General features: G+C 71.1%; 43 protein-coding genes, 2 tRNA genes and 1 pseudogene (1 of these 46 only partly in view). 15 read left to right on the top strand and 31 right to left on the bottom strand.

Going from position 1 to position 57,671, the window contains the following annotated elements; all coding sequences use genetic code 11:
• A protein-coding gene (locus ACIGXW_RS20505) for a valine--tRNA ligase (RefSeq protein WP_399574310.1) crosses the window boundary here: on the bottom strand, positions 1–1,318 show its 5' portion. 1,316 nt of this gene lie to the left of the window's left edge; 1,318 of the gene's 2,634 nt are visible here — the first part of the coding sequence; it begins with the start codon at positions 1,316–1,318; its stop codon lies beyond the left edge, outside the window.
• A gap of 123 nt (positions 1,319–1,441) precedes the next feature.
• Between ACIGXW_RS20505 and ACIGXW_RS20500 the strand changes: the two genes are divergently transcribed.
• The 5 genes from ACIGXW_RS20500 (at position 1,442) to ACIGXW_RS20480 (ending at position 5,760) form a co-directional block, all read left to right on the top strand.
• Positions 1,442–2,341 (top strand): hypothetical protein, encoded by a 900-nt coding sequence (locus ACIGXW_RS20500; RefSeq protein ID WP_399574309.1) that lies wholly within the window; start codon positions 1,442–1,444, stop codon positions 2,339–2,341.
• Positions 2,342–2,538: 197 nt separating this feature from the next.
• Positions 2,539–3,483, top strand: a complete 945-nt coding sequence (locus tag ACIGXW_RS20495) for a hypothetical protein (RefSeq protein WP_399574308.1) — start codon at positions 2,539–2,541, stop codon at positions 3,481–3,483.
• A gap of 2 nt (positions 3,484–3,485) precedes the next feature.
• The gene (locus ACIGXW_RS20490; protein WP_399574307.1) at positions 3,486–4,367 is read left to right on the top strand and encodes a hypothetical protein; all 882 of its coding nucleotides are present in this window, start codon (positions 3,486–3,488) and stop codon (positions 4,365–4,367) included.
• 83 nt (positions 4,368–4,450) lie between these two features.
• Positions 4,451–5,362 carry a hypothetical protein gene (locus ACIGXW_RS20485; RefSeq protein ID WP_399574306.1) on the top strand — a complete coding sequence of 304 codons (912 nt, stop codon included), beginning with the start codon at positions 4,451–4,453 and terminating at the stop codon, positions 5,360–5,362.
• Between the two features lie 149 nt (positions 5,363–5,511).
• Positions 5,512–5,760 (top strand): hypothetical protein, encoded by a 249-nt coding sequence (locus tag ACIGXW_RS20480; RefSeq protein ID WP_399574304.1) that lies wholly within the window; start codon positions 5,512–5,514, stop codon positions 5,758–5,760.
• An 80-nt stretch (positions 5,761–5,840) separates the two neighbouring features.
• Here the strand turns inward: ACIGXW_RS20480 and clpX are convergent, their stop codons facing one another.
• From clpX to ACIGXW_RS20455, 5 genes are all read right to left on the bottom strand, one after another.
• Positions 5,841–7,127 (bottom strand): ATP-dependent Clp protease ATP-binding subunit ClpX, encoded by a 1,287-nt coding sequence (gene clpX, locus ACIGXW_RS20475; RefSeq protein WP_086566545.1) that lies wholly within the window; start codon positions 7,125–7,127, stop codon positions 5,841–5,843.
• 219 nt (positions 7,128–7,346) lie between these two features.
• Positions 7,347–8,015 (bottom strand): ATP-dependent Clp protease proteolytic subunit, encoded by a 669-nt coding sequence (locus ACIGXW_RS20470; protein ID WP_177337882.1) that lies wholly within the window; start codon positions 8,013–8,015, stop codon positions 7,347–7,349.
• A gap of 54 nt (positions 8,016–8,069) precedes the next feature.
• Positions 8,070–8,675: an ATP-dependent Clp protease proteolytic subunit gene (locus ACIGXW_RS20465; protein WP_071963360.1), complete on the bottom strand. Its 606-nt coding sequence runs from the start codon at positions 8,673–8,675 to the stop codon at positions 8,070–8,072.
• 372 nt (positions 8,676–9,047) lie between these two features.
• On the bottom strand, positions 9,048–10,418 hold the full coding sequence (gene tig, locus ACIGXW_RS20460) for a trigger factor (RefSeq protein WP_360909859.1): 1,371 nt from the start codon (positions 10,416–10,418) through the stop codon (positions 9,048–9,050).
• Positions 10,419–10,563: 145 nt separating this feature from the next.
• Positions 10,564–10,640 (bottom strand) — tRNA-Pro (locus ACIGXW_RS20455).
• A gap of 177 nt (positions 10,641–10,817) precedes the next feature.
• Between ACIGXW_RS20455 and ACIGXW_RS20450 the strand changes: the two genes are divergently transcribed.
• Positions 10,818–10,891, top strand: a tRNA-Gly gene (locus ACIGXW_RS20450).
• A 51-nt stretch (positions 10,892–10,942) separates the two neighbouring features.
• On the opposite strand, the gene ACIGXW_RS20445 is transcribed toward ACIGXW_RS20450, so the two are convergent.
• Positions 10,943–11,137 carry a hypothetical protein gene (locus ACIGXW_RS20445; RefSeq protein ID WP_071963363.1) on the bottom strand — a complete coding sequence of 65 codons (195 nt, stop codon included), beginning with the start codon at positions 11,135–11,137 and terminating at the stop codon, positions 10,943–10,945.
• Positions 11,138–11,391: 254 nt separating this feature from the next.
• Here ACIGXW_RS20445 and ACIGXW_RS20440 point away from each other — a divergent pair, with 254 nt between their 5' ends.
• Positions 11,392–12,471, top strand: a complete 1,080-nt coding sequence (locus tag ACIGXW_RS20440) for an acyltransferase family protein (RefSeq protein ID WP_399574303.1) — start codon at positions 11,392–11,394, stop codon at positions 12,469–12,471.
• A 49-nt stretch (positions 12,472–12,520) separates the two neighbouring features.
• Here ACIGXW_RS20440 and ACIGXW_RS20435 read toward each other — a convergent pair whose 3' ends face one another.
• From ACIGXW_RS20435 to ACIGXW_RS20370, 14 genes are all read right to left on the bottom strand, one after another.
• Positions 12,521–13,960 carry a DUF6177 family protein gene (locus ACIGXW_RS20435; protein ID WP_399574302.1) on the bottom strand — a complete coding sequence of 480 codons (1,440 nt, stop codon included), beginning with the start codon at positions 13,958–13,960 and terminating at the stop codon, positions 12,521–12,523.
• Positions 13,960–17,949, bottom strand: a complete 3,990-nt coding sequence (gene eccCa, locus ACIGXW_RS20430) for a type VII secretion protein EccCa (protein WP_399574301.1) — start codon at positions 17,947–17,949, stop codon at positions 13,960–13,962. Before eccCa ends, ACIGXW_RS20435 begins: the two co-directional genes overlap by 1 nt.
• Entirely contained in the window at positions 17,946–19,085 is a 1,140-nt protein-coding gene (locus ACIGXW_RS20425) for a MinD/ParA family protein (RefSeq protein ID WP_399574300.1), read from the bottom strand. Before ACIGXW_RS20425 ends, eccCa begins: the two co-directional genes overlap by 4 nt.
• A 23-nt stretch (positions 19,086–19,108) precedes the next feature.
• Positions 19,109–20,497: a type VII secretion integral membrane protein EccD gene (eccD, locus tag ACIGXW_RS20420; protein WP_399574299.1), complete on the bottom strand. Its 1,389-nt coding sequence runs from the start codon at positions 20,495–20,497 to the stop codon at positions 19,109–19,111.
• 13 nt (positions 20,498–20,510) lie between these two features.
• Positions 20,511–20,843 (bottom strand): hypothetical protein, encoded by a 333-nt coding sequence (locus ACIGXW_RS20415; RefSeq protein WP_399574650.1) that lies wholly within the window; start codon positions 20,841–20,843, stop codon positions 20,511–20,513.
• 66 nt (positions 20,844–20,909) lie between these two features.
• Positions 20,910–21,452, bottom strand: a complete 543-nt coding sequence (locus ACIGXW_RS20410) for a hypothetical protein (protein WP_399574298.1) — start codon at positions 21,450–21,452, stop codon at positions 20,910–20,912.
• Between the two features lie 203 nt (positions 21,453–21,655).
• Positions 21,656–22,426 (bottom strand): hypothetical protein, encoded by a 771-nt coding sequence (locus ACIGXW_RS20405; RefSeq protein WP_399574297.1) that lies wholly within the window; start codon positions 22,424–22,426, stop codon positions 21,656–21,658.
• Between the two features lie 37 nt (positions 22,427–22,463).
• Positions 22,464–24,863, bottom strand: coding sequence for a hypothetical protein (locus ACIGXW_RS20400; protein ID WP_399574296.1), 2,400 nt, complete (start codon positions 24,861–24,863; stop codon positions 22,464–22,466).
• A complete protein-coding gene (locus tag ACIGXW_RS20395) occupies positions 24,860–25,243 on the bottom strand; it encodes a DUF6507 family protein (RefSeq protein WP_071964795.1) in 384 nt (127 codons plus the stop codon). The genes ACIGXW_RS20400 and ACIGXW_RS20395 overlap by 4 nt, the downstream gene beginning before the upstream one ends.
• A 48-nt stretch (positions 25,244–25,291) precedes the next feature.
• The gene (locus ACIGXW_RS20390) at positions 25,292–25,606 is read right to left on the bottom strand and encodes a pore-forming ESAT-6 family protein (protein ID WP_071964796.1); all 315 of its coding nucleotides are present in this window, start codon (positions 25,604–25,606) and stop codon (positions 25,292–25,294) included.
• Between the two features lie 19 nt (positions 25,607–25,625).
• Complete coding sequence (locus ACIGXW_RS20385) at positions 25,626–25,958, bottom strand: hypothetical protein (protein WP_071964797.1); 333 nt, start codon at positions 25,956–25,958, stop codon at positions 25,626–25,628.
• A gap of 169 nt (positions 25,959–26,127) precedes the next feature.
• Positions 26,128–27,267, bottom strand: a complete 1,140-nt coding sequence (locus tag ACIGXW_RS20380) for a PP2C family protein-serine/threonine phosphatase (protein WP_399574295.1) — start codon at positions 27,265–27,267, stop codon at positions 26,128–26,130.
• 411 nt (positions 27,268–27,678) lie between these two features.
• Positions 27,679–28,491 carry an Fpg/Nei family DNA glycosylase gene (locus ACIGXW_RS20375; RefSeq protein ID WP_399574294.1) on the bottom strand — a complete coding sequence of 271 codons (813 nt, stop codon included), beginning with the start codon at positions 28,489–28,491 and terminating at the stop codon, positions 27,679–27,681.
• Positions 28,492–28,607: 116 nt separating this feature from the next.
• Positions 28,608–29,096, bottom strand: a complete 489-nt coding sequence (locus ACIGXW_RS20370) for a ribose-5-phosphate isomerase (RefSeq protein WP_071964799.1) — start codon at positions 29,094–29,096, stop codon at positions 28,608–28,610.
• A gap of 189 nt (positions 29,097–29,285) precedes the next feature.
• Between ACIGXW_RS20370 and ACIGXW_RS20365 the strand changes: the two genes are divergently transcribed.
• Positions 29,286–30,713, top strand: coding sequence for an amino acid permease (locus tag ACIGXW_RS20365; protein ID WP_399574648.1), 1,428 nt, complete (start codon positions 29,286–29,288; stop codon positions 30,711–30,713).
• 79 nt (positions 30,714–30,792) lie between these two features.
• On the opposite strand, the gene ACIGXW_RS20360 is transcribed toward ACIGXW_RS20365, so the two are convergent.
• Positions 30,793–31,395 carry a biotin transporter BioY gene (locus tag ACIGXW_RS20360; RefSeq protein ID WP_071964801.1) on the bottom strand — a complete coding sequence of 201 codons (603 nt, stop codon included), beginning with the start codon at positions 31,393–31,395 and terminating at the stop codon, positions 30,793–30,795.
• A 280-nt stretch (positions 31,396–31,675) separates the two neighbouring features.
• Here ACIGXW_RS20360 and ACIGXW_RS20355 point away from each other — a divergent pair, with 280 nt between their 5' ends.
• Together ACIGXW_RS20355 and ACIGXW_RS20350 are read left to right on the top strand one after the other, a co-directional pair.
• Positions 31,676–33,073, top strand: coding sequence for an amino acid permease (locus ACIGXW_RS20355; RefSeq protein WP_399574293.1), 1,398 nt, complete (start codon positions 31,676–31,678; stop codon positions 33,071–33,073).
• 188 nt (positions 33,074–33,261) lie between these two features.
• Positions 33,262–34,713 (top strand): amino acid permease, encoded by a 1,452-nt coding sequence (locus ACIGXW_RS20350; protein WP_399574292.1) that lies wholly within the window; start codon positions 33,262–33,264, stop codon positions 34,711–34,713.
• Between the two features lie 97 nt (positions 34,714–34,810).
• On the opposite strand, the gene ACIGXW_RS20345 is transcribed toward ACIGXW_RS20350, so the two are convergent.
• Together ACIGXW_RS20345 and ACIGXW_RS20340 are read right to left on the bottom strand one after the other, a co-directional pair.
• Positions 34,811–35,839, bottom strand: a complete 1,029-nt coding sequence (locus tag ACIGXW_RS20345; protein WP_399574290.1) for an aspartate-semialdehyde dehydrogenase — start codon at positions 35,837–35,839, stop codon at positions 34,811–34,813.
• Between the two features lie 169 nt (positions 35,840–36,008).
• Positions 36,009–38,678, bottom strand: a pseudogene (locus ACIGXW_RS20340) (S8 family serine peptidase); the annotation flags it as partial.
• Between the two features lie 499 nt (positions 38,679–39,177).
• On the opposite strand from ACIGXW_RS20340, the gene ACIGXW_RS20335 reads away from it, so the two are divergent.
• Positions 39,178–40,911, top strand: coding sequence for a TIGR03767 family metallophosphoesterase (locus ACIGXW_RS20335; protein ID WP_399574289.1), 1,734 nt, complete (start codon positions 39,178–39,180; stop codon positions 40,909–40,911).
• Between the two features lie 28 nt (positions 40,912–40,939).
• Here the strand turns inward: ACIGXW_RS20335 and ACIGXW_RS20330 are convergent, their stop codons facing one another.
• The gene (locus ACIGXW_RS20330) at positions 40,940–41,986 is read right to left on the bottom strand and encodes a hypothetical protein (RefSeq protein WP_360909820.1); all 1,047 of its coding nucleotides are present in this window, start codon (positions 41,984–41,986) and stop codon (positions 40,940–40,942) included.
• 156 nt (positions 41,987–42,142) lie between these two features.
• Positions 42,143–44,746 carry an aminopeptidase N gene (gene pepN, locus ACIGXW_RS20325; protein WP_399574288.1) on the bottom strand — a complete coding sequence of 868 codons (2,604 nt, stop codon included), beginning with the start codon at positions 44,744–44,746 and terminating at the stop codon, positions 42,143–42,145.
• Between the two features lie 102 nt (positions 44,747–44,848).
• Between pepN (ACIGXW_RS20325) and ACIGXW_RS20320 the strand changes: the two genes are divergently transcribed.
• Positions 44,849–45,484: a disulfide bond formation protein DsbA gene (locus tag ACIGXW_RS20320; protein WP_399574287.1), complete on the top strand. Its 636-nt coding sequence runs from the start codon at positions 44,849–44,851 to the stop codon at positions 45,482–45,484.
• Positions 45,485–45,548: 64 nt separating this feature from the next.
• Complete coding sequence (locus ACIGXW_RS20315) at positions 45,549–46,175, top strand: hypothetical protein (RefSeq protein ID WP_399574286.1); 627 nt, start codon at positions 45,549–45,551, stop codon at positions 46,173–46,175.
• 114 nt (positions 46,176–46,289) lie between these two features.
• On the opposite strand, the gene ACIGXW_RS20310 is transcribed toward ACIGXW_RS20315, so the two are convergent.
• Positions 46,290–46,931 carry a superoxide dismutase gene (locus ACIGXW_RS20310; protein ID WP_399574285.1) on the bottom strand — a complete coding sequence of 214 codons (642 nt, stop codon included), beginning with the start codon at positions 46,929–46,931 and terminating at the stop codon, positions 46,290–46,292.
• A 226-nt stretch (positions 46,932–47,157) separates the two neighbouring features.
• On the opposite strand from ACIGXW_RS20310, the gene pepN (ACIGXW_RS20305) reads away from it, so the two are divergent.
• On the top strand, positions 47,158–49,728 hold the full coding sequence (gene pepN / locus ACIGXW_RS20305) for an aminopeptidase N (RefSeq protein WP_399574284.1): 2,571 nt from the start codon (positions 47,158–47,160) through the stop codon (positions 49,726–49,728).
• A gap of 69 nt (positions 49,729–49,797) precedes the next feature.
• Here the strand turns inward: pepN (ACIGXW_RS20305) and ACIGXW_RS20300 are convergent, their stop codons facing one another.
• The 3 genes from ACIGXW_RS20300 to malQ form a co-directional block, all read right to left on the bottom strand.
• A complete protein-coding gene (locus tag ACIGXW_RS20300) occupies positions 49,798–50,769 on the bottom strand; it encodes an acyl-ACP desaturase (protein WP_399574283.1) in 972 nt (323 codons plus the stop codon).
• 166 nt (positions 50,770–50,935) lie between these two features.
• Positions 50,936–51,208: a hypothetical protein gene (locus tag ACIGXW_RS20295; protein WP_399574282.1), complete on the bottom strand. Its 273-nt coding sequence runs from the start codon at positions 51,206–51,208 to the stop codon at positions 50,936–50,938.
• A gap of 56 nt (positions 51,209–51,264) precedes the next feature.
• Positions 51,265–53,349, bottom strand: coding sequence for a 4-alpha-glucanotransferase (malQ, locus tag ACIGXW_RS20290; protein WP_399574281.1), 2,085 nt, complete (start codon positions 53,347–53,349; stop codon positions 51,265–51,267).
• Between the two features lie 265 nt (positions 53,350–53,614).
• Here malQ and ACIGXW_RS20285 point away from each other — a divergent pair, with 265 nt between their 5' ends.
• Positions 53,615–56,782: a beta-N-acetylglucosaminidase domain-containing protein gene (locus tag ACIGXW_RS20285; RefSeq protein ID WP_399574280.1), complete on the top strand. Its 3,168-nt coding sequence runs from the start codon at positions 53,615–53,617 to the stop codon at positions 56,780–56,782.
• Between the two features lie 72 nt (positions 56,783–56,854).
• On the opposite strand, the gene ACIGXW_RS20280 is transcribed toward ACIGXW_RS20285, so the two are convergent.
• Entirely contained in the window at positions 56,855–57,391 is a 537-nt protein-coding gene (locus ACIGXW_RS20280) for an HNH endonuclease (RefSeq protein ID WP_071964240.1), read from the bottom strand.
• Positions 57,392–57,671: the final 280 nt, after the last annotated feature.

Genomic DNA, 57,671 nt, shown 5'->3' with positions numbered 1-57,671 from the left:
CGACGCAGACCATCTCGCCGTTCGGCCCGTACCAGACCGGGATGCGGTGGCCCCACCACAGCTGGCGCGAGATGCACCAGTCGTGGAGGTTGTCGACCCAGCCGAAGTAGCGGGACTCCATCTCCTTGGGGTGGATGGCGACGTCGCCGTCACGGACCGCCTTGCTGGCGGCCTCGGCCAGCGGGCCGACCTTGACCCACCACTGCATCGACAGGCGCGGCTCGATGGTCGTCTTGCAGCGGGAGCAGTGGCCGACGGAGTGCTCGTAGGGGCGCTTCTCGGCGACGATGCGGCCCTCGGCGCGCAGGGCGCCGACGATGGTGCTGCGGGCCTCCAGCCGGTCCAGGCCCTGGAAGGGGCCGTGGACGGTGATGACCGCGTGCTCGTCCATGACGGTGATGGACGGCAGGTCGTGCCGCTGGCCGATCTCGAAGTCGTTGGGGTCGTGGGCCGGGGTGACCTTGACGGCGCCCGTGCCGAACTCCGGGTCGACGTGCTCGTCGGCGACGACCGGGATGCGGCGGCCGGTGAGCGGCAGCTCGATCTCGGTGCCGACCAGGTGCTTGTACCGCTCGTCCTCGGGGTGGACGGCCACGGCGGTGTCGCCGAGCATCGTCTCGGCGCGGGTGGTGGCCACCACGATGGAGGCGTCGCCCTCGCCGTACCGGATGGAGACGAGCTCGCCCTCGTCGTTCTGGTACTCCACCTCGATGTCGGAGATGGCGGTCAGACAGCGCGGGCACCAGTTGATGATGCGCTCGGCGCGGTAGATCAGCTCGTCGTCGTAGAGCTTCTTGAAGATCGTCTGGACGGCCTTGGAGAGGCCCTCGTCCATGGTGAACCGCTCGCGGCTCCAGGCCACGCCGTCGCCCAGACGACGCATCTGGCCGGAGATCTGGCCACCGGATTCGGCCTTCCACTGCCACACGCGCTCGACGAACGCCTCGCGGCCGAGGTCGTGGCGGGACTTGCCCTCCTTGGCCAGCTCGCGCTCGACCACGTTCTGCGTGGCGATGCCGGCATGGTCCATGCCGGGCTGCCACAGCACCTCGTAGCCCTGCATCCGCTTGCGGCGGGTGAGGGCGTCGATCAGCGTGTGCTCGAAGGCGTGGCCCAGGTGGAGCGAGCCGGTGACGTTCGGCGGCGGGATGACGATCGTGTACGGCTCTTTGTCGCTCGTCGCATCGGCCTCGAAGTAGCCCCGCTCTACCCAGCGCTCGTACAGCGGCCCCTCTACCTCGGCCGGCGCGTACTGGGTCGGCAGTTCGGGGGTGCTGTCGTTCGGCCCGCTGTCGGGGCGCTGAGTGTTATCGGTCACGGACGGAATTCTACGGGGCGGGGGTGACAGCTCACGAACCCGTTTCCGCCCCGGGACAAGGCGCGAACATGTCATCCGAAAGGATGGTCTCGAATTCGATCTCCGTGAGACGCAGAGGCAACGATGAGCCAGCACCAGCCGGGCCCGTACGGGGCGCCGCAGCAGCCGAACCCCTACGCGCAGCCGCCCGGGTACGGCTATCCGCAGCAGCCCCAGCAGCCGCAGCCGGGCGGCTGGGGCCCGGGCATGCCGCCCCCGTACCCGCCGCCGATCCCTCCCCAGGGCGGCGGCAAGGGCAAGGCGATCGGGATCGCGGTCGTCGCACTGGCCCTGGTGGGAGCGATCGTGGGCGGCGTCCTGGTCCTCGCGGGCGGCGACGGGGAGAAGAAGGCGAAGGCCGACTCCCCCACCGCACCCGCGAGCTCCTCGCCCAGCGCCTCCGCCTCGCCGTCGGCGACACCGGACGCGAAGCGCTACAAGCTCGTCACGCCCGACACGGTGGCGGGTGAGTACACGAGGGACACCGCCGACACCAGCACCGGATTCAGCTCCAGGGACCTGGCCCGTCTCACCCTCCTGGGCGTCACCAACCCGCAGAAGGCCACGGCCGTGTACAAGTCCGGCGAGGACAAGCGCGCCCAGAAGACCCTGCGGTTCACCGGCGCCTGGGGCGATGACGTACGGAACCCCGAGGCGGTGGTGGACGGAATGTTCGAGGACGCGACGAAGGGCGCCAAGAACGACACCGACCCCTCCAAGATCCAATTCGAGGGCACCCCTGAGCGGATGTCCCCGGAGGGGATCGGCGACGCGGTGATGAAATGCCAGATGGGCAAGTACGCGGACACCGCTCTGCCCAGGCCCTTGCGGATGCCGCTGTGCATCTGGGCGGACAAGAGCACGGTCGGCACGGTGTTCGCCCTGGACACGGCGCTGATGGTGCAGGGCCAGGACCTCACCCTCGAAGAGGCCGCCAAGCGGGTGACGAAGCTGCGGCAGGACGTACGCGTAGAGGTCCGGTGAGGGCGTAGAAATCACCGAATAGGCCGAAGTCGGAGCGAAAACTCCGCAATGCCGCGCCCATCAAGATCAACAAATGGGTCTGGACGTCAACTGTTCCGAAACCGTTGCGGCCCCGGGGTAAAGCGTCGGTAAGGCGTCCGGAAGGATGGCGCAGAACTGACGCGAGAGTTCCCTCAGCGAAAGAGACGCAGACACCGATGAGCTTCAACCAGCCGGGCCCGTACGGCCAGCCTCCCCAGCCGCCGCAGGGCCCCAACCCCTACGGCCAGCCCGGCTACGGCTACCCCCAGCAGCCCCCCGCGGCCCCCGCCTACGGCCAGCAGCCCCCGCCGCCGCCGTACGGTGCCCCGCAGCAGCCCGCCCAGGGCGGCTGGGGCCAGCCCCAGGCCCCGGGCGGCTGGGGCCAGCAGCCGGGCATGCCGGGCCAGTACCCGCCGCCGATGCCGCCCCAGGGCGGCGGCAAGGGCAAGGCCATCGGGATCACGATCGGGGCGCTCGTGGTGGTGGGCGCGCTGGTGGGCGGTGCGGTGTTCTTCCTGGGCGGTGGGAGTGACGGCGATGTGAAGCCGTACACGATGGTGATGCCGGAGTCGCTGCTGGGCGGGAAGTTCACGAAGACGTCGGCGACGACGCCGGACAAGCAGCCCAAGAGCATCGCCGATGACGCGGAAGCCAAGGCGATGGGCATCGAGAACGGCACGTCCGTCGGCTCGAGTTACACCAACGCCGAGAAGCAGGCGCTTTCGGTCAGCGGTGCCTACGGCACGGTCGCCGATCCCACGAAGACGGTCGACTCGATGATCGCTTTGAGCGACAAGAAGCAGAAGGAGAACGCGGAGAAGTACAAGGCGACCATTGAGACGGTCACGCCTTGGACCGCGTTCTCGCCGAGCGGCTTCGACGGCGCGGTGTTGAAGTGCAGGACGCAGAAGATCACCAGCACCATCGGCAGCTTCTCCTCCTCGGCCGAGACCTCTGCCTGCATCTGGGGCGACAAGAGCGCACTGGGCGTCGTGCAACACCAGGTCAGCAAGAGCTCCGGCATGGCGGGGGCCGCCAGCGCCACGGGCAACGCCATGTCCGCCCAGGAACTTGCCGAAGCGACGGCCAAGATCCGCAACGAGGTCCGCAAGGAGAAGTAGCCATGAGCCACAACCAGCCGGGCCCGTACGGCCCGCCGCCAATACCGCCCCAGCAGCCGAACCCGTACAGCCAGGGCTTCGACCAGGGCTACCCCCAGCAGCCGGCGCCCGGCGGCTGGGGACAGCCCCAGGCCCCGGGGCCGTACGCCCAGTACCCGCCGCCGGTGCCGCCCCAGGGCGGCGGCAAGGGCAAGGCCATCGGAATCACGATCGGGGCGCTCGTGGTGGTGGGCGCCATCGTGGGCGGGGTCCTCTTCTTCACCGGTGGCAGCGACAGCGGCAGCGGCGGCGGTGGGGACGCCGGTGGCGACGGGGTACCCGCCAAGATGGCGCCCTACACGATCGAGATGCCGCAGACGCTACTGGACGGGAAGTACACCAAGAGCTCCACGTCCTCGAGCAAGGACTCCGAAGACCTCAGCAACGACGCGAAGGCCAAGGAGTTCGGCATCGCCAACGGGACCGGCAAGAAGGGTTCCTACACCAACAGCGAGAAGCAGCGGCTGAAGGTGACGGCGGTCTACGGCGACCTCGCCGACCCGGCGAAGACCGTGGACGCGTTGTTCGCCGACATGGAGAAGAGCCAGGCGAAGTACAAGGACCGCATCGAGACGGTGTCGGAGACCGCGGCGTACCGGCCTCTCGGCTTCGACGGTGTGTCCCTCAAGTGCAAGACGCAGCGCGTCAAGAGCTCGCTCAGCAGTTCGACGGCGACCGACGTGAGCACCTGCATCTGGGGCGACGCCAGCGCGATGGGCATCGTCGAGCACCGGGTCACGAAGGGCTCGGGAAGCTCGTCCGAAGCCACCGGCGAGGTCATGTCCGCCAAGGACCTCTCCGAGGCCACCGCCAAGGTCCGCAACGAGGTCCGCAAGCCGAAGTAGCCGGTAGAAGCGCTGCCGAGGGGCCATGGCAGGATTCGCGGGTTGTCCTCACCCGATCAGCCGAAGCCCTCAGGGGGACCCCGATGAGCCACCACCAGCCGGGCCCGTACGCCCAGCAGCCGCTGCCGCCCCAGCAGCCGAACCCCTGGGGTCAGCCGCAGGCGCAGCAAGGGCAGCCCGGCTACGGGTACCCGCAACAGCCCGGCCCGTACGGGGCGCCGCAGCAGCAGGCGCCGTACGGGTGGGGGCAGCAGCCGGGTGGGCCCGGCATGTACCCGCCGCCGGTGCCGCCGCAGGGCGGTGGCGCGGGCAAGGGCATCGCCATCGCGATCGGCGTCCTGGTGCTGGTGGGCGCCATCGCGGGCGGCGGCTTCCTGCTGCTGGCCAGCCGGGACGGGGGCGGCAGCAGCGCCAGGAGTTCGGTTCCGGACGACGGCAAGCGGTACAAGCTCACCACGCCCGACACCGTCGCGGGTGAGTTCAAGAAGGACACCGAGGACCCCGGCGAGGGCTTCGACTCCGGCGACATGGCCGAGCTCCGCGCGCTGGGGGTGGCCAACGCCGAGACCACCGGTGCCGACTACCAGGCCGGCGACGGCGAGAGCGGCCGGTACCTGCAGTTCAGCGGCGCCTGGGGAAAGGTCGCGAACCCCGAGCGGGTGGTGGACGGCTTCTTCGAGGCCAGCAAGAGGAAGCAGCGCGCCGAGGGCGGCGGAACCGTCGAACTCATCGGCACCCCGCAGAAGATGACCCCGGCGGGGCTGGACGACGCCGTGATGAAGTGCCAGAACGCCAAGTACGTGAACAGCAAGTTCAAGAACGGCATCACCATGCCGATCTGCTTCTGGGCCGACCGCAGCACCGTGGGCGTCACCATCCTCACCGACGCGTCCGCGGCCCTGGCCGGCAAGGACGTCCCGCTGAACGTCGCCGCCGACCTCACCGTGAAGGTCCGCACGGAGACCCGCGTCGAGATCCCGAAGCAGGCGAAGTGACCCAGCGGTAGCGGAAGAACACCCGGGAGCCACTCGAACGGGTGATCGCCCGCGAATGCCCGCACACGCCTCCGCCCTGCGGTCATAACGTCAGGCCATGGTCACTTCACACCACGAGGCGGCTCACCGGATCTTTCAGGAGGAACCTCATGCCGCGTACCTTCTTCCCCGGCCGTGGCACCCTCATCGAGCAGACATGGCTGGAGGGCAAGGCCGCGGGCCGGGCAGAGGAACGTGCACAGCAAGTGCTGATCGTGCTGGAGAAGCGAGGAATCACTACGCCGCCAGTGACCCGGGAGCGCATCGCGAGTTGCACCAGTCTCACCATCTTGGCCCGCTGGCTGGACCGCGCCTTCACCATCTCCGAGGTCGAAGAACTCTTCGCTGAGGAGAGCTGAGGCTCTCGCAGGTCCAGTCATAAGAGGGGGCGCCCGGCAGATGCCGGGCGCCCCCTCCTCGTATGCCTACGCGGCAAGCGCTACGCGCTCTTCTCGTGCCGCTCCCCCGGCTCGTTGCCGCGCGTGCGCGGCACCAGCGTCGGGTTGACGTTCGACTGGACGACGTCCGCCGTGATGACGACGCGGGCCACGTCCTTGCGGGACGGCACCTCGTACATCACCGACATCAGGACCTCTTCCATGATGGCGCGCAGGCCGCGCGCGCCGGTGCCGCGCAGGATCGCCTGGTCGGCGATGGCCTCGAGGGCCGGGCGGTCGAAGTCCAGCTCCACGCCGTCGAGTTCGAACAGCCGCTGGTACTGCTTCACCAGGGCGTTGCGCGGCTCGACGAGGATCTGGAGCAGCGCCTCGCGGTCGAGGTTGTGGACGGAGGTGATGACGGGGAGGCGGCCGATGAACTCCGGGATCATGCCGAACTTCACCAGGTCCTCCGGCATGACCTCCTGGAACTGGTCGCTGGCCTCGATCTCGCGCTTGGAGCGGATCGTGGCGCCGAAGCCGATGCCCTTCGCGCCGGCCCGGGACTCGATGATCTTCTCGAGGCCGGAGAAGGCGCCGCCCACGATGAACAGGACGTTCGTCGTGTCGATCTGGATGAATTCCTGGTGCGGGTGCTTGCGGCCGCCCTGGGGCGGGACGGAGGCCGTGGTGCCTTCGAGGATCTTGAGGAGGGCCTGCTGGACGCCCTCGCCCGACACGTCCCGTGTGATCGACGGATTTTCGCTCTTTCGGGCGACCTTGTCGATCTCATCGATGTAGATGATGCCGGTCTCGGCCTTCTTGACGTCGTAGTCGGCGGCCTGGATCAGCTTCAGCAGGATGTTCTCGACGTCCTCGCCGACATAGCCGGCTTCCGTCAGGGCCGTGGCGTCGGCGATGGCGAACGGGACGTTCAGCATGCGGGCCAGGGTCTGGGCGAGCAGCGTCTTGCCGGAGCCCGTGGGGCCGAGCAGCAGGATGTTGGACTTCGCCAGCTCGATGCCGTCGTCGCGGTTGTGGCCGCCGTTCTCGCCGGCCTGGACACGCTTGTAGTGGTTGTAGACGGCGACGGACAGGGCCTTCTTCGCGGCCTCCTGGCCGACGACGTAGCCCTCGAGGAACTCGTAGATCTCACGGGGCTTGGGAAGCTCCTCCCAGCGCACCTCGGAGGTCTCCGCGAGCTCTTCCTCGATGATCTCGTTGCAGAGGTCGATGCACTCGTCGCAGATGTACACACCAGGACCCGCGATGAGCTTCTTCACCTGCTTCTGGCTCTTGCCGCAGAACGAGCACTTGAGCAGGTCGCCGCCGTCACCGATGCGTGCCACGAGGTGCTTCCCCTTCGCCTGGGATCCGCCTTGCTCTGCGGACCCGGGTGCTTGCCTATCGACGGTACCTTGCCGGGCCCCCCGTGCGGGCCCCCCTTGGCCCTACTCGGCCAAGGGAGAGCCCGTCGTCGGCGGCACGGTGGCCGAGACCGGACCGGCCGGACGGACCGGCCGGGAGGGTCTGCCGGAGTGAACCGGCCGACCGGTGGGTGAGACCGGTCAGACCGTCACGGACGACTTGCGCGTCGAGACGATCTGGTCGACCAGACCGTATGCGAGCGCGTCCTCAGCGGTGAGGATCTTGTCGCGCTCGATGTCGTCGCGGATCTTCTCGATCGGCTGGGTGGAGTGCTTGGCCAGCATCTCCTCCAGCTGCGTGCGCATGCGCATGATCTCCTTGGCGGCGATCTCCAGGTCGGAGAGCTGCTCGCGGCCCGTCTGGCTGGAGGGCTGGTGGATCAGCACGCGGGCGTTGGGCAGGGCCATGCGCTTGCCGGGGGTACCGGCGGCGAGCAGGATCGCGGCGGCGGAGGCGGCCTGGCCCATGCAGACCGTCTGGATGTCCGGCTTCACGAACTGCATCGTGTCGTAGATGGCCGTGAGGGCCGTGAACGAGCCACCGGGGCTGTTGATGTAGATCGAGATGTCGCGGTCCGGGTCCATCGACTCCAGGCACAGCAGCTGCGCCATGACGTCGTTGGCCGAGGCGTCGTCGATCTGGACGCCGAGGAAGATCACGCGCTCTTCGAAGAGCTTCGCGTACGGGTCGTACTCGCGCACGCCCTGCGAGGTGCGCTCGACGAAGCGCGGCACGACGTAGCGGGCTTCAGCCTGGGGGCCGGTGTAGAGGCCGCTGGGCGACGAGATGTTCATGCGGGTGTTCACCATCCTGATGGCGGTCGGTGGGCTGGAATACGGCTGTCGGCGGTCCGGCAGGGGGCGTCAGGCGCCCGTGCCGCCGCCGCCCGGAACACCAGCGGCGTGCGTGATGATCTCGTCGATGATCCCGTACTCCTTGGCCTCCTCGGCGGTGAACCAGCGGTCGCGGTCACCGTCGCGGATGATCGTCTCCACGGTCTGGCCGGTGTGCGCGGCGGTGATCTCCGCCATGCGCTTCTTGGTGCGGAGCAGCTGCTCGGCCTGGATCTTGATGTCCGTGGCGGTGCCGCCGAGGCCCGCGGAGCCCTGGTGCATGAGGATGTCGGTGTTGGGCAGCGCGAATCGCTTGCCGGCGGTGCCGCCGGTCAGCAGGAACTGGCCCATGGAGGCGGCGAGGCCCATGCCGATGGTGACCACGTCGTTCGGGATGTACTGCATGGTGTCGTAAACCGCCATGCCGGCCGTCACCGAACCGCCGGGGCTGTTGATGTAGAGGTAGATGTCCTTGGTCGGGTCCGCGGCCAGGAGGAGCATCTGCGCCGTGATCTTGTTGGCGATGTCGTCGTCGACCTGCTGACCCAGGAAGATGATCCGCTCCCCGAGCAGCCGGTTGTAGACCTGGTCGCCGAGGCCACCACCGATGGCGATCTCACCGGCGGCGGAAGGCATCAGATTAGTCACGTATCCACCTGCTCGTCTCTGACGGCAACGGGCCGTCTCCGCGTCTTCTCTGGGGACCGGGGGGTGGCGTGGCCGGAACGGTCCGGCGCGCTGCCATGTCTCCCCTGCCCTCGTATCTACGGACCCTAACGCGCTGGTCGGCAGGCGCCATCCCGCATCAGTAACTGTTCGCTCTGAGCGCAGGTTCGGCCACTGCGCACAACGGCCCCGCAGGGAACAGGACGGGCCCGGCCGCGGGCCCCGCCGGATGGCGGGGGCTCACGTCCGGGCCCGTCCTGAACACGCTCGGTACGGGATCCGTACGAGGCCCGTACGGGACCCTTACGGGTCCGTACGGAGGACCTACGAGGGGAGCGGGGCTCAGGCCTCGGTCTTGTCCTCGGCGGCCTCGACCGTCTCGGCGGCGGCCTCGGTCTCGTCCTCGTCCTCGAGGTCGACGACCTCACCGTTGGAGTCCTTGACCGTGGCGGCCTCGACGACGGTCGCGAGGGCCTTGCCGCGGGCGACCTCGCCGACGAGCATCGGGACCTGGCCCTGCTCGACGACGGCCTGCGCGAACTGGTCGGGGCTCATGCCGGAGGACTGCGCACGGCGCATGAGGTGCTCGGTGAGCTCCTCCTGGCCGACGGAGACCTTCTCCTTGTTGACGATCTCGTCGAGGACGAACTGGGTCTTGATGCCCTTCTCGGCCTGCTCCTTGAGCTCGGCGTCGAACTCCTCGGCGGACTTGCCCTGCATCTCCAGGTACTTGTCCAGGGTCATGCCGATCTGGGCGAGCTGGTGGTTCTCGAGGTTGTGCTTACGAGTGTTGACCTCGTCCTCGAGCAGCTTCTCGGGCATCGGGACCTCGACGAGCTGCAGCAGCTCCTCGAGGACCTTCTCCTGGGCCTGGGTGGCCTGGTCGAACGTCTTCATCCGCTCGAGGCGCTTGCGGCTGTCCGCCTTGAGCTCCTCGAGGGTGTCGAACTCGCTCGCCATCTGGGCGAAGTCGTCGTCCAGCTCGGGCAGTTCACGGGCCTTGACGGACTTGACGTCGACCTTGATCTCGGCGTCCTTGCCCTCGGCGCTGCCGCCCTTGAGCTGCGAGGTGAAGGTGGCGGAGGCACCGGCCTCGAGGCCCTTGACGGCCTCGTCGATGCCGTCCAGCAGCTGGCCGGAACCGATGGTGTAGTCGACGTCGGACGCGACGCCGTCCTCCAGCACCTCGCCGTCGACCTTGGCCTCCAGGTCGACGGTGACGATGTCGCCCTCGGCGGCGGCGCGCTCGACGGGGGAGGTGGTCGCGAAGCGCTCACGCAGCTGCTCGACCGACTTCTCGACGTCCTCGTCGGTGACCTCGACCGCGTCGACGGTGACCTCGATGCCGGAGTAGTCCGGGATCTCGAGGGTCGGGCGGACGTCGACCTCGGCGGTGAAGGCCAGCAGCTCGCCGTCCTTCAGCTCGGTGATGTCGACCTCGGGCTGACCCAGCGGGTTCAGGTCGGCCTCGTTGACCGCCTCGGTGTAGAACTTCGGAAGCGCGTCGTTGACGGCCTCCTCCAGCACGGCACCACGGCCGAAGCGCTGGTCGATGACGCGCGCGGGGATCTTGCCCGAGCGGAAGCCCTTCACCGTGACCTGCTGGTTGATCTTCTTGTACGCCGCGTCGAGGCTGGCCTTGAGCTCCTCGAAGGGCACCTCGACAGTGAGCCGAACCCGAGTCGGGTTCAGGGTCTCCACGGCGCTCTTCACGGTTCGGTCTCCTTGGGGCTGACTTCTGGGTTTCTGCTGCTCAGCGGGTGCTGATGTTCAGCGGACCGCGCCCGGTAGGAAGACACACAGACGCGCAGCTTGCATAGTAACCGCAAGCAGGATGGGCCCCACAATGTGATCTTGCTGGTCGGGGTGGCCGGATTCGAACCGACGACCTTCCGCTCCCAAAGCGGACGCGCTACCAAGCTGCGCCACACCCCGTCGGTGCGAGACGTAGGGTACATGCCCGGGAGGGCGTCGGTTGCCGCATTCGGGGCACTGGCACCCGGCCGTCGGTGGCGCGGTCCGCCCGCACCGCGGGGGTGATGTGCGACGCACCACCCCGACCCGCTACGATGCACAACGTGCCGCACCACTTCCGGGTGTTCGACGGCGCACGCGGGCGTAGCTCAATGGTAGAGCCCCAGTCTTCCAAACTGGCTACGCGGGTTCGATTCCCGTCGCCCGCTCCACCGCAACGCCTCCGGCCTTCGCCGGAGGCGTTCTGCGTTGTCCGGGAGACATCAGAGCTTGATGTTGCTTATCGTCTCCGCGAGCGAGTTCAGGAACCTCGTGATGGACGGCGCCATGCCCGTGGAGGCGAGGAAGAACCCGAAGAGGATGGCGACGATCGCCGGGCCCGCCTTGATGTTGTTGCTACGGATCATCACCACCAGGACGATGGCCAAGAGCAGCACCACGGACAGTGAAACGACCACGACTGATCACACCTTCGCTCGGAAACGCCTGGCCGGGCCCGGGAGCCATGCCCTTCCGCACGCCCCCCACTCGCAACCATCGTGCCACCAACTCGCCTTCCTGGGGGATGCCGTGACGATTCATCGGGGTATTACCAGGGGTTCTTGACGGAGGGTTCCGGCCGGAATCCACGCGGACGGAGCAGTTGTCGGACCGGTCGGCGACCCGGGGACGGGGGTTCCACGAGATCACCCACCGGGCTAGGGTGCCTCGGATGTCCCCCACAGCCACCCCTGCCACGGTGGTCACAGCGCCCGGCCCGGCCACGGCCGGCGCCACCGCCCCCACGGGGCGCGACCCCTTCTTCGACAACGCGAAGTACCTGGCGATCGTGCTGGTCGCCCTCGGTCACGCGTGGCAGCCGCTCACCTACACCAGCCGTACGGCGACAGCGCTGTACTACACGGTCTACGCCTTCCACATGCCGGCGTTCATCCTCATATCCGGCTACTTCTCCCGTAGCTTCGATCTGAGTCCCGCCAAGGTCAAACGTCTGGTCACGGGCGTCGTCGTGCCGTACGTGGTCTTCGAGGTCGCCTACACGTACTTCCAGCACTGGGCGGAGGACGATGCTCCGCCGGAGTCGATCTCGCTGACCAACCCCTGGTACCTGAACTGGTTCCTGGCGGCGCTGTTCGTCTGGCGGCTGACCACGCCCATCTGGAAGGCGATCCGCTGGCCGGTGCCGGTCGCCCTGGTGATCGCCGTCCTGGCCGCGGTCTCCCCCGACATCGGCAGCGACTTCGACCTGCAGCGGGTGCTGCAGTTCCTGCCCTTCTTCGTGATCGGTCTGCACCTGGAGCGCCACCACTTCGACCTGGTGCGGCGGCGCTGGCTGCGCGTCGCCGCGGTGCCGGTCTTCGCCACGGTGGTCGCGGTGAACTACTGGCAGCCGCCGCAGCTGAACACCGAGTGGTTCTTCCACAACGACAGCGCCCAGGGCCTGCACGAGCCGGCCTGGACCGCCCCGGTCGCCCTCCTCGCCCTCTTCGCCTGCGCCGCCGTGCTCACGGCCTGCTTCCTGGCGTGGGTGCCGCGCCGCAGGATGTGGTTCACCGCGCTGGGCGGCGGGACCCTGTACGGGTTCCTGCTGCACGGCTTCCTGATCAAGCTGTCGCGGTGGTGGGAGTGGTACGACGCCGCCGAGTGGATCCGCCGGCCGGTGGGCGGGGTCGTGGTGACGGTGCTGGCGATCGGGATGATGACCGTGCTGTGCACCGCCCCCGTGCGGCGGGTGTTCCGCTGCGTGGTGGAGCCGCGGATGGACTGGGCGTTCCGCACCTCCGCCAAGTGAGGCGCGGGCCGTGCGCGCGGGGCCGTGGGCGGTCCCGCGCGCGGGGCCGTCAGCCGGCCGTTGCGGCGAAGTCCTCCCCGCCCGACCTCAGGTAGTGCATGAGGGTCTTCATGGCCTCCCAGCCCTCCGGGCCCTCGCCGTCGCCCAGCCCGTAGTAGTAGCCGGGCCGGGACGCCGGGCCGAGCCGCACCGGGGCCTCGCGGAGCGGCGTGCGGGACGCGTGGGCCTTGCCCACCTCCCGCACCTCCTCGGCGCCCAGGGCGAAGCCGACCGGCACCGGCGGCAGCTCCAGGCGGGGCGGGACGCTCAGGTCCCGGCCCGCCTCGCGCAGCTGGCACACCAGCGACGCCAGCCCGTGCCGGGTCACGAGCTCGTCCGCCAGGGCGGGCAGCTCCGCGAGGGGCACCTCCTCGCCCGGGCCGTAGCCCAGGGTGAGGGTGACGTCCTCCTCGACGCCCTTGGGAGTGCGGATGACCCGCAGGGTGGCGAAGGCCGGGCGGTCGGGGTGGCCGACGACCACGGTCCAGGTGGGCCGGGGGGCGCGCTCGTAGGCCAGGGCGGTCAGCTGCCGCCGCGACCACGGCACGTTCACCGGTTCGGCGGTGCTCCAGCCCGCCGGCGGGGCGCCGGTCAGCTTCCGCCAGACGGTCTCCAGGGCCCCGCCGAGGACGAGGTCGGCCTCGGGTGCGTGGACGGTGCGGAAGGAGACGATGAGCCGGCGGTCGTCGGTGGGCCGCAGGTCGGCGAAGGACTCGGCGACCGGGGTCTCGCCGCTCTCGTCGCGGTCGGGTACGAACGCGCCGTCCTCCCAGCGCAGCACCGCGCCGGACGTCCCGTCGTAGTAGCCGCACCGTTCGTCCTGGACGACCCAGCGCGTGGGCGCGTCGAGCACCGCGCGCAGGGCCGGGGAGATCCGGCAGTGGCCGGGGGTGACGATCTGCAGGCCGCGGTCGCTCTCCAGCGCGGCGCGCAGCGCCTCCGACAGCCAGCTGGTCATCGGGACGACCGGCCGGTCCTGCAGGACGATGGCCGTGCGCGGGGTGAGCATGTCGACCGCCGGCTGGGCGGCCGCGGGGGCCGGTACGGCGGTGATGCCGGAGGTGTCGACGGGGTGGGCGGGGTCGGTGGTGCCGGGGACGTCCGGCGGCCAGATCGTCCCGCCCAGCATCATGGTCAGGCGGGCCGCGAAGGCGCCGGCGAGCTCCTCGGCCTGGGGCACGGAGGTGGCGGCGCGGGCCTCGATCCACCAGGCCGTGCCGGAGGCCGGCTCGGCATCGGGGCCGAGCAGCCGGGCGGCCTCGCCCGGCACCTGGAGCAGCATGGGCGCCTCGATGGAGACGAGCGGCCGCCCCTCGGCGTTGCACAGCTGCACCACGGCCCCGTCGCCGAGGGTCCGCACCTGCAGGTCGGGGCCGCCGGAGAGGAGGCCCGCGAGCATGCTCACGGTGTCGGGCATCCGCTCGGTGAGCGCGATCACGTCTTTGGTCATCAGATGTCCTTGTCGCCGTCGTCCTCGGCCAGCGCCGTCTGGATCAGCCGTGTGGTCTCGCCCCGGCGCACGAGGGTGCCCCGGCCGGGCGGCTGGGCGCTGGCGTACACGCCGGGGAAGAGCTGGCCCTCCTGCCGGTCGCCGGTCATGACGACCGCGGTCGTACCGCTCTCGCGGAGCGTCATCAGGAACGGCTCGTACAGCGCCCGGGAGGAGCCCGCGACGCGTCGGGTGACGACGAAGTGCAGGCCGATGTCCTGTGCGGAGGGGATGAACGGCAGGAATGGCGCGAGCGGTTGCTGGCCGGCGGTGGTGAGGATGTCGTAGTCGTCGATGAGGATGACGATGCGCGGGCCCGAGTACCAGGTGCCGGACGCGAGGGCGTCCTGGGCGGCGAGGTCGTCGGGCATGCGCTTCTCGAGCTCGGTGGCGATGCCGGTGGCCAGGGCGCCGCAGAGCTTGGAGTTGTGGGCGTAGCCGCCGCGGTACTCCTCGGGCACCAGCTTGCGCAGGCCGCGGCGGGGGTCCATGACCGCGAAGACGATCTCCTCGTCGGAGTAGCGCTCCATGAGCCCCTGGGTGACCAGGCGCAGCAGGTTGGTCTTCCCGCACTCGCTGTCGCCGAGGATCATCAGGTGCTGGTCGCGCTTGAAGAGGTCGAGCAGGACGGGCGCGAGCGCCGTCTGGTCCACTCCGAGGGGCACCCGGTTGGGCTCGGCCGTCACCGACGGCAGGGAGGCGGCGGGGATGCGCGCGGGCAGCACCCGGACCCGCTGGGCGCCGTCGCCGGACCAGGCCGAGCGGATCACCATGGCCGCCTGTTCGACGGCCGGGCCCAGCTCGGTGGTGGAGGCGAGGGCGTCGATGCGGGGCAGCGCGGTCTGGGCGAAGAGCTTGCCGTCGGTCAGGACGCGGCCCTTCTCGTCCGGGCCCAGGGTCTCGGCGAGCTTGCGGTCGATGCTGGAGTCGCCGGGGTCGTTCAGGCGCAGCTCGACGCGGGTGCCGAACATGGCCTGGGTGGCGATGCGGACGTCGTTCCAGCGCAGCATGCCGGCCACGACGTGGATGCCGTAGCCGCCGCCGCGCTTGAGCAGGTCGGTGACCGCGTCCTCGATCTCCTCGAAGTCGTCGCGCAGGGCGCCGAAGCCGTCGATGATCAGCACGATCTCGGTGGAGGACAGCTCCGGCAGCCGGCCCTCGGCGCGCAGCTCGCGCAGGCGCTCGACGGAGTCGATGCCGTGCTCGCGGAAGAGCTCCTCGCGGGCGGCGAGCATGCCGCGGACCTCCTCGACGGTGCGGGCGGCGCGTTCGCGGTCGGCGCGGCCGGCGATGCCGCCGACGTGCGGGAGTCCGGCCAGGGCCGCGAGGCCGCCGCCGACGAGGTCGAGTCCGTAGATGCCGACCTCGCGCGGGGTGTGCGTCATGGCCAGGGAGAGGGCCAGGGTGCGCAGGAGGGTGGTCTTGCCGGACTGGGGGCCGCCGATGACGGCGGCGTGGCCGCCGGCGACGGTCAGGTCGAGGACCCACTGGCCCTGCCACTGCTTGGCCGGGTCGTCGAGGAGGCCGAGCGGCACCTTGAGCGGGCCGGGCCGTACGGCGAGCTGGAGGCCGCGCCCGCCGGCCTGGACGGGGCCGGCCGAGGCGTCCAGGGCGATGGCCTTGGGCAGCGGCGGCAGCCAGATGGCGCGGGTGGGGGCGGCGGCGCCGCGCAGCTGGTCGACGACGACGGACATGGTGGTGGGGCCGGGGTTGCGGTGGCGCATGGACGGTTCCGCGTCGCCGGCGGCCGTCTCGGGCTCTCCGAGGGTGTTGAAGTCCGGGTAGGGCAGGACGACGGGGCCGCCGTCCTCTTCGGTGGGCAGCGCGGGGCCGCGGTAGGGGCCGGAGACGAAGCTGGCCTTGAACCGCTCGTAGGCGCTGGTGTCGACCTTGAGGTAGCCGAAGCCGGGGATGGGCGGCAGGTGGAAGGCGTCGGTGGTGTCGAGGACGGTGCGGGACTCGTCGGCGGAGAAGGTGCGCAGGCCGAGCCGGTAGGAGAGGTAGGTGTCCAGGCCCTTGAGCTTGCCGCCCTCGATGCGCTGGCTGGAGAGCAGCAGGTGCACGCCGATGGAGCGGCCGATGCGGCCGATGGACAGGAACAGGTCGATGAAGTCGGGCTTGGCGGTGAGCAGCTCGCCGAACTCGTCGATGACCACGAAGAGGTGGGGCAGCGGGTCGAGGTCGGGGCGGGTCTCGCGCAGGGCGGCGTAGTGGCCGATGTCGGCGATGTTCCCGGCGTCCTTGAGGACCTGCTGGCGGCGCTGGACCTCGCCGGCGAGGGAGGAGTGGACGCGCTCGACGAGGCCGGCCTGGTTCTCGAGGTTGGTGATGACGCCGGCGACGTGCGGCAGGTCGGCGAAGGGAGCGAAGGTGGCGCCGCCCTTGTAGTCGACGAGGACCATGGCGAGGTCCTCCGGCGGGTGCGAGGCGACGAGCGCGAGCACCAGGGTGCGCAGGAGTTCGCTCTTGCCGGAGCCGGTGGCGCCGACGCACAGGCCGTGCGGGCCCATGCCGAGTTCGGAGGATTCCTTCAGGTCGAGCAGGACGGGTTCGCGGCTGTCGCTGACGCCGATGGGGACGCGCAGGAAGGCGCGTTCGCCGCGGGGCCGCCACAGATGGGCGACGTCGAGTGCGGCCGGGTCGTCGATGCCGAGCATTTCGGCGAAGTCGACGGGGCCGGACAGGGGTGCGTCGACGAGGGACTCGGCGGACAGGCGCAGGGGGGACAGCAGGCGGGCGAGTCCTTCGGCGCCGGCGGCGGTGGCGCGGTCGCTGGTGCCCTCGGAGGTGACGGGCTCGGCGGGGCGCAGGTCCTCGATGTGGACCCGGTCGCCGTCGACGGTGATGCGCAGCGAGACCTGGCCGGGTTCCTGGACGCGCTCGGCGACCAGGTGCAGCACGGTGACGCCCATGTCCCGCAGGGTCACGGCGTCGTCGGGGCGGGGCAGTTCGTGGGCGTCCTCGCCGTACTCGTCGCTGACGACCAGCAGCCGGCCGGCCATCTCGAGGGCGTCCTTGCCGGACAGGCCGCGGCGTACCTCGGCGGCGTAGGAGGCGCGGGCGCGCAGGTCGCGGCTCATCAGGCGGGCGAGCGGGGCCAGGGCGGGGGCGATGCGGCGGGCGCTGACGGGCCCGTCGTGCTCCTCGGGGTCGAGGGTGTGGGGCAGCCATTTGATCCAGGCCCAGTCGCCCATGCGGTCGCCGGGGCAGGCGAGGGCGAAGGCGACGTCGTCGGGGGCGTGGGCGACGGCGGCCTGGGTGAGCAGGGCGCGCACCACGCGCAGGACGCCCTCGCGGTCGCCGACGACGCTGACGTTGCCGGCCCGGTCGAGGGGGACGGTCAGGGGCAGGTCGGCAGCGGTGGAGAATCGATTCTTCAGCGCCCCGGCCTCGTTGAGCATGAACCGGTCGGGCGGGGTGAGGACGCTGCTGCCCTGCTCACCGATGGTCAGCTGCCGGGCGGGCATCCGGCCGGTGCCCACGCGGACGCGCAGGAAGTCGCCGTCCAGGCGGCGCCGCTCCCACAGCCGGGCCGGGTCGCGCACGAGGTCGTAGAGCGCCTCGGGCGGCGGGTCGAGCAGCCGGGCGGCCTCGCGGCGCTCGCGCTCCTCGGCGCCGAGCTCCTCGCGCAGCTCCTCGAGGTACTCCAGGTAGCGCTCGCGCTGCTGGCGCCGGGTGCGCTGGGCCTTGCCGCGCTGGGACAGCAGCATGCCGACCGAGCCGATGACGGTGACGACGAGGACGATCGCGCCGAGCCCGGCGAACTGGCTGTTGCGCACCACCGTCATCATCACGACGGAGCTCATCACGCCCGCGATGGGCATGAGGGTGTGCAGGGCGCCGCCCGTCTTGCCCTCGGGCAGGTTGGGCGGCGGCTCGACGGTGCGCGCCTCGGGGACCGGCAGCGGCCGGGTGGTACGGGCGGGGCGGTGGACTATGCGGGTGGTCATCGGGTGCTTCGCCTGCTCATGGCTCGGGTGAGGACGTCGGCGGCGAGCTCGGTGACGGCCTCGCGGGTGGCCTGGCCGAGCAGGTCGGTGTGGATCCGGCCGCCGGTGGCGAGGTGCCGGTCGTAAGGGAGGGTCAGCACCTTCACGCCGTCGACCCTGAGGTGTTCGCTCGCCGCGGTCACGTCAAGCGTCATATGGGGGGACGACGCGGCGACGAGCACCACGGTTCCCTCCAGCAACCGGGGCCTGCCCAGCGAGACCATCCAGTCCAGCACCGCGCGCGTGCTGGTGATGCCCTCGGCGGTGGCCGGGGTCACCAGCACCCGGGCCTGGGCCGCGGCCAGGGCCGTGCGGGAGAGTTCGCTGGGGAGGGTGTCGCAGTCGACGACGGTGATGCCGAAGTAGCGGCGCAGGGCGACCATCACCGAGCGGTACTCGTCGAGCTCCAGCCGGTTGCCGACCCGGCCCTGGCTGCCGGGCAGCAGCCAGCCCCGGTCGGGGAGCTGGACGAGATAGCCGACGACGTCGTTCAGCTGCATCGACGGATCGAGGATCCGGGCCAGGTCGCTGGTGGTCCAGCGCACCTTGGTGGCGCCGAGCCGGGCCGGGAGCGTGCCCAGCGCGGGGTCGGCCTCCAGCATCAGCACGGGGTCCTGGCGGTAGTGCGCGTATGTGCGGCCGAGCAGCGCGCTCACGGTCGTCTTGCCCGCGCCGCCGCGGATGCTGGTGACGACGATCTGACGGCCCGTGGTGAGCGGCTGCTGCAGCGCCTGGGCGACGCGGGTCGCCTCCTCCACCTCGCGGGTGGCGGAGGAGCCGACGAGGCGGCGCAGCGAGCGGGAGGTCCGCTTGGCGGCGGAGTCCCCGCTGAGCGGCTTGCCCTTGATCAGCTCCTCGGGGAGCGGGAGCTCCATGGTGACGGGCGTGGGCAGGGGCCGCGGGGCCGGTACGGGCCGGGGGTCGGCGACGGCCCCCGGGGCCGTGTCGGCCACCGGGGGTGCGGTCGCGGGCGGGGCGGCGGGGGCGGGAGCGTCCTGCTCGCCCGCCCCCTTCGCCTCGTCCGTCTCGTGCTTGAGGCTGTCCGTCACGCCGCGCAGGTTGCGCAGCACGTCGCCCTGCCAGTCGTCCTGGGCCATGCGTCTCTCCTGGAACTCCTGGGTCAGAACTGGTGGAGCAGGCGCACGTAGACGCCGAACACCCCGACCGCGAGCGGGAACAGCGCGATCACACCGATGGTCTCGACGAGGTCCACGGCGCGGCGCAGCCGGACGCCGACGTGTTCCGGCAGCCGGACGGCCAGCGCGGCCAGCGGCGCGACCGCCACGACGCACAGCGCGGCCAGCGGCCCGGCCGGCGTACCGGGGATGTGGTCGATCCAGAGCACCGCGAGGCGTACGAGCAGCACCAGGGCGGCGGCCAGCAGCACCACGACCTCGGCGACGAGCGGGAAGGCCCGGGACCGGGAGAGCAGGACGACGGCGAGCACGGCCGTGAGCAGGACCGTCCACCACGTGGGCGCGGTGACGGCCAGCATCCCGCCGCCGACCGCGGACGCCGCGACGACGACCGTGGCCAGGGCCAGCCCGCGGTGGGTGGCGGCCAGCGCGGTCTCCACCTGGTGCCGGCTGACGGAGGCGCCGCCGGAGCGGCGGTCGTCGAGCCCGGTGAGACCGGCCGCCATCAGCGCCAGGCGTGGCAGCAGACCGAGGACGACCACGGAGACGACGGCCATGACGGAGCCGACGCGGGCCGGTTCGTCCTGGAACAGCGCGACGCCCTCCCACGCCCCGGCGGTCGCCACGATCGCCGCGGCGCCGGTCAGTCCGCCCTTGCCGAGCGGCGAGAACAGTCCGAGGAGCGCGAGCGTCACGGCCAGCGCGCCGGCCACGGCGGCGAGCCGTGCGGGCCCGGACCAGGCGTGCGCGTCGGCGGCGGTCCACGCGGCGAGGAGGCCGAGCGCGCCGCCGGCGAGCATGAGGGTGGTGCCGAGTTCACGGCCGGCGGGGGCGCCGCCCCGCTCCTCGCGGGCCTTCCGGCCGCCGAGGGCCGCGCAGACGGCACCGACGGCGGCGACGAGCGCGGCGATCCCGGCGAGGCCGCCGGCCACGGCGGCCGCCCCGAGGCTGTCGCGCGCGAGCACTCCGGCGGTCAGGGCCAGCACGATCGTGGCGAGGCTCGCGGTCCACTGCCGGGCCGCGGGACGCCAGCGCCAGGCCCGTACGTCCAGGTCCTCGGCGAGCTCGTCGGTGACGTCGTGCACGACGGGCGCGGAGGGCGCGTCGTGCACGCGCACCAGCCGGAGCAGCGCGCCGTCGGGCACGCCGGCCTCGGCAAGGGTGCCGTCCTGCGGCAGAACCGTTCCGTCAGCGGTGATCAGGTGTCGTGCGGCCGGACGGTCGCCGACCTTGTCGCCCAACAGCCGCAGGACATCGGGAAGGAGCCGCCCGATGGGCTCGTCCGCGGGCAGCACGAGATCCACCCGGCGGCGGTCGCCGACGAGCGTCACCCTGCTCAATTCCGTACGCTGCTTCGCCCCCACGCTCACCACGCCCGAGAACCTATCACTGGGCCGGCTCCGTCACTTTGTTCGTTCCTTTCGGCTTTGCGGTCTTCGAGGAAGTCGGCGCGGGCGTCGGGGAAGGCGTCACCGGCGCATACCGCTGTTCCTGCCGCTTCTGCTGCTCTTTCTGCTTGGCGATGGTGTGCTGGATGAACGACCACCCCACGCACCCCGCGCACAGCACCGCCGCGATGGCGATTCCCGCGAATATCTTGCCCAGCCTTTCGTCCGCCGTTCGGCGGGCCCGCTGGGCACCGAAGAGCAGGGCATCACGCATCCGCCGGCGTCGTACCGACACCGACTCCAGCAGCTGACTGTCGTAATCCTTCGCCATCATTCCCCGCTCTGCCGGTTCGGTTGAACCGGTATGGACGGTAGGGACCGGGTGGGCCTTACGGGTCTACGAACCCCGGGCGATCTGAAAGGCCATGAACGCCAGCCAGAGCACCGGGATCAGCGCACCCCAGACGGCGGGCCGCCGGCGCAGCGGCAGACCGGGGTCCAGCTGCGGGCCGGGCTGACCGGGGACCGGGGGCGGAAGCTTATTGAGCTTGACCCTGACGAATACGTTCCAAAGGAGCGTCAACGGGGTCAGAATGACCAGGGAGAGGGGGCTCCACCAGCCCTGCAGCAACGTTTTACCGGTCATGTCCCGCAGCACGGACGTCCCGCAATTGCGGCAGAACGGTCCCTTGAGACTCAGGAACCGCATCATGATCAAAATGCCCTGGTGCCCGCGAACGGTCGTCTCGACGGCGGGGAAACCGCCGCAGAGACGGCAGTAGGCGCCCTGCGGCGCGTGCCCCTGAAAGCCCTGCTGGAACTGGGGCTGGGACTGGGGCGGAAATCCGGGCTGCGGCTGGAACGGCTGCTGCCCCGGAATGGACTGCTGTGCCGGAAACGGCTGTTGTGCCGGAAACGGCTGCTGCGGCGGAGTCGCCACGAATGTCCCCCGAATCATTCACTTCACGTCGGAACGGCGCGGGCATGACACGCACCGTTCGCCATGACTATCAACAATTGCCGGGGAAACGCAAAGCGCCGCCGGCATTGCGCAGATGACCGGCGAATGCCGCACCCTCGCGACCTCGTCCCGGCGGGACCCTCGAGGAGGGAACCCGCCGGGCTCGGGTCGACGCGGTCCGCTCAGACCTCGTTCAGCGTCTCGCGGACCTGCTGCTGCACCTTCTCGTCGCCGACCGACATCAGGTACTCGCCGAACTGCCGGCCCTCCGGGCCCTTGGCCCGGCCGACGACGGGGACGGCGTGGTTCAGCGCGCGGGGATGGGAAGCGACGTTCAGCACGCTCATGGCCAGTTCCACACCCAGGGGGCCGTCGACGGCCGACACCCCGCTCGCCAGGTCGACCAGCTGCGTGGAGAGCTCGAAGCGGTACTTCTCCCCCGCGGCCAGAGAGCGCACGCCCCGGCCGACGACCTCCTTGATGTCGTCCAGCAGCGCCAGCATCGTGGCGCTGTCGAACAACTCGCCCAGCTTGTCCTCGAAGTACTCGCTGTCGGCGAGCCGCACCAGAGCGCGGGCCGCCTCCAGGCGCAGCGCCTCGGTCCCCTTCTCCTCCGTCAGGTCCCGATCGGCCACAGCGTCCGCGAGCTGCGCGAACGTGCTGTCGACGGAGAACTTGCGGTCGATCGAGAAGTCGTACCAAGGCGTGTTCCGGGGGTCCGCGGCAGCCCGCAGTACCGCCTCGTACCCGGCCGCCTCGCCCCAGTACGTCAGCGCCACGCAGGCCAGGAATCGCTCGATCTCCGGCTCGGCGGGGTCGTTCATCAACTCGACGAGCCCGGGGACGCGGTCCCGGTGTCCGGGCTCGTCGAAGGCACCGTAGATCACGTCGTCGATGTCCGAAGTCGGCTCACCGTCGAAATCCGTGCCGAGCAATTCACTGAAGCGGGTCATGAGTGGCATCCTTTCGCATTCCGCCCGTCGGTCGTCGTCACGGTCCGGTGATGTATTCCTTCGGCACGACGCCCTTGATGAGCCACTCCGAGTCCCGGCGCGTGTGCATCATGTCCTTCATGCGCTGCGCGAGGCTCTTCGTCTTGGCCTTGCCCAGGCCGAGCTCCTTGGCCATCTCGGCGGCCTTCGCGTCGATCACGTCGTGCGGGGTGTCCCGCGGGACGGTGAGGTCCACGTGCCGGCCGGCGGTCTTGTCGGCGGCCTGCTGGATCGCCGCCTCGACCTCCTTCGGCGAGTAGACCTCCACGCCCTTGACCTTGCCCTTGGCTATGTCGTCCACGAGCCGGGGCAGATCGATCTGGATCTTCTGACCGCCGTAGTCCTTGGCGTTGGCGCCGTCCTCACTGGTCGAGGTGTACGGGCTTTCCGACTTCTTCGGCTCGCGTCCCACGATGTGATCGACGATCGACGCGTCACCGTGCGGGTTGGCGGGCACGAGGTCGCCGTCCTCGTTGAGGTAGCTCTTGCGCTGACCCTTGCTGTTGTGGGTGTCCGAGAAGTCCGCGTCGTGACGCTTGATCTTCGGGACCTCTTCGGAGGGACCCGGCTTGTACGTCCCGGGCGGCGTGTGGTCGCCCGAGCCGCTGTCACCGGTCCCGGAGTCCCCGCCCTTGCCGCCGTCGTCACCGGAGCCGCCACCGGTCCCGGAACCGGCGTCGTCACCAGCACCGGAGCCGGAACCCTTACCGGCGTCATCGCCGGCACCAAAGCCGGAACCCTTACCAGCGTCGTCACCAGCACCAGAGCCGGAACCCTTACCGGCGTCATCGCCGGCACCAGAGCCGGAACCCTTGCCGCCGTTGTCACCGTGACCCGCGCCCGAGCCGGCGTTGTCGCCGGTACCGGCGCCGGTGCCCGAGCCCTTGCCGGAGCCGGCGCCGGAGTCGGTGGAACCGGAGCCCTTGCCCGCACCCGAACCGGAGTCCGCGGACGAGCCGCCGTGACCGCCGGAGCCGTGACCGCCGCTGCCACCGCTCGGCGTGTGCGAACCACCACCGCCCACAGTGGCGCCGGCCTTCTCCTTCTCCGGCACCTTCAGCGGCTCGGAGCCCAGGTCGGTCTTGCCCGGCTCGCGGTGCGGGGCCTTGACGGGGTCGCCGTTCTGGTCGAGGACCTTGCCGTCGTTCGTCAGCGTGCCGGCCTTGCCGTCCTGGTCGACGTACTTGAGGTTGCCCTGCGGGTCGAAGGACATGTCGCCCGGCTTCGTCGGCGGCAGGTTGCGGGACATGTCGTCCAGGCCCTCGCGGCTGCTCTTGAAGCTGTCGAACAGGTCGCCGACCTTCAGCTTTGTAAGGCCTGCGGCCTTCCCCAGGTAGCTCGCCGGGTCGACGAGGGCACCTGCCTTGCCCAGGGCGGTCAGGGCCTCCGCGCCCGCGCCGAGCTTCCCCGCCTGGCCGGCCTTGCCGAGCTTGAGGAGCGAGCCCGAGCCGAGGGTGAGGCCGTTGAAGAGCACGGTGCCGAAGGCGCGCGAGGGGTTCTTGCCCCACTCGTCCCACGCGACCAGCGACTTGCCGAAGTTGCGCAGGGCCGCCTTCTGGCGGTCGGTGTCACTGTGGTCGACCGGGCCGAACATCTTGTCCATGGCCCACTCGTACGGCGTCGCGATGTACGCGCTGACGCCGCCGAAGACGTCACCGATGCCCGACCAGGTCTTCTTGAAGTTGTCCCAGTCGAACACGTTGATCATGCTGCCGAGGCCCTTGAGGGTGCCCCAGACACCGTCGACGAAGAAGCCCTTCAGGGCGCCGCCGACGTTGTCCTTCGTCCACTCCCACGCGGCCCGCCAACCGGTGTACTCGCGCTTGTCGACCGTCCCCCAGGGGGTCTCCTTCGCGTCCTTGAGGTCGCTTTCCTTGAAGCCGTACATGCCGGCCTTGTGCGAGCCGTCGTCGACCACGAAGTGCGTGCCGCCCACGAGCGCGGTGATCTTGTTCGCCGCGTCGCGCTCGACGCCCATGAACGCCACCCACGTCGTGCCGACCTCGCGGACGATGCGCGCGTTCTCGTCGACCTTCTTCTGGTCCTTCTGCCAGTCGTCGTCGTTCTTGTTCTCGCTGACGAACGTCTCGGCGTCCCTGCGCAGCTGGTTCATCTTCTTGACCAGCGGCTCCGCCGCCGTCGCGAAGCCCTGCAGCGCGCCGCCGACCGACTCCAGCTTCTTCGCGAAGGCGTCCGCCTTGTCCCGGACCGGGATCGTCGAGTCGAGGAGGTGCTCCCGCTCGGGGGCCACGTAGCACGCCGACAGCCCCTGGAAGGCGTCGTGGACCGCCTTGCCCGTGTCGCGGATGCTGCCCGCGGTCGTCTTCAGAGCTGCCGCGTCCTTCTCCAGCTGAGGCAGGTTGCCCGTGAAGGTCGGTATCTTGCCCGGCTCGATCACTTCTTGGGCCCCTTCATCTCCTCGGGCGTGGGCGCCTTCGAGTACTCCTCCTGCTTGTTCTTCGCCATCTCCAGGTCACCCTTGATGTACTCCTGGGTGGCCAGGCGCGCGCCCGTGAGGGACTTGCCCGTCCGGACGGGCAGGAACTTCAGGTCGTTCTCCGTCGCCTTCTGGAACTCCTGGAGGGCCTGGGTCACGGGGCCGAAGGCACCGCCCTCGGGCTGCGCGGACCCGCCCAGAACCATCGTGCCCGCGTGGGTGGACGAGTGCATGAGGCCCTCGGTGTAAGCCTTGAACTCTTCCTCGAACTTGCCGCCGGACTCGGCCGTCTTGTTGAGTACCCCATGCACGGCACCCGGTTGGATGTCCCACTTGGACACGATGGATCCCCCGTTTTAAGAAACGTTTCTTCCCACTCGCCCGCGGCGTCAGCCGATGGCGTCGACCGCGGCCTTCGCCTTGGCCAGCGTCGACTGCGCCGTGCCGTCGTTCTTCTCCATCGTCGAACGCAGCAGCGTGATGATCTGGCGGACCTCGGTGGCCGCCTTGTTCCAGCGCATTTCCACGCCGTGGTACTGATCGTCGACGCCGTCGGCCTTGAAGTCGGCCATCGCCGCCTTCACCGCCCCGTCACGCTCGATCAGCAGCGTCTCCAGCCGCCCGATGATGCCCTGCAGCGATCCCTGCACCTCGGTCGAAGCGCCCGTGTCGTAACTACGACGGTCCGCACCCGCACCAGCCATGACCAATACCCCCTGTGTCCTAGCGGCCCGAGAAACGTGCCGCGTCGAAGTTCGCCGCCGCCATCTGCTGACGGGCGTTGTCCGCCGATTCCTGGTCGCCCTGGCCGAAGGAGGAGTCCATGCCGGACTGACCGCCCAGGATCGAGCGCAGCGAGCTGTTGAGCGCCGCCCCCACATCGTCCGAGTGGGCCTTGAACTGATCGAACGCCGCCTTGCCGGCACCGTTGAACTTGCCCTCCAACGGCTGCGCCGCGTGGACCAGCTGGCGGACCAGACCAGCCAGGTCGCCGCTGGATCCGTGGGTCTTCTTGACCAGCCCGGACAGCGTCGTCTGTCCCATATCGAACTTCACGAGCTCACCCCCGTCATGTCTGAAGCTCTACTTGGCTCGAACATGTCTATCAACATCATCAGCGTGATCACAAAGCACTACTGAGGCTGACGGGCACTCTGTTACACGACAGTGCCAGACGTCCCACAGAAGTGACACTGTGCCAGCACCCAACTGACAGCGGCGGCCGTCAGTCCCGGCAGATCAGCAGCAGCGCCCGGTCGTCGTTGACGTCCTTCGCCACGGCCTCGATCAGGTGCCAGGCGGCGCCGTGGAAGCCGGAGGTGACATAGCGGTCGGCCTCGCCGGTGAGGCGGTCCATGCCCTCGGTCAGTTCGCGCTCGTTCGTCTCGACCAGGCCGTCGGTGAAGAGCATGAGGACGTCGCCGGCGCGCAGGGTGCCCTTGACGGGGTCGAAGCGGGCGCCGTCGTAGACGCCGAGGAGCGGGCCGTCGGCGGCCTTCTCCTCCCAGCGGCCGGTGCCGGCGCTGAGCTGGAGGCCGGGCAGATGGCCGGCGGAGAGGAGTTCGTAGTCGCCGCTCTCCAGGTCGAGGACAAGGTGGACGGAGGTCGCGAAGCCCTCGTCCCAGTCCTGGCGCAGGAGGTAGCCGTTGGCGGCCGGCAGGAAGTCATGGGGCGGGAGGGAGCCGAGGAGGCCGCCGAAGGCGCCGGACAGCAGCAGGGCTCTGGAGGCCGCGTCCATGCCCTTGCCGGAGACGTCGGTGAGGACGACCTCCAGCGTGCGGCCGCCGTTGGTGCGGGCGGCGACGACGAAGTCGCCGGAGAAGGACTGGCCGCCGGCCGGGCGCAGGGCCATCTCGCGATGCCAGCCGCGCGGCAGTTTGGGCAGCTTGCTCTGCACCCGGATGCGTTCGCGCAGGTCGAAGAGCATCGTTCCGCCACGCCGCCAGGGCACCCCCACGCGGCTGCGGAACTGCGCGATGAGCAGGCCGAAGAAGCCGACGGCCGCGACGACGAGGATGGTGCCGGGGCTGACCCGGTCGGTGCCGTGGTGGGTGGGGTCGTCGAGGACCGCCGACTCCACGATGAGGGCGGCGGCCGCGGCGGAGTACAGCCCCAGGAGACTCGCGGGCCGCAGCAGCAACCCGCCCGCGACGATGGGCAGGACGAGCGCGGCGGGCGCACACCACTCCGGCTGGGTGATGGTGCCCCACGCGAGAGCGGGTACGGACAGCAACAGCGCGGTCAGCGCGAGCCAGTCGGAGCCGTCGCCGCGGAAGTAGTCGACACCGGCCTTGCGCATGCTCGTGCGGGCCCGGTGCAGTGCTTTGCGCATCCGGGCCGTCGGGGTCTCCGCCGCGCCAGTCATTGCATCGGGACCTTATCCACCCATTCGGCGGTGCGTCGATTCACGCCGCGCCGACACGGCTGCCGCGGGGGCGCCGTGCGGACACCCGGAGAGCAACCCTATGCGAAATTCGTTCCCCTGCACGGGTATGCGCCGCCGAGCATGGGAATGACGACGGAGAAGCACGTACTGCGGGCGGCGGATCGGGGCCGTCGGCGATGCCCAACATGCAATTGCGCGTGCATCGATGCGACTCGAGTGCGCCTGTTCACCCCCCTGGTCACAGCAAGCTCATACGCAACAGATGGCGTGCGGTCACGCTCGTCGGCGCCCGGGGCCGCGCGCGCCGCACGCGCCACGAGCGGGGCCGGGGTGCGCGCGCCGGGTGCGGCCGCCCGGACGGGAGTTGGGCCCCGGTCCGGAGCCACGGGCCTACGCCGACTGGCAGTCGGCGCACCAGAAGAGGTTGCGGGCGGCCAGACCGGCGGTGCGGATGCCGCCGCCGCAGATGTGGCAGGGCTGCCCGGTGCGGCGGTAGACGTACACCTCGCCGCCGTGGTCGTCCACGCGCGGCGGCCGGCCCATGGCCTCGGGGGTGTGCTCGGGCCGCACGGTGTCGATGCGGTTGTTGCGGACGCCCTCCCGCATGAGGTCCGCGAGGTCCGACCAGATCGCGTCCCACTCGGCCCGGCTCAGGTCCCGTCCCGCGCGGTAGGGGTCGATGCCGTGCCGGAAGAGGACCTCGGCCCGGTAGACGTTGCCGACGCCGGCCACGACCTTCTGGTCCATGAGGAGGGCGGCGATGGTGGTCCGGCTGCGGGAGATCCGCTGCCACGCCTTGCCCGGGTCGTCGCCGTCGCGCAGCGGGTCCGGGCCGAGGCGGTCGTGTATCGCCTGCTTCTCGGCGTCGGTGAGCAGGGCGCAGGTCGTCGGCCCGCGCAGGTCCGCGTACGAGTCCGGGTTCGCCAGGCGCAGCCGCACCGTCTCGGTGGGGGGCGGGGCGGTGGCGCCCGCGCCCCAGGTGTACTTGCCGAAGAGGCCGAGGTGGATGTGGACCCAGCCGGGCCCGGCGAAGCCGAGGAAGAGGTGCTTGCCGTGGGCTTCGGCCGTCTCGAGGACCTGGGCGTCTATCAGCGCCGCGCTGTCCGCGAACTTGCCCTGGGGGCTGGTCGCCCGGACCGTGCGGCCCGCGAAGGCCTCGCGGTGGTCCGCCGCGAGGCGGTGGATCGTATGCCCCTCGGGCACGGAGGTCTCCCGGTGTCGCTTCCTACTGCCCGGGGCTTTGCCCCGGACCCCGGTGCCCGAGCGCCGGACGGGCCCGGTTTCGGCCCGTCCGGCGCTCGAGGACGAAGAGAAGGGTGTCAGCCCTGCTGCGGGTGGTGGGCCGGGATCTCGGGGAGCTCGCCCGTGGTCTCGTAGCGGCTCAGCATCTCGATGCGGCGCGTGTGGCGCTCCTCACCGGAGTACGGCGTCGCCAGGAAGATCTCGACGAACTTCGTCGCCTCCTCCTGGGTGTGCATGCGGCCGCCGATGCTGATGACGTTCGCGTCGTTGTGCTCGCGGCCGAGCGCGGCGGTCTGCTCGCTCCAGGCCAGTGCGGCCCGGACGCCCTTGACCTTGTTCGCGGCGATCTGCTCGCCGTTGCCCGAGCCGCCGATGACGATGCCGAGGCTGTCGGCGTCCGCGGCGGTCTTCTCCGCCGCGCGGAGGCAGAACGGCGGGTAGTCGTCCTGGGCGTCGTAGATGTGGGGACCGCAGTCGACGGGCTCATGGCCGTGGGCCTTGAGCCACTCGACGAGGTGGTTCTTCAGTTCGTAGCCGGCATGGTCGGAGCCGAGGTACACGCGCATGCGTCCGAGTGTGGCACGTCCGGGGACGGCGACCGGCCAGGAGGACCCCGGTAACTCTGAGTGAACACAACGAAATGGATTCAGGTCTTCCTAAAGACACCTTTAAAAAGTTCTAATGCGGTGGCTCGTAACCCGAGAACCAAAGGAACAACCCGAAGGAACGTGCACATGAGCGCGACACCGCCGACCATGACGAAGGCGTCGACGTCCGGCGACCCCGGTAACGCCCCGGTCGCGGGCGAGGACGGTCTGAAGGCCGGACTCAAGAACCGCCATCTGTCGATGATCGCGATTGGTGGTGTGATCGGCGCGGGCCTCTTCGTGGGTTCCGGTTCCGGCATCGCCGCCGCCGGCCCCGGCATTCTCCTCTCCTACGCACTCGTCGGCGCGATGGTCGTCTTCGTGATGCGGATGCTGGGCGAGATGGCCGCCGCCAACCCGACCTCCGGGTCGTTCTCCGCCTACGCCGACCGGGCGCTCGGCCGCTGGGCCGGCTTCACCATCGGCTGGCTGTACTGGTTCTTCTGGGTCGTGGTGCTGGCGGTCGAGGCGACCGCGGGTGCCGCGATCCTCAACGGCTGGATACCGGCCGTTCCGCAGTGGGCCTGGGCGCTGATCGTCATGATCGTGCTGACGGCGACCAACCTGGCCTCGGTCAGCTCCTACGGTGAGTTCGAGTTCTGGTTCGCCGGCATCAAGGTCGTCGCGATCGCCGCGTTCATCGTGATCGGCGGCCTGGCGATGTTCGGCATGCTGCCGGGCTCGGACAACCCGGGCGCGGGGCTCGACAACCTCACCTCGCACGGCGGCTTCCTGCCCAACGGTCCCGGCGCCATCCTCACCGGTGTGCTGATGGTCGTCTTCTCCTTCATGGGCAGCGAGATCGTCACGCTGGCGGCCGGTGAGTCCGAGGACCCGCAGCGCGCGGTCCGTCAGGCCACCAACAGCGTCATCTGGCGCATCGGCGTCTTCTACCTGGGCTCGATCCTCGTCGTGGTCTCCCTGCTTCCCTGGGACTCCAAGGCCATCACGGAGAAGGGCAGCTACGTCGCCGCCCTCGACACGATCGGCATCCCGCACGCCGGCCAGATCATGAACGTCATCGTGCTGACCGCCGTCCTGTCCTGCCTGAACTCGGGCCTGTACACCGCTTCGCGCATGGCCTTCTCCCTCGGCCAGCGCGGCGACGCGCCGAAGGCGTTCTCCGTCGTCAACAAGCGCGGTGTGCCGATGGCGGCGATCCTCGGCTCGGTCGTCTTCGGCTTCATCTCGGTGATCTTCAACTACGTCTGGCCCGACACCGTCTTCAAGTTCCTGCTGAACGCCTCGGGTGCCATCGCGCTCTTCGTGTGGCTGGTCATCTGCGTCACGCAGCTGAAGTTCCGCGGCATCATCAAGCGCGAGATGCCGGAGCGGCACTTCGTGAAGATGTGGCTCTTCCCGTATCTGACGTGGGCCACCATCGGCATGATCACCTTCGTGCTCGGCTACATGGTCTACGACGGCGGCGACAACCGTGAGCAGGTCCTGCTCTCGACCCTGCTCGGCGTCGTCGTGCTGGTCATCGGCCTGGTCCGGGACAAGCGGCGCAAGGCGGCGGAGACCGTCGCCCCGTAGTCGCACCAACGTCCACGGGCCGGGCCCGCACCCAGGATCTGGGTGCGGGCCCGGCCCGTACGTACCGACTGCGGCGTGCTCAGCCGCGGCGGCCCAGCAGCTTCCAGGCCGTGGGCAGCGCGCCCATCGCCAGTGCGGCCTTGAGGGCGTCACCGATGAGGAACGGCGTCAGGCCCACGGCGACCGCGTCGCCCAGCGGCATGTGCAGGGCCAGCGCCAGGTAGGGCACGCCCACCGCGTAGACGATCGCGGAGCCCAGCGCCATGGTGCCCGCGGTGCGCAGCACGGAGCGGTCGGCGCCACGGCGGGCCAGGGCGCCCACGACGGTCGCGGCGAGCAGCATGCCGAGGACGTAGCCGAAGGACGGGAACGCGGCGCCGGACTTTGCCTGGGCGAACCACGGCATGCCCGCCATGCCGGCCACGGCGTACAGCGCGAGCGAGAGGAAGCCGCGACGGGCGCCCAGGGCGGTGCCGACGAGCAGGACCGCGAAGGTCTGGCCGCTGACCGGGACCGGGGAGCCGGGCACGGGGACGGCTATCTGCGCGGCGATGCCGGTCAGCGCGGCGCCGCCGAGGATCAGGGCCGCGTCGCGGACGCGGGCGCGGCCCGCGGTCGAGGCGGGAAGCAGGTCGGCGAGGACCGTACCGGTCCGGGTGGCTGGGGCAGCTGCGGTGGCCATCGGTACTCCGCGGGAGGTGAAGGATTGGTAAGGACACGCTGACGTTAGCCGAGCGTCACTCCGTGGGCACCGGACGGCAGCGACAAACGCGACGGGCCGCTCTTGGCGGGTTCCGAGCGCGTGTGCAGCCGTTGGCAGTGATTGCTCATGGAAACGTGATGCTCGTCACGAGAGACCCCGGTCCGCTTGGCTCCGGCCGCCCGGCCGGGGGAATCTGGACCCCACCCCCCGCTCCTGCGTGTCCCCCGCGTCAGGCGCACTGACCGAGAGAACGATCCCCATGCACGACGCACGACCTGACGCCGAGCCCCTCGCCGGCGCAGAGAGGGAACCGCTCGCCGCGGGGCTCAAGCAGCGGCATCTGACGATGCTGGGCCTGGGCGGCGTGATCGGCGCCGGCCTGTTCGTCGGTTCGGGCGCCGGAATCGCGGTGGCCGGCCCCGGAATCATCGTCTCGTACCTGATCGCGGGCGCCCTCGCGATGCTGGTGATGCGGATGCTCGGCGAGCTGTCCGCGGCCATGCCGGCGTCCGGCGCCTTCTCGGTGCACGCCGAGCGCGCCCTGGGCCGCTGGGCCGGGTTCTCGGTGGGCTGGCTGTACTGGTTCCTGCTGGTGGTCGTGCTCGCCGTGGAGGCGACGGGCGCCGCGCAGATCGCCCACGGCTGGGCGCCCTCGGTGCCGCAGTGGGGCTGGGTGCTGATCTTCATGCTGGTCTTCACGACCGCGAATCTCGCGGCGGTGAAGAACTTCGGTGAGTTCGAGTTCTGGTTCGCCGCGCTGAAGGTCGGCGCGATCGTGCTCTTCCTCGGGCTGAGCCTGCTGGCGATCTTCGGGCTGCTGCCGGACACCGACGCGGTCGGGATGACGAACCTCACCGGCCAGGGCGGGTTCCTGCCCAACGGCTGGAGCGGTGTGGTCTCCGGCGTGCTCGCCGTCGTCTTCGCCTTCGGCGGCCTGGAGGTCGTCACGATCGCCGCCGCCGAGTCCGACGACCCGGCGCGTGCGGTGGGCCGGGCGGTGCGCAGCGCCGTGTGGCGCATCCTCTTCTTCTACGTGGGCTCGATGCTCGTCATCGTGACCCTGCTCCCCTGGTCGTCGATGAAGCCGGGGCAGAGCCCGTACGTGGCCGTCCTGGACCACGTCGGGGTGCCGGCGGCCGGCCAGATCATGAACATCGTGGTCTTCGTGGCGCTGCTGTCGGCGCTGAACGCCAACCTCTACGGCTCGTCCCGGATGGTCTTCTCGCTGGCCGAGCGCGGTGAGGCGCCGCGTGCGCTGCTGAAGGTCTCGGGCGGCGGCGTGCCGCGGCGAGCGGTGCTCGCATCGGTCGCGTTCGGCTTCGCCTCGGTCATACTCAACCTCAAGTGGCCGGATTCGATCTTCCACTATCTGCTGAACGCCGTGGGCGCGGTACTCCTGTTCGTCTGGGGCCTCATCGCCGCCTCGCAGCTGCGGCTGCGGCCGCGCATCGAGCGGGAGATGCCCGAGCGGCTGACCCTGCGCATGTGGTGCTTCCCCTATCTGACCTGGGCTGCCCTGGTCGGCATGGCGGGCATCCTGGTCCTGATGCTGACCGACGACGAGGCCCGGCCGCAGCTGCTGTGGTCCGCCGCGGCGACCGGCGCGGTGCTGGCCGTGGCGGGGCTGCGCGAGCTGCGACTGCGCCGGACCCGATAGTTCACCCGGAAAAAGCCTCGGTTCTGACGATATTTCAGGTACCCGCGGTTACATCGAAGTCTGAATATCGGACAGCTGCGTCACAGGTGTTGTTCTGAGCGAACATGACCCCCACACTGAGGCAACTTTCTGAGAAAGCTTCTCGGCCTTTCGGCTTCTCAAGCTCTTACCTCACGGGGACTTAGACCATGACTGGGACACCTACGACCTCCGCTTCCGAGCGGGAGGTCGCCGGCGCGGCACCGGACGGCACACCGGGCGGCGCGGACACTCTGTCGCACGGCGCTCTGTCGCACGGCCTCAAGCAGCGCCATCTGTCGATGATCGCGCTCGGCGGGGTCATCGGCGCCGGCCTCTTCGTCGGCTCCGGCGCCGGCATCGCCACCGCCGGCCCGGCGATCGTGCTCGCCTATGTCGTCTCCGGGCTGCTCGTCATGCTCGTGATGCGCATGCTGGGCGAGATGGCGGCCGCCAACCCCGCCTCGGGCACGTTCTCCGTGCACGCGGAGAAGGCGGTCGGCCCCTGGGCGGGCTTCACCGCGGGCTGGATGTTCTGGGTGCAGCTGTGCGTGGGCATCGCCGTGGAGGCGATCGGCGCGGCGCACATCATGGTCGCCTGGTTCCCCTCCACACCGTCGTGGATGTGGGTCCTGATCTTCATGGCCGTCTTCTGCGGGACGAACCTCGCGGCGGTCGGCAACTTCGGCGAGTTCGAGTTCTGGTTCGCCACCCTGAAGGTCGCCGCGATCGGCATCTTCCTGGCGCTGGGCGTCCTGGCCATCCTCGGCGTGCTGCCGGGCACGCAGGCCCCGGGCACCGACAACCTCACCGGCAACGGCGGGTTCCTGCCCAACGGCACCGACGGCCTCGTCGTGGGCCTGCTGGCCTCCGTCTTCGCCTACGGCGGCCTGGAGACGGTCACCATCGCCGCCGCCGAGTCCGAGCAGCCGGTCCAGGGCGTCGCCAAGGCGGTCCGCACGGCGATGTGGCGCATCGCGCTCTTCTACGTCGGCTCGATGCTCGTCGTCGTCACGGTGATCCCGTGGAACGACAAGTCGCTCACCACCGACGGCCCCTACGTCGCGGTGCTGAAGTACCTCGACATCCCGGCCGCCGGTCAGATCATGAACGTCATCGTGTTGATCGCCCTGCTCTCCGCGATGAACGCCAACATCTACGGCGCCTCCCGGATGTCGCACTCCCTGGTCGTGCGCGGCGAGGGCCCGAAGTTCCTGGGCAAGGTCACCAACGGCGTGCCCCGGCTGACCGTCCTGGCCTCCTCCGCCTTCGGCTTCTTCGCGGTGCTGCTCAGCTACTGGTGGCCGGACACCGTCTTCAAGTGGCTCCTGTACATGACGGGTGCCGCCATCCTCGTGGTGTGGGGCTTCATCGCCGTCACCCAGCTGCGCATGCGGCGGCAGCTGGAGCGCGAGGCGCCGGAGCGGCTCGTGGTGCGGATGTGGCTCTTCCCGGCCCTGACGTGGGTGGCGCTGGCCGCCGTCGTCGGTGTCATGGCGCTGATGCTGCGCGACGACGACACCCGCATCCAGGTGTACTTCACGGCCGGCCTCACCGGCGCCCTGGCGCTGGCCGGCTATGTGCGCCAGCGCGTCCTGGCGGGCAGGGCCCACCAGGGCTGAGCCCGCCCGCGAAGGGGCCGCGTACAGCGCGTACGAAGGGGCCGGACACCGCCACGGTGTCCGGCCCCTTCGCGTACGTCCCGGAAGGGCGGCGGCGTCAGCCGCGCAGCTCGTCCGCGACCAGCTCGGCGATCTGGACGGCGTTGAGCGCCGCGCCCTTGCGGAGGTTGTCGCTGGAGAGGAAGAGCGCCAGGCCGTTCTCGACGGTCTCGTCGAGGCGGACGCGGCCCACGTAGGAGACGTCCTTGCCGGCCGCCTGCAGCGGGGTGGGAATCTCGGACAGCTCGACGCCCGGCGCGTCCTTCAGCAGCTCGTAGGCGCGCTCCACGCTGACCGGACGCTCGAAGCGGGCGTTGACCTGCAGCGAGTGGCCGGAGAAGACGGGTACGCGCACACAGGTGCCGGAGACCTTGAGGTCCGGGATCTCCAGGATCTTGCGGGACTCGTGGCGGAGCTTCTGCTCCTCGTCGGTCTCGAAGCTGCCGTCGTCGACGATCGCGCCGGCCAGCGGCAGCACGTTAAAGGCGATCGGGCGCTTGTAGACGCCGGGCGCGGGAAGCTCCAGGGCCTCGCCGTCGTGCGTCAGCTCCGCGGCCCGCTCGCCGGCCGCGCCCAGCTGGCCCGAGAGCTCGGCGACGCCGGCCAGGCCGGAGCCGGAGACGGCCTGGTAGGTGGTGGCGACGAGGGCGGTCAGGCCCGCCTCCGCGTGCAGCGGCTTCAGGACCGGCATGGCGGCCATGGTCGTGCAGTTCGGGTTGGCGATGATGCCCTTGGGGCGGTTCGCGATCGCGTGCGGGTTGACCTCGGAGACGACCAGCGGGACCTCGGGGTCACGGCGCCAGGCGGAGGAATTGTCGATCACGACGGCGCCCTGTGCGGCGACCTTCTCGGCCAGCGCCTTGGACGTGGTGCCACCGGCCGAGAAGAGCACGATGTCCAGGCCGGAGTAGTCGGCGGTGGCGGCGTCCTCGATGGTGACGTCCCGGCCCTGCCAGGAGAGCGTGGATCCGGCGGAGCGCGCCGAGGCGAACAGGCGCAGCTCGGAGACCGGGAATGTGCGGTCGGCGAGGATCTTGAGCATGACTCCGCCGACCTGACCGGTGGCTCCGACGATTGCGATCCTCACGAGAGGGCTCCCTACGTACGTGTTGCGCGGCTGAACACTCCCATCATGGGGTCCTGCGGGCCCCAAAAGTCCAATCGATTGTCCGAAGTACGGACGAGGCCGGAACACGGAGCGGGGCGGGCGCTCGCGCCCGCCCCGCCCGTCCCGTCGGGGATTACGGCTTCGCCGTGACCGTCAGCTCGTAAGGGTTGCTGAGCAGCGGCGAGGTGCGGCGGGACTCGACCTCGATCTCCCACACGCCCGGCACCGGGTTCGCGTAGGAACGCTGGTCCGGACGGCAGGTGTTGTCCGGGTTGGGGTAGTTCGGGTAGCAGTTGACCGTGGAGGTCTTGTCGGCCGGGACGCCATAGGGGCTGATGGCGATGAACCGGGTCTGGCTGCCCTCGGCCAGGCCGCTCATCGCGACGTCCAGGGACTTGGTGCCCTTGGGCACGGTCACGAAGTACGACGTGGTCGCGTTGCGGGTGGCCTTGCCGGACGCCTTGAAGACGTTCGAGGTGAGCGGCTCGGCGACGATCACGGTCGTCATGATCTGCTTGTCGATGCCCTCGGTGCGGTCGTCGTCGACGGCGAGGATCGCGCTGTGGATGCCGGCGGCCTTGGCCTTCGCCTTGACCTTGACCGTCACGGGCTTGTTCAGCGGCAGCTTGACCTCGTTGTCACCGACGAGCTTGAAGGTGCCGTCGTTGTTGCGCCACTCGAGCTCGTGCCACACCGGCTTGTCCGGGCCGGAGGTGCGGGTGATCTCGACGTCGTACGTACGGGTCTCGCCGGCCTTGAGGCCGCCCTCGCGGTCGTAGAGGCCCGTGCCGAAGCCAGGGGTCTTGAGCCGGTAGGAGAGCGCGGTCGCCACGGGGGCCTTGACGGCGTACTCGTGGGCGGTGGCGCCGTCGCGCAGGGACTCCCAGGCCTCGACGATGTCGATCAGGCCGGAGCCCTGCTCGTACGCCTGGAAGCCCTTGATCTTCTTGGCGGTGCTGGTCAGCGCCGTGCGCAGGTCGGCCGGGGCGAGCTTCACGTGCTTCTGCTTGGCGGCCGAGATCAGCAGCGCCATCGCGCCCGTGGCCTGCGGGGAGGCCATCGAGGTGCCCTGCAGCATGCCGTAGCCGGGCGGGAGGTCGTAGCCGGCCTCCTTGACGGGCGCGCCCGGCTCCCAGGTCGGCGTGGTGTTGACCGATGCGCCGGGGGCGGTGATCGTCGGGGTGAAGCCGCCGTCCTCGCGCGGGCCGCGGGAGGAGAAGGGCATCATCGCGTACGCCGTCTTGACCTCGGAGCCGTAGTTGGCGGCCCAGGTCTCCTTGGAGACGGAGGCGCCGACGCTGACGACCTTGTCGGCCAGGGCCGGGTCGCCGATGGTGTTCAGGCCCGGGCCGCTGTTGCCGGCGGAGATCACGAGCTGGACGCCGTAGGTGTCGATGAGGCGGGTGTAGAGCTCGGCGCGGGCGTTGTTGCCGTCGTTGAGCGCCGGCAGGCCGCCGATCGACATGTTGACGATGTCGACGCCGCGGTTCACGACGAGGTCGATCATGCCCTCGGTGAGCGCCACGTTGGTGCAGCCGCCGGTCCAGGTGCAGGCGCGGGAGGAGACGATCTTGGCGCCGGGGGCGGCGCCGTTCATCTTCCCGCCGAAGAGGCCGTTGGCCGCGGTGATGCCCGCGACGTGGGTGCCGTGCTCGGACTCGATGACGCCGATGTTGACGAAGTCGGCCTTCTTGCCGGTCCAGTCGCCGCCCTTGGGGTCCATCGGCACGTCCTTGCGGATCTGCACGACGAAGGGGATGCGCTCGGCGATCGCGGTGTCCGGGTTGTCCTTGCCGAAGTAGCCGACCTGGTAGCCGTCCTTGTACGGCTTCATGTCCGCGTCGTTGCCGAAGTCGCCGTCGTCGTCGAGGTCGACGCGGACGGTGCCCTTGGCCTTGTCGTAGAGGACGGCCCAGGAGTCGGTGGTGTCGCCGTCCCGGTTGAGGTCGCCCTTCATGTCGCCGCCGGCGGTCTCGCTCTCACGGAAGAGGGCGACCTGGTACGAGCCGGTGGCGGCCGCGGTGTAGGTGCGGCCGTTGAAGGAGAAGGACGGGCCCGTGACGTCGGAGGTCATCGGCAGCCAGGTGCCGTCCTGGTCCACGAGCGGGTCGGTGGCGGTCACCCAGTCGACGATCTTGCGCTCGCCCGTGGTGGTCTTCTGCAGCGCGGGGTGGGCGAGGTCGACGCCGGAGTCCAGGACGCCGATGGTCACGCCGCGGCCGTCGGCCTTGGGGTGGTCCTCGGTGAACTCGACGGCGCCGGTCTCGAAGGCCGGCTGGTAGGGGTTCTTCGCCGGGGTGTTCTTCCCCGGAGCCGGGTAGATCCGGTCCTTGGCGAGCTTCGGCGCACCCTGCGCGGCGTCGGCGCGCGGGCTGGGGTCCGGGAGCTTGATCTCCTGCTTGAGGTCGATGCCGTGGACGTCGTCGAGCTTCTTCGCCTCGTCGATGGCGGCGTCGGCCTTGCCCGTCGGGACGGTGACCCGGACGTAGCCGAGCTTGTCGTACGCCTGGCCCACCGAGGCGCCCGTGATCGCGTCCAGCTTGCCGGCGACCGCACCGGTCCGGCCGGGCTGCGTGGCGATCATCATCGTGACGGTCCGGTCGCCGTCCGCCTTGGCCTTCGCCAGCAGGTCGGCGTCCTGCGAACCGAGCTTGTCCGGGGCGGACTTCACCGGGCCGGGGGCCGGCGTGGGGTCCGCCGCGAGGGCGGGGGCGGCGCCCGCCGCGGTGAGCGCGGCCACGACGGAGGCCGCGACGGCTATTCGGGCCGCACGTCTCGCGCCGGTCGGCGCGGTCGGGACATCGGGGGTGGGGGTCATGAGCATCCCTGGCTGGAGGTGGTGAACGGACAACGAAGGGGACGGCCGGAGGCACGACGACACGGCGTCCGGAAATCGAACCCGGGTGAGCGATCACTTTTATGGAAGTGGCGGGGGTTTGGGGAGAGTTGCCCGGGCGAGAACATAAAGATGGCGTAAACCCGCCACACGCCACGCGGGATGAAGCGGGACGGAGGCCGTGAAGCGGTCAGGGCATCAGCGCAGCTCAGCGCCTGTAGGACAAACGGACTAAAGGACCGGCCCATGACCGGCGAGAGCGTTCCCCTCGAGGGTGAACGCTGAGTGAGCGTCAGCACTCCAGGGGACGAGTGGTGTATGTCAGTTCGCAGTAGCCAAGATCGATGTGAGGGGATCGGCGGCGACCGTTGCGGCCTGGTTCACGCCCAGGTCACTCGCGCTGTCAACGCTCCTCACTGACCGCAAGCGCCGACCGCCCGCCAGACCGCCAGCCTTCGCGTTCGCACTCGGGGAGACCGCCATGCACCGCAGATCCCGCAGAACCGCAGCCTCGCACCTCGACCGCCGTACGTTCCTGGCCGCCGCGGGAGCCGTCACCACGGCCACCGGGCTGGGCCTCGGCGTGGGCACGGACGGACCGGCCTCGGCCACACCCGGCGACCCCACCCCGGCCCCGGCCGCCGGCACCGCGGCGGCCCCCGCAGCCGGGGCGCCCACGGATGCCGGCACCACCCTCGCCTCCGTCGCCGCCCCGCGCGGCAGCAGCGGCTACCGGCGGCTCGGCGACGGCCCCGGCTGGCCCAGGGTCGTACGGGCCGAGCTGGCCCAGGCGCAGAACGGCCGCGAGGACCGGCGGACCACGCTGGCCTCCTTCGTGCAGTTCACCGACCTGCATCTGACGGACGTGCAGCACCCGCTGCGGTACGAGTTCTTCCGCGCCGGGGACGTGGGGGGCTGGCGGCCGCACGAGGCGCTGACGCTGCCGGGCGTGGTCTCCCTGGTCGAGCGCGTCAACAAGGTGCGCCGGGGGCCGGCCACCGGCGCCCCGTTCGGCTTCGTCGTCACCACCGGCGACAACGGCGACGAGAACGCCAAGATCGAGGTCGAGTGGTTCCTGACCGCCCTCAGCGGCGGCCGGCTGACCCCCAACACCGGCGACCCGCGCCACTACGAGGGCGTGCAGAACAGCGGCCTCAAGCAGTACTGGCACCCCGAGAGCGCCCTGCGCGACCAGGACAAACAGGCCGGCTACCCCCGGATCGACGGCTACCTCGACGCCGCCCTGCGGCGGGTCACCAGCCCCGGTCTGAACATCCCCTGGTACTCCACCTTCGGCAACCACGACCTGCTCTCCGGCGGCTGCTACCCGGCGGCGGGCTCCTTCATCGCCGAGATCTGCGTCGGCGACCGCAAGCTGCAGTACATCCCGCCCGCCGAGGCCAAATGGCTGATGGAGGGCGAGGTCGGCGGCGCCGACCCCAAGGGCAAGCGCATAGAGTCCATGCTCAAGTCGCACAAGAAGGACATGCGCACGATCACCGCCGACCCGCGCCGGGTGCCGCTGACCGCGCGCCAGTACGTGGCCGCGCACCTCGACCCCCAGCACACCGGGCGCGGGCCCGTCGGCCACGGCTACACCCGCGCCAACCTCGACGCGGGCACCCTCTACTACACCTTCAAGGTGTCCGACAAGGTCATCGGCATCAGCATGGACTCCACGGACCCCGGCGGCCACTACCAGGGCTCACTGGGCACCTCCCAACTCGACTGGCTGGACCGGACGCTGAAGGAGCACAAGGACCAGTACGCCCTGGTCTTCAGCCACCACCCCAGCTGGAGCATGAACAACATGACGCCCGACCCCGCCCACCCGGGCGAGAAACGGCACGGCGGCGACGAGGTGCTCGCCCTCCTCCAGCGCCACAACAACGTCCTGGCCTGGATCAACGGCCACAGCCACCGCAACCGCATCCGCCCCCGCGGCAGCTTCTGGGAGATCGCCACCGCCTCGCACGTCGACTACCCGCAGCTCGCCCGGATCATCGAGATCACCGACAACCACGACGGCACGATCTCCCTGTTCACCACGCTCATCGAGTCGGCCGCGCCCTACAGGACCGACTTCCACGACCTCTCCCAGACCGGGCTCGCCTCCCTCTACCGGGAGCTGGCCTTCAACGCACCGGGCTCGGACACCTCGCTCGCGGGCGCGCCGACCGACCGCAACACCGAGCTGCTGCTCAGCCGGCGCTGACGGCTCCGGCCGGGCGGCCCGGACAAGATCACCTCGGCAGGACGACGACGTACGCGCAGGGCTCGCGGTCGGCCGACGCCACCAGGGCGGTCCGGACGACCGCGGCCTGCTGCTCCAGGCCCTCGGCGTCCCGCAGCCGCTTCGGCGTGACGCGCACGACCGTGATGCCCAGCCGCTCCAGGTGCTCGCGCTTGCGGGAGTGCTCGGACCACAGCGGGTCCTCCTCCGGCCGGGGCGAGCGCGCGTCGATCTCCAGGGCCACCGCGTGGTCGGGCCAGAAGGCGTCCACTCCCCCGAGGTGCGGGCCGCCGGGCAGCCGCAGGTCGACGTTCCACAGCGGCGCGGGCAGCGCGTGCTCGCGCACCATGTCGTACAGCCTGCCCTCGGCGACGGACCGGCCCTCCGCCAGCAGCGCCTCCACGGCGTCCACCACGTGCGGCCGGCTCAGCAGCCGGGCCCGCGTCAGCTCCCGCACCACCGCCGCCGCCTCGGCGTGCCCGCCGCGCACGGCCTCGCTCAGCAGAGCGCGCACCGCCTGCGCGTCGGTCAGCTGCGCCACGGTGTCGGCGACCGCACGGGCGGCCGGGGCGACCGGCACGCCCGTCAGCAGCTGGGGGCGCGGCACGGTGTGCGCCCGTACCAGCCTGACGAACCCGTTCGAGCGCAGCCGGCGGGTGCGGGGCAGCAGGACGTCGATGTGGTCCAGGGAGAGCAGCGAGGGCACGCAGGTGAAGCGGTGCAGGGCGAGCGCGGCCGGGCCCGTGATCATCGCATGGCCGTAGGGGGCCGGCTCCGGGGCCCGCGCGGCGGACGGGCCGGGCTGCCGGGGCACCTGGGCCCGCGGGAGGGTGTACATCAGGGCGGCGTGCAGCCGCTCCTCGCTGGTGGCGGGGCCGGTGTGGAGGAGGAAGACCCCGGGCAGCAGCCGCCGCCAGGGCCCGCCGGGTCGGCAGCGCTCGGTGACGTCGGCCCCGGTGACGCCGTGCTCCCTCAACTGACGTGCCGTCATGACCCGGTGACGCACATCGGAGAGGTGGTACAGGGGGCGTGGGGAGAGGGGGGTGTTGGGGTTCATGCCCCCGCCATTCCCGCTCTCCGCCCGCCCCTTAACCGCTGTTACGGGGCCGTCGACAATTCAGGACAACGCCGCTTTGAAACCCGGGGAATTGAAACGTGCCGAAACCGTGTCCCCGGCCTGTCGGCACCTTCCCTCGACGTCCCCCGGCGTCCCTCAGCTCCCGGCGGCCGCGTCGCAGGCCTGGGCGCGCAGGGCCCGCGCCAGGTCGTCGCGGGCCTCCAGCACCAGCCGGCGCAGCGCGGGGGCGGCGTCCTGGTGCGCGGCCAGCCAGGCGTCGGTGGCCTCCAGCGTCGGCCGGTCGCCCTGCAGCATCGGGAACAGGCCGCGGACGACCGCCATGGCGATCTCGATGGACCGCTCCCGCCACACGCGCTCGATCACCTCGAAGTAGCGCGGGGCGAACGGCGCCAGCAGCTCCCGCTGGGACGGCTGGTCGAAGCCCGCGATGGTGGCCTCGGCGAGGGCGTTGGAGAGCGTGTCGGAGTCGACGACCGCGGCCCAGGCGGCGGCCTTGACCTCGGCGGACGGGCGGGCGGCCAGGCAGCGGACCTGGTGGCGCCGGCCGGAGGCGGTGTTGTCCCGGGCGAGCTCGGCGGCCAGCGCCGACTCGTCGGCGGCGCCCCGGGCGGCGAGGGTGCCCAGGAAGGCCCAGCGCAGCTCCTGGTCCACGTCCAGGCCGTCGACCTTCGCGGCACCGTCCAGCAGCCCGTGCAGCAGCTGCAGGTCGCCTTCGTCGGCGGCGAGCTGGGCGAAGAACCGGGCCCACGCCAGCTGGTGGCCGCTGCCGGGCTCGGCGAGTCGCAGCTCGCGCAGCGCGCTCTGGGCGAGCTGCCGGCCGTCCTCCTCGCGCCGGTCGGGGGCGGCGTAGTGCACGAGCGCGCCGGTGGCCCAGGCCTGCACCATCTGCAGTACGCCGATGTCGCTCTCGGCCCCCGCGAAGCGCCGCACCAGCTCCAGGTAGTCGCGGGTGGGCATCAGCCCGTCGCGGGTGAGGTTCCACAGGGCGGACCAGCACAGGGCGCGGGCGAGCGGGTCGGTGAGGTCGCCCAGGTGCTGCCGGAGGGTGTCCAGCGAGGCCTCGTCGAAGCGGATCTTGCAGTACGTGAGGTCCTCGTCGTTGACGAGGATCAGCTCGGGCCGCTCGGCGCCGGCCAGCTCCGTGACCACCGTGCGGGGGCCGGTGACGTCGACCTCGGCACGGGCGTAGCGCTCGAGCGCGCCGCCCGCCTCCCGCCGGCGGTACAGACCCACGGCCACGCGGTGCGGGCGCAGCTCGGGGTGGGTGTCGGGCGCCTCCTGCAGGATGGCGAGCTCGGTGATGCGGTCGGCGGCGTCGTAGGTGGCCAGCGGGGTCAGCGAGTTGACGCCGGCCGTCTGCAGCCAGGACCGCGACCAGGCGGTCATGTCCCGGCCCGAGGTCTCCTCGAGCACCTCCAGCAGGTCGCTGAGGCGGGTGTTGCCGTAGGCGTGGCGCTTGAAGTAGCGCCGGGCGCCCTCGAGGAAGGCGTCGCGGCCGACGTAGGCGACGAGCTGCTTGAGGACCGAGGCGCCCTTGGCGTAGGTGATGCCGTCGAAGTTGAGCTTGGCGTCCTCGAGGTCGCGGATGTCGGCCGTGACGGGGTGCGTGGAGGGCAGCTGGTCGGCGCGGTAGGCCCAGGACTTGCGGTTGTTGGCGAAGGTGACCCAGGCATTGGTGAAGCGGGTCGCCTCGGCCAGCGAGAAGGCACCCATGAAGTCCGCGAAGGACTCCTTGAGCCACAGGTCGTCCCACCACTGCATGGTCACCAGGTCGCCGAACCACATGTGCGCCATCTCGTGCAGGATCACGTTGGCGCGGCGCTCGTACGCCGCCTGCGTCACCTTGCCGCGGAAGACGAACTCCTCCCGGAAGGTCACGCAGCCCGGGTTCTCCATGGCGCCGATGTTGTACTCCGGCACGAACGCCTGGTCGTACTTCCCGAAGGGGTACGGGTAGTCGAAGTGGTCGTGGAAGAAGTCCAGGCCCTGCTTGGTGACGGTGAAGATGTCGTCGGCGTCGAAGTGGCGGGCCAGGCCCTTGCGGCACAGTGCGCCCAGCGGGATCTCCAGGACCGTGCCGTCGTCGAACGTGCGGCGGTAGTGGTCGCGCACGACGTGGTACGGGCCCGCGACGACGGCGGTGATGTAGGTGGAGATGGGCCGGGTGGTGACGAACCGCCAGGTGGCCGAGGCGGCGTCGGAGGCCACCGGCTCCTCCTCGCCGTCCTGTTCGCCGTTGCTGAGCACGGTCCAGGAGGCGGGCGCGGTGACCGAGAAGGTGAAGGGGGCCTTGAGGTCGGGCTGTTCGAAGTTCGCGAAGACGCGGCGGGCGTCGGCGGGTTCGTACTGGGTGTAGAGGTAGACCTCGCCGTCCTCGGGGTCGGCGAAGCGGTGCATGCCCTCGCCGGTGCGGCTGTACGCGCACTGGGCGTCCACGGTCAGGACGTTCTCGGCGGCGAGGTCCTCCAGGGCGATCCGCGCGCCGTCGAAGACGGCCTTCGGGTCCAGCTCCCGGCCGTTGAGGGTGAGCGACGTCACAGCGGGGGCCACGAGGTCCGCGAAGGTGGCGGCGCCCGGCTCGGAGCAGCGGAAGCGCACGGTGGTCACCGACCGGAACGTGCGGGGCTCGGGGCCCGCGCCCACCGCGGAGCGCAGGTCGAGGGCCACGTCGTAGGAGTCCACGGACAGCAGGCGGGCCCGCTGCCGGGCCTCCTCACGGGTCAGGTTCTCACCGGGCACGACGCGGCTCCCTCGTGTTCGTCTCGTTTCGAATACCAGGAATCATGGCACGGGGGGTGCTTGTTGAATCACTGACTGTCCAGCTCGTCAGAGGAGATTCGTGTGACCGCGGAGAGAGTGACCGCCGACTTCTGGTTCGACCCCGCCTGCCCCTGGGCCTGGCTGACCTCGCGCTGGATGCTGGAGGTGGAGAAGGTCCGGCCCGTGGACGTGCGCTGGCACGTGATGAGCCTGGCCGTGCTCAACGAGGACAAGCTCGACCAGGTGCCCGAGGAGTACCGGGAGTTCCTGCGCACCGAGGCCTGGGGCCCGGTGCGGGTGTGCGTCGCGGCCGCGAAGGAGTTCGGCGACGAGGTGCTGGGCCGCCTCTACACCGCGATCGGCCGGCGCTTCCACAACGAGGGTCTGCCGCGCGACCGCGGCACGATCCTGGCCGCGCTGGAGGAGGCCGGCCTGCCGTCCCGCCTCGCGGACGCCGCGGACACCGACGCCCACGACCACGAGCTGCGCGTCTCCCACAAGGAGGGCATAGACAAGGTCGGCGAGGAGGTCGGCACCCCGATCATCTCCGTGCCCGGCCCGGACGGCGCCGAGGTCGCCTTCTTCGGCCCGGTCGTCACCCCCGCCCCCAAGGGCGAGGCGGCGGCCCGCCTGTGGGACGGCACCCTGCTGGTGGCCGGCACGCCCGGCTTCTACGAGATCAAGCGGACGCGTCGGCAGGGTCCGGTCTTCGACTGACCGGTCGCGGCTCGCCCGGCGGCGTCGACCTGCGGGCGTGGGCACGGTCCATTAATGTCCCGGTATGGGCCAGACCGACCTCTCCCGGCCGCTCGGCCGTGACGGCGGCTGGGCCGAGGCCGAGCCGCCGTGCGGCAACGCGGCCCACGCGGAGCTGCCGGTACGCCCGTACGACCTGCTGACGCTCGCACTGTGCCATGCGCTGCGGCTCGTGTGGGCACTGCTGGGGCTGCGGCGGGCGGCGGGCATGCTCCGCCACTACCTGCGCGGCACGGGCTCCGCGTACCGGGTGGACGCCGAGGAGCTGCTCGCCCTGCCGGCCGTGCGCGCGGCCGCGGGGGAGCAGCTCGAGCGGTGGCGCGCCGAGGCGCTCGAGCGCTGGCGCTCGGGTCCGCACGCTCCCGCCGCGTACCCGGCGGACAGCGGCTGGCGCGACGTGCTGATCACCCGCCGGGTCAGCACCGACTGGTGGCTGGCCCTGCGCTGCGCGGAGTTCCGCCTGACGGGCACCGTCCGGGTGGACGCGGAGGGCGGGACGGCGGTGGACTACCGCTTCGCCGTGCAGAAGGCGTGGAACTTCGACCGGGGCGGGTCGGAGCTGGGAGTGCCGTTCACTCCGTTCGCCCGGCTGCACGAGACGGGGCTCGCGAGAGAGTTCACGGTCAAGGGCGAGGCCTTCGGCCACGCCTGAGACGGGGACAATGGGAAGGGGCCCCCGCGCGATCCGAACGCGCGGGGGCCCCTTCCGTTCGCCCGCCGCGTGAAGGGTGAGAAGACGATCACGAGCAGGCGGTCCGGGGTCGGATCAGGGCGCCAGGATGATGGAGCTGCCCTTTTCCTTGGCGGCGAGGTAGCGCTTGTTGACGTCCTGCCAGTTGACGACGGCCCACATGGCGTCGATGAAGTCGACCTTCTGGTTCTTGTACTGCAGGTAGAAGGCGTGCTCCCAGGCGTCGAAGACCAGGATCGGCACGGAGCCCTGGCCCACGTTGCCCTGGTGGTCGTAGACCTGCTCGACGATCAGGCGGCCGCTGACCGGCTCGTAGGCGAGCACGCCCCAGCCGGAGCCCTGTGTGGTGGCGGAGGCCTTGGTCAGCTGCGCCTTGAACTTGGCGAAGGAGCCGAAGGACTCGGCGATGGCGTCCGCGAGCTCGCCCACGCCGTCCTTGTCGAGGGGCTCGCCGCCGCCGTCGCCGGTCATGTTCTGCCAGTAGATGCTGTGCAGGATGTGGCCGGAGAGGTGGAAGGCCAGGCTCTTCTCGAGGCCGTTGATGGCCCCCCACTGGTCCTTGTCCCGGGCCTCGGCGAGCTGCTCGAGCGTGTCGTTCGCGCCCTTGACGTACGCCGCGTGGTGCTTGTCGTGGTGCAGCTCAATGATCTTCGCGTCGATGACGGGCTGCAGAGCCGCGTAATCGTACGGGAGTTCGGGAAGTGTGTAGATGGCCATGCCGAGCCCTCCGACTGCTTATTGCAATTAACTTGCAGGTAAACGCTACCAGCACGTGCATCTGAAAAGCGGTCACGGGGGTACGCCTCGGTCCAAAGTCGGAGGCGGCCTCGGTCCTGAAGATCAGGACCCACTCAGCCGTCAGCGTACGAACCGCCACGCACAGCGACGGCGTGGAAGGATGGCCGGAAGTCGCGACATTGCGGAACGCTAAGGAGATGCCCCGGTGCCCGGAACGAACCTGACCCGTGAAGAGGCGCAGCAGCGGGCGCGGCTGCTGGCCGTGGACGCGTACGAGATCGACCTCGACCTCTCCGGGGCGCAGGAGGGCGGCACCTACCGGTCCGTGACCACCGTGCGCTTCGACGCCGCCGAGGCGGGCGAGTCGTTCATCGACCTGGTGGCCCCGACCGTGCACGAGGTCGTGCTGAACGGGACCGCGCTCACCCCGGCCGAGGTCTTCGCGGACAGCCGCATCGCCCTGCCCGGCCTGGTGGCGGGGCGCAACGAGCTGAAGGTCGTCGCCGACTGCGCGTACACCAACACCGGCGAGGGTCTGCACCGGTTCGTGGACCCGGTCGACGACCAGGCCTACCTCTACACCCAGTTCGAGGTGCCGGACGCCCGCCGCGTCTTCGCCTCCTTCGAGCAGCCCGACCTGAAGGCGACGTTCCAGTTCACCGTGAAGGCCCCCGAGGGCTGGACGGTCATCTCCAACTCGCCGACGCCCGAGCGCCCCGCCGACAACGTCTGGCGCTTCGAGCCGACGCCGCGCATCTCGACGTACATCACCGCGCTGATCGCCGGCCCGTACCACGCGGTGCACAGCTCCTACGAGAAGGACGGGCAGAGCGTCCCGCTGGGCATCTACTGCCGTCCCTCGCTGGCCGAGTTCCTCGACGCTGACGCGATCTTCGAGGTCACGCGGCAGGGCTTCGACTGGTTCCAGGAGAAGTTCGACTACGCCTACCCCTTCGCCAAGTACGACCAGCTGTTCGTGCCCGAGTTCAACGCGGGCGCGATGGAGAACGCGGGCGCGGTCACCATCCGCGACCAGTACGTCTTCCGCTCGAAGGTCACGGACGCCGCGTACGAGGTCCGCGCGGAGACCATCCTGCACGAGCTGGCGCACATGTGGTTCGGCGACCTGGTCACCATGGAGTGGTGGAACGACCTGTGGCTGAACGAGTCGTTCGCCACCTACACCTCCATCGCCTGCCAGGCGTACGCGCCCGGCAGCAAGTGGCCCCACTCGTGGACGACGTTCGCCAACTCCATGAAGACGTGGGCCTACCGGCAGGACCAGCTGCCCTCCACGCACCCGATCATGGCGGACATCCGCGACCTGGACGACGTGCTCGTCAACTTCGACGGCATCACGTACGCCAAGGGCGCCTCCGTCCTCAAGCAGCTCGTCGCCTACGTCGGCATGGACGAGTTCTTCACCGGCGTCCAGGCGTACTTCAAGGCCCACGCCTTCGGCAACACCCGCCTGTCCGACCTGCTCGGCGCGCTGGAGAAGACCTCCGGCCGTGACCTAAAGGCCTGGTCGAAGGCGTGGCTGGAGACGGCCGGCATCAACATCCTGCGGCCCGAGATCACCACGGACGCCGCCGGCGTCATCACCGCCTTCGCCGTCAAGCAGGAGGCCCCCGCGCTGCCCGCCGGCGCCAAGGGCGAGCCCACGCTCCGCCCGCACCGCATCGCGATCGGCCTGTACGAGCTCGAGAACGGCAAGCTGGTCCGCAAGGACCGTATCGAGCTGGACGTCGACGGCGGGCTGACGGAGGTTCCGCAGCTGGTCGGCCGGGCCCGCCCGGCGGTCGTGCTGCTCAACGACGACGACCTGTCGTACGCCAAGGTGCGCCTGGACGCCGAGTCCCTGGCGACGGTCACCCAGCACCTGGGCGACTTCACCGAGTCCCTCCCGCGCGCCCTGTGCTGGGCCTCCGCCTGGGACATGACCCGCGACGGCGAGCTGGCCACCCGCGACTACCTGGACCTGGTGCTCTCGGGCATCGCCAAGGAGTCCGACATCGGCGTCGTGCAGTCGCTGCAGCGCCAGGTGAAGACCGCCATCGACCTGTACGCGGCGCCCACGTGGCGCGAGACCGGTCTGGCGAAGTGGACCGAGGCCACGCTGGAGCACCTGCGCGCGGCCGAGCCGGGCAGCGACCACCAGCTGGCCTGGGCCCGCGCCTTCGCCGCCACCGCCCGCACCGGCGAGCAGCTCGACCTCCTGGCCGCGCTGCTGGACGGCACCCAGTCCATCGAGGGCCTGAAGATCGACACCGAGCTGCGCTGGGACCTGCTCGGCCGGCTGGCCGCGACGGGCCGCGCGGACGAGAAGGCCATCGCCGCCGAGCTGGAGCGCGACAAGACCTCCGCGGGCGAGGAGCACGCCGCCTGGGCGCGCGCCGCACGGCCGACGGCCGAGGCGAAGGCCGAGGCGTGGGCCTCGGTCATCGACTCCGACAAGCTGCCCAACGCGGTCCAGGAGTCGGTCATCAGCGGCTTCCAGCAGACCGACCAGCGTGAGCTGCTCGCGCCCTACGCCGAGAAGTACTTCGCGGTGGTCAAGGACGTCTGGTCCAAGCGCAGCCACGAGATGGCCCAGCAGATCGCGGTCGGCCTCTACCCTGCCCTGCAGGTCTCCCAGGCCACCCTGGACGCCACGGACGCCTGGCTGGCCTCGGCCGAGCCGAACGCGGCGCTGCGGCGTCTGGTCACGGAGTCCCGTGCGGGTGTCGAGCGTGCGCTGAAGGCACAGGCGGCGGACTCGGCCGCCGCCGTCTGAGACCACGCACGAGGGCGCCCCGGACCATCCGGTCCGGGGCGCCCTCGGCGTTTTTGGCGTTCAGGCGCTTCAGGCCTTCTCCGCCCGGGCCCGTCGGCGGGCCAGCAGCGCCTCGCGCTTCTCGTCGAACTTCCTCGCCTGGTCGTCGAGGCCGCCCATGAACATCCCCAGCTCCTCCTGGGCACGCAGGCCGTCCGGGCCCAGGCCCGTGATCTCGAGGACCTTCAGGAAGCGCAGCACCGGCTGGAGCACGTCGTCGTGGTGGATGCGCAGGTTGTAGATGCCGCCGATGGCCATCTGCGCGGCGGCCCGCTCGAAGCCGGGAATGCCGTGGCCGGGCATCCGGAAGCCGACCACGACGTCGCGCACGGCGCACATCGTCTGGTCGGCCGCCAGCTCGAAGGCCTTCCCCAGCAGGTTGCGGTAGAAGACCATGTGCAGGTTCTCGTCCGTGGCGATGCGGGCGAGCATGCGGTCGCAGACCGGGTCACCGGAGTTGTGACCGGTGTTGCGGTGCGAGATGCGGGTGGCCAGCTCCTGGAAGGCGACGTAGGCCACCGAGTGCAGCATGCTGTGCCGGTTGTCGGACTCGAACCCCTCCGACATGTGCTGCATGCGGAACCGCTCCAGGGCGACCGGGTCCACAGCGCGCGAGGTGAGCAGGTAGTCCCGCATCACGATGCCGTGCCGGCCCTCCTCGGCGGTCCAGCGGTGCACCCACGTCCCCCAGGCGCCGTCGCGGCCGAAGAGAGTGGCGATCTCGTGGTGGTAGCTGGGGAGGTTGTCCTCGGTCAGCAGGTTGACGATGAGGGCGGTGCGCCCGATGTCCGTGACCTTCGACTGCTCGGGGGCCCAGGGCTCGCCGCCCATGACGCCGTCGAAGTTACGGCCGTCGCTCCACGGCACGTACTCGTGCGGCATCCATTCCTTGGCCACCTTCAGGTGCCGGTTCAGCTCGGTCTCGACGACCTCTTCGAGTGCGTACAGCAGGCGACTGTCGCTCCATGCGGCCTGGCCGGCGTGGGAGGGGGCGATGGTCACGGGCAGCTCCTGGAACGATCATTACCTACGGCTCCGTAGGTTACGACACCGTAGGTTAATGGTGGGACAAACGCCAAAGCCGGTGGCCCGTACACGGAAATGAGCAGCAAAAAAGCCGACACCCGAAGGTGTCGGCTTTTGGGGGCCTGCGGTCAGACGAGCGGCATCAGCGCGCGGTGCGCGGGTAGTGCGTGTCGTGCGTGCGCTTGTTGTCGGAGTTCTTGGCGAGGACCATGGTCAGGCCCGTGATCACCAGGAAGAGGACGATCGGCGCGACCACGTAGAGACCGATCGTGTTGATCGCGCTCAGGCCGGGGCCCGGGTCGTCACCGTCGTCGCGGGTGAGCGCGAACGCGGGGGACGACATCAGCAGCATCAGCAGCGTGCCTGCGGAGATGGCACCGGCACGCACGGCGTTCTTGTTGACCTTATTGCTCACGGCCTCAACGTATCGGACACCCGCCGGGCCCGCGCGCCCGGGGTGGCCTATCCGCGTCAACGCCGCCCGCCCGCCGCCCTGACCTCCTCCATCAGCGCGTGCAGCCGGGGCGAGGCCGCCAGCTCCTCCAGCGACAGGGGACGGCCCGAGGCGTCGGCGACGGGCAGCCGCCAGTTCGGGTACTGGTCCCAGGTGCCCGGCAGGTTCTGGGGCCGCCGGTCCCCCACCGCGTCCGGCAGCCAGATGCCGACCATCGCGGCGGGCGTACGCAGCAGGAAGCGGTGCACGGCCTTGATCGCCGCCTCCTCGTCGCCCGGCCCCTCCGGGAGCAGCCCCAGCCGGCCGAAGAGGGCCAGCCACTGGGCGACCCCCATGGCGTCCTCGCGCTGCTCCTCCTCCAGCGGGCGGGTGAGCAGCCCCAGCCGGTGCCGCAGCTCGACGTGGTCGCCGGTGAGCCGGGCCGCGGTGCTCGGCAGGTCGTGGGTCGTGGCGGTGGCCAGGCAGCCGGAGCGCCAGCGCCCGGGCTCCAATGGCTCCGGGTGCGCGTCGCCGGCTCCCCCGGCCTCGTAATCACGCTCGAACCACAGCACCGAGGTGCCGAGCACCCCGCGCTCGGCCAGCGTCTCGCGCACACCGGGCTCGACCGTGCCCAGGTCCTCGCCTATGACGGCGGCGCCCGCGCGGTGCGCCTCCAGGGCCAGCACGCCGAGCATGGCCTCGGCGTCGTAGCGCACGTAGGCCCCGCGCCGGGGCTCGTAGCCCTGCGGCACCCACCACAGCCGGAACAGCCCCATCACATGGTCGATCCGCAGCGCTCCCGCGTGCCGCAGCAGCCCGCGCAGCAGCTCGCGGTACGGGGCGTAGCCGGTGGCCGCGAGGGCGTCGGGGCGCCAGGGCGGCAGGCCCCAGTCCTGGCCCCGGGCGTTGAAGGCGTCGGGCGGGGCGCCGATCGACATGCCGGCGGCGAAGGCGTCCTGCTGGGCCCAGGCGTCGGCACCCGAAGGGTGGACTCCGACGGCCAGGTCGTGGACGAGGCCGACGCACATGCCGGCGTCGCGGGCCGCGCGCTGGGCCGCGGCCAGCTGCCCGTCGGTGAGCCAGGCCAGCCAGCAGTGGAAGTCGACCCGCTCCAGCAGCTCGCCGCGGGCGCGGGCGGTGCGCGCCGAGCGCGGGTCCCGCAGGCCCGCGGGCCAGGCCCGCCAGTCCGGGCCGTGCACCTCGGCCAGCGCGCACCAGGTGGAGTGGTCGTCGAGCGCCTGGCCCTGTCCGGCGAGGAAGTCGTCGTAGGCCGCCCGGCGGCCGGGGCTCTGCGGCACGGCCCGCACCAGCTCCAGGGCCCGGCGCTTGAGGTCCCAGACCGCGTCGCGGTCGATCAGCTCGCCTCGGCGCAGCACGGCCTCGCGCAGCGCGGCGGCGCCCGCCAGGAGCTCGTCGGCCCGGGCGCGCGCGGCCCCGGTGAGGTAGGCGAACTCGGGGATCTCCTCGACCCGCAGGTGGACCGGGTCGGGGAAGCGCCGGGAGGAGGGGCGGTAGGGCGAGGGGTCGGTGGGCGGTCCGGGCACCGCCGCGTGCAGGGGGTTGACCTGGACGAAGTCCGAGCCGAAGGTGCGGCCCGACCAGGCGGCGAACTCGGCGAGGTCGGCGAGGTCGCCCATGCCCCAGGAGCGGGCGGACAGCAGGGAGTAGAGCTGCACGAGGAAGCCGTGGCCGCGTGCGGGGGGCGCGGGGAGCCGGCCGGGCGCGACGATCAGGGGCGAGGCGGAGGACCGCCCGTCGGGGGCCTGGGCGCGCAGGACGTGGCTGCCCGGCGGGAGCGGCTCGGCACCGGTCCCCTGCCCGGCGCTCCAGCGCAGGGTGCGGCCGTCCTCGGTGTCGACGCGCAGCTGCGTGCCCTCGGGGAGCTCGGGCAGGGTGCGCCCGGAGCCCTCGCGCAGCACCACCGTCGCCGGCAGCAACCGCCCCCGCGCGGCCGTGGCGTGGGCGTCGAGGGCGTCCCGCACGGCCCGGGGGGTGGAGGCGTCGACGCCCAGCGCGGCGAGGACCGCGACCACGGTGTCCTCGGGCACCCGCACGGTCTGCCCCGGCGCGGGCTCGTAGGAGGTGGCGACACCGTGCAGCTCGGCAAGGCGCGCTCTGCCCATCGATACCTCCGCGGTCGCCCCCGTGCCGGATGCCTCTGCCCTACCCACGTGCCGGGGCGGTCGACACCTTGCGTTCTCCGATGTCGATTTGGCGTCTCTTCAGGGGACATCCCGATCGATTCCGCTTCACCCCCGCTCCCCGTCACGCGGGGCATTACCGGCAGTTCGGTCAGCCGCGTTGACACGCTCCGCGCCTGGTGATGGGCTCGTCGCTCCACGGGAGCGACACCTGGGGGCAGGGGCACCTGGGGGCGAGGAGAGGGCCGTGCGGTTCCTGGGCGAGGACCCCTCGTACGGAGGCTGCGGAAGCGACGGCGCGAGCGGCGCCGATGCCGACGGGACCGCCGGGCGGCCCGGCCGTGCCCTGGGCACCGGCAGCCTGGGCCGCCCGGCCGGCGGGCGCCGGCGCGCCGGGGTCACCGTCCTGGCCGCCGCCCTCCTGGGCGGGCTGCTCGGCGGCGGCACCGACGCCCTCGCCGACCCCCGCCCGGGCGACGCCGCCTCCGCCGCCACCGGCTCGCCCGGCACCCCGGACCGCGAGGATGCCGGCGGCCTGCCGCCCGTGTGGCCGCGCCCCCAGTCGGCACACGCCCAGGGCGCGTTCGCCCGGGTGGGTGACGAGGTCACCGTGATGGCCGAGCAGGGCACCGACCCGTACACGATCGAGGCGCTGCGCGAGATCCTGCGCGGCCTGGGCGCCCGCAGGGTCGTGGACGCCCAGCCCGGCGGTACCCCGCCGCCGAGCGGGCTGATCGTCTACGCGGGTGGCCGGGCGGCCGAGGACGCCCTGCGCTCGCTCGGCGCCCCGGCCGCGGACGGCCTGCCGCGGGGCGGCTACCGCCTGGCCACCGGGGTGCTCGACGGCCGGCCGGCCGTGGCACTGGCCGGGCCGGACGCGGACGGCCTGTTCCACGCGGCGCAGACGCTGCGGCAGCTGGCGGTGGAGCGCGACGGCGGGCACGCCTTCGCGGGGGCGGTGATCCGCGACTGGCCGGGCACGGCGGTGCGCGGGCTGACCGAGGGCTTCTACGGCCGGCCCTGGTCGCACGAGCAGCGGCTGGCCCAGCTGGACTTCATGGGCCGCACCAAGCAGAACCGCTATCTCTACGCGCCCGGCGACGACCTCTACCGCCAGGCCCGCTGGCGCGACCCCTACCCCTCGGCCCAGCGCGCCGCGTTCCGGGAGCTGGCCGAGCGCGCCCGCCGCAATCACGTCACGCTCGGCTGGGCCGTCTCGCCCGGGCAGGCGATGTGCTTCTCCTCCGCGTCGGACGTACGGGCCCTCAAGCGCAAGGCCGACGCGATGTGGGCGCTGGGCGTGCGCGCCTTCCAGCTGCAGTTCCAGGACGTCAGCTACAGCGAGTGGCACTGCGACGCAGACGCGGAGAAGTTCGGCTCGGGCCCGAAGGCCGCGGCGAAGGCCCAGGCGGCGGTCGCCGGGGCGCTGGCGGAGCACCTGGCCGGCAAGGGCCCGGAGGCGGCCCCGCTGTCGCTGCTGCCCACCGAGTACTACCAGGACGGGCGCACCGCCTTCCGGCGGGCGCTGGCCGAGGCGCTCGATGCGCGCGTGGAGGTGGCGTGGACGGGCGTGGGGGTGGTGCCCAAGACCATCACCGGCGGTGAACTGGCCGCCGCCCGGGAGGCCTTCGGGCATCCGCTGATGACCATGGACAACTACCCGGTCAACGACTACGCGCAGGACCGTATCTTCCTCGGGCCCTACACCGGCCGCGAGCCGGCGGTGGCCACGGGCTCGACCGCGCTGCTCGCCAACGCCGCCGCGCAGCCCACCGCTTCCCGCATCCCGTTGTTCACCGCCGCGGACTACGCCTGGAATCCGCGCGGCTACCGCCCCGAGGAGTCCTGGCGGGCGGCGGTCGACGACCTCGCCGGCCGGGACGCGAAGGCGGCCGGGAGCGCGGCCACCCGCCAGGCGCTGCTGGCGCTGGCCGGCAACGACGCCTCGTCGGTGCTGGGCGGCGAGGAGTCGGCGTACCTGCGGCCGCTGCTGGACGACTTCCGCGCGGCCCAGTCCACGGCGGACCCGGCGCGGCTGACCGAGGCCGCGGACCGGCTGCGCGCCGCGTTCCGCACCATGGCCGACGCACCCGGCAGGCTCACGTCGCTGCTGGGGGACGAGGTACGGCCGTGGCTGGAGCAGCTGGGCAGACACGGCGAGGCGGGCCTGCGCGCGGTGGACATGCTCACCGCCCAGGCGCGCGGCGACGGCGCGACGGCCTGGCGGGCCCAGCTGGATGTGCAGCGGCTGCGCGAGCGGATCGCGGCGGGCCGGGCGACGGTCGGCAAGGGCGTCCTCGCCCCCTTCCTCGACGAGGCCCTGGCCAGGGCGAACGGCTGGACCGGCATCGACCGGCCGCTGCGCACCGCCGACGGGGCCACCGACGGAGACCCGGCCACCGCGGTGCTGCCGCGACCGGGCGCCCCCCTGGCCGTACGCCTGCCCGAGCCGCATCCGCTGACCATCGTGACGCTGCTCACCGCGCCCGCGCCCGCGCCCGGCGTGCGCGGCACGGTCGAGGCCCATGAGGCGGACGGCACCTGGCGGCCGCTGGGGGCGGTGTCCGGCAGCGGCTGGACGCAGGTGCCGGGCCAGGGGGTGCGGGCCGACGCGCTGCGCGTGGTCTGGGGCGGGAACGGCACACCGCCCGCCGTGCACGAGTTCAGCCCGTGGTTCGCCGACACCCCCGCGGCCGACGTCGAGCTCACCGGCCGGGAAGCGGACGCGGAGATCGGCGGCCGGCCGGCGGCCGTCGAGGTGCGCATGATCAACCGGCGTCCGGAGACGGTCCGTGAGCGGCTCGCCGTCCGGGCGCCGAAGGGCGTCGCCGTCCGCGCCCCGGCGGAGCTCACCGCGGCGCGCGGGGGCGTGGCCACCGCCCGCATCGAGCTGACGGTGCCGGCGGGCACACCGGCCGGGGTGTTCACGGTGCCGGTCGTCCTGGCCGGGCAGGAGCGGATGCTGACCGTACGGGCGTATCCGCCGTCCGGGGGGCCGAACCTGGCGCGCGGGGCGCGGGCGACGGCCTCGGGCGAGGAGGCCGCCCGCTTCCCGGCCTCGGCGGCCCTCGACGGCGATCCGCACACCCGCTGGTCCTCGCCGCACACCGACGGCGCCTGGTGGCAGCTGGAGCTGGCCCGGCCGGTCCGGCTGGGCCGCCTGGTGCTGCACTGGCAGGAGGCCCACCCCGTCCGCTACCGCGTCCAGGTTTCACCGGACGGCCGCACCTGGCGGGACGCGGCGACGGTCACGGGCGGCAAGGGCGGGGTGGAGTCGGTGCGCATGGACGCGCCGGACGCGCGCTTCGTGCGCGTCCAGGGCGAGAAGCGGGCCACGCGGTTCGGCTACTCGCTGTGGGACGTGGAGGCGTACGCGGTGCGGGAGCCGTCGAAGGACCCGCGCGATCCCCGCTGAGACCGGGCCATCGCCATGCGGCGTGCGGCAGGCACGCGACCGGCGCCGCAGACGACGATGGCCCGGTCAGTCTCAGGCGGAAATGCCGTCGATCCGGGCCATCGCGTCCTCCGCGCCGTATGCCTGCAAGTACGGCAGCCAGCGCGGATCCCTATGGCCCGTGCCGATGATCCGCCACGCCAGACCGGACGGCGGCGCCGGCTGATGGCGCAGCCGCCAGCCCAGCTCGGAGACATGCCGGTCGGCCTTGACGTGATTGCAGCGGCGGCAGGCCGCCACCACGTTCTCCCAGGCGTGCTGGCCGCCGCGGCTGCGCGGGACGACGTGATCGACGCTGGTTGCGACGCCACCGCAGTACGCGCAGCGCCCGCCGTCCCGGGCGAACAGGGCGCGGCGGGTGAGCGGGACGGGGCCCCGAAAGGGCACCCTCACGAAGCGCTTCAGGCGGACGACGCTGGGGGCGGGGATGGTGCAGGTCGCGCTGTGCAGATAGGCGCCGGAGTCCTCGAGGCTGATGGCCTTCTCATTGAGGACGAGTATGAGCGCGCGGCGGAGCGGTACGACGCCGAGCGGCTCGTACGACGCGTTGAGGACCAGGACATGCGGCACGGGTGCCTCCTTGTACGCCGGCGGCGCGTGGCTCGCGCCGGGACGATCTCCTGCAAGTGTCCCCTGGCCCCTGGCAGGAGCGCCACCATCCACGGGTAACGGGTCTCAGGTGTTTTGGAGCACACCTCGGGGCTCACACCGACCAAGCGCAGCCATCTCCGCGCAGGACCTGCCCCATCTCGAACACAACAACGGGGGATCCGCTCTGCCCCGTTAGTGTGGTGGGTCTGCCCGTACCGCTCCACGTCGCGGGTGTAGTCCCACATCGGAGGGTTCCTGC

This window comes from Streptomyces sp. NPDC053079, assembly GCF_044546695.1.
Taxonomy (GTDB): domain Bacteria; phylum Actinomycetota; class Actinomycetes; order Streptomycetales; family Streptomycetaceae; genus Streptomyces.
The sequence above is the reverse complement of the archived record's forward strand: the minus strand, read 5'-3'. Positions and strand labels throughout refer to the sequence as shown.

What these genes read in the sequence shown, in the direction of transcription:
- ACIGXW_RS20500 (WP_399574309.1), top strand. Translation starts at nt 1,442, where the DNA reads ATGAGCCAGCACCAGCCGGGCCCGTACGGGGCGCCGCAGCAGCCGAAC.
- ACIGXW_RS20495 (WP_399574308.1), top strand. Translation starts at nt 2,539, where the DNA reads ATGAGCTTCAACCAGCCGGGCCCGTACGGCCAGCCTCCCCAGCCGCCG.
- ACIGXW_RS20490 (WP_399574307.1), top strand. Translation starts at nt 3,486, where the DNA reads ATGAGCCACAACCAGCCGGGCCCGTACGGCCCGCCGCCAATACCGCCC.
- ACIGXW_RS20485 (WP_399574306.1), top strand. Translation starts at nt 4,451, where the DNA reads ATGAGCCACCACCAGCCGGGCCCGTACGCCCAGCAGCCGCTGCCGCCC.
- ACIGXW_RS20480 (WP_399574304.1), top strand. Translation starts at nt 5,512, where the DNA reads ATGCCGCGTACCTTCTTCCCCGGCCGTGGCACCCTCATCGAGCAGACA.
- ACIGXW_RS20470 (WP_177337882.1), bottom strand. Translation starts at nt 8,015, where the DNA reads ATGGTGAACACCCGCATGAACATCTCGTCGCCCAGCGGCCTCTACACC.
- ACIGXW_RS20465 (WP_071963360.1), bottom strand. Translation starts at nt 8,675, where the DNA reads ATGCCTTCCGCCGCCGGTGAGATCGCCATCGGTGGTGGCCTCGGCGAC.
- ACIGXW_RS20440 (WP_399574303.1), top strand. Translation starts at nt 11,392, where the DNA reads ATGTCCCCCACAGCCACCCCTGCCACGGTGGTCACAGCGCCCGGCCCG.
- ACIGXW_RS20435 (WP_399574302.1), bottom strand. Translation starts at nt 13,960, where the DNA reads ATGACCAAAGACGTGATCGCGCTCACCGAGCGGATGCCCGACACCGTG.
- eccCa (WP_399574301.1), bottom strand. Translation starts at nt 17,949, where the DNA reads ATGACCACCCGCATAGTCCACCGCCCCGCCCGTACCACCCGGCCGCTG.
- ACIGXW_RS20425 (WP_399574300.1), bottom strand. Translation starts at nt 19,085, where the DNA reads ATGGCCCAGGACGACTGGCAGGGCGACGTGCTGCGCAACCTGCGCGGC.
- ACIGXW_RS20415 (WP_399574650.1), bottom strand. Translation starts at nt 20,843, where the DNA reads ATGGCGAAGGATTACGACAGTCAGCTGCTGGAGTCGGTGTCGGTACGA.
- ACIGXW_RS20405 (WP_399574297.1), bottom strand. Translation starts at nt 22,426, where the DNA reads ATGACCCGCTTCAGTGAATTGCTCGGCACGGATTTCGACGGTGAGCCG.
- ACIGXW_RS20390 (WP_071964796.1), bottom strand. Translation starts at nt 25,606, where the DNA reads ATGGCTGGTGCGGGTGCGGACCGTCGTAGTTACGACACGGGCGCTTCG.
- ACIGXW_RS20380 (WP_399574295.1), bottom strand. Translation starts at nt 27,267, where the DNA reads ATGACTGGCGCGGCGGAGACCCCGACGGCCCGGATGCGCAAAGCACTG.
- ACIGXW_RS20370 (WP_071964799.1), bottom strand. Translation starts at nt 29,096, where the DNA reads ATGCGCGTGTACCTCGGCTCCGACCATGCCGGCTACGAACTGAAGAAC.
- ACIGXW_RS20365 (WP_399574648.1), top strand. Translation starts at nt 29,286, where the DNA reads ATGACGAAGGCGTCGACGTCCGGCGACCCCGGTAACGCCCCGGTCGCG.
- ACIGXW_RS20360 (WP_071964801.1), bottom strand. Translation starts at nt 31,395, where the DNA reads ATGGCCACCGCAGCTGCCCCAGCCACCCGGACCGGTACGGTCCTCGCC.
- ACIGXW_RS20355 (WP_399574293.1), top strand. Translation starts at nt 31,676, where the DNA reads ATGCACGACGCACGACCTGACGCCGAGCCCCTCGCCGGCGCAGAGAGG.
- ACIGXW_RS20350 (WP_399574292.1), top strand. Translation starts at nt 33,262, where the DNA reads ATGACTGGGACACCTACGACCTCCGCTTCCGAGCGGGAGGTCGCCGGC.
- ACIGXW_RS20335 (WP_399574289.1), top strand. Translation starts at nt 39,178, where the DNA reads ATGCACCGCAGATCCCGCAGAACCGCAGCCTCGCACCTCGACCGCCGT.
- ACIGXW_RS20330 (WP_360909820.1), bottom strand. Translation starts at nt 41,986, where the DNA reads ATGAACCCCAACACCCCCCTCTCCCCACGCCCCCTGTACCACCTCTCC.
- ACIGXW_RS20315 (WP_399574286.1), top strand. Translation starts at nt 45,549, where the DNA reads ATGGGCCAGACCGACCTCTCCCGGCCGCTCGGCCGTGACGGCGGCTGG.
- ACIGXW_RS20310 (WP_399574285.1), bottom strand. Translation starts at nt 46,931, where the DNA reads ATGGCCATCTACACACTTCCCGAACTCCCGTACGATTACGCGGCTCTG.
- malQ (WP_399574281.1), bottom strand. Translation starts at nt 53,349, where the DNA reads ATGGGCAGAGCGCGCCTTGCCGAGCTGCACGGTGTCGCCACCTCCTAC.